This is a genomic window from Caballeronia sp. LjRoot29, from assembly GCF_964252755.1.
Lineage (GTDB): Bacteria > Pseudomonadota > Gammaproteobacteria > Burkholderiales > Burkholderiaceae > Caballeronia.
This window is the reverse complement of record NZ_CAXUPU020000006.1, coordinates 169,986-227,656: the sequence shown is the minus strand read 5'-3', so window position 1 is coordinate 227,656 and position 57,671 is coordinate 169,986. Positions and strand designations below refer to the sequence as shown.

At 60.7% G+C, this 57,671-nt stretch carries 49 protein-coding genes and 1 pseudogene (2 of these 50 cut by a window edge); 20 read left to right on the top strand and 30 right to left on the bottom strand.

From position 1 onward, the window contains the following. A protein-coding gene (locus ACSQ83_RS10200) for an ABC transporter ATP-binding protein (protein ID WP_436228031.1) crosses the window boundary here: on the bottom strand, window positions 1-191 show its start. 949 nt of this gene lie to the left of the window's left edge; only the first 191 of its 1,140 coding nucleotides appear in the window; its start codon is at window positions 189-191; the stop codon falls past the left edge of the window. Between the two features lie 202 nt (window positions 192-393). Between ACSQ83_RS10200 and ACSQ83_RS10195 the strand changes: the two genes are divergently transcribed. The 5 genes from ACSQ83_RS10195 to ACSQ83_RS10175 all read left to right on the top strand — a co-directional run bounded on the left by ACSQ83_RS10195 (window position 394) and on the right by ACSQ83_RS10175 (window position 11,341). Then, window positions 394-1,416, top strand: a complete 1,023-nt coding sequence (locus ACSQ83_RS10195) for a LacI family DNA-binding transcriptional regulator (RefSeq protein WP_436228030.1) — start codon at window positions 394-396, stop codon at window positions 1,414-1,416. A 638-nt stretch (window positions 1,417-2,054) separates the two neighbouring features. Beyond that, on the top strand, window positions 2,055-3,332 hold the full coding sequence (locus tag ACSQ83_RS10190) for an efflux RND transporter periplasmic adaptor subunit (protein WP_436228083.1): 1,278 nt from the start codon (window positions 2,055-2,057) through the stop codon (window positions 3,330-3,332). 19 nt (window positions 3,333-3,351) lie between these two features. Further along, complete coding sequence (locus ACSQ83_RS10185; RefSeq protein ID WP_414951744.1) at window positions 3,352-6,486, top strand: efflux RND transporter permease subunit; 3,135 nt, start codon at window positions 3,352-3,354, stop codon at window positions 6,484-6,486. Further along, window positions 6,483-9,830 carry an efflux RND transporter permease subunit gene (locus tag ACSQ83_RS10180; protein ID WP_414951743.1) on the top strand — a complete coding sequence of 1,116 codons (3,348 nt, stop codon included), beginning with the start codon at window positions 6,483-6,485 and terminating at the stop codon, window positions 9,828-9,830. The genes ACSQ83_RS10185 and ACSQ83_RS10180 overlap by 4 nt, the downstream gene beginning before the upstream one ends. Continuing rightward, window positions 9,827-11,341 carry an efflux transporter outer membrane subunit gene (locus ACSQ83_RS10175; RefSeq protein WP_436228029.1) on the top strand — a complete coding sequence of 505 codons (1,515 nt, stop codon included), beginning with the start codon at window positions 9,827-9,829 and terminating at the stop codon, window positions 11,339-11,341. Before ACSQ83_RS10180 ends, ACSQ83_RS10175 begins: the two co-directional genes overlap by 4 nt. 39 nt (window positions 11,342-11,380) lie before the next feature. Here the strand turns inward: ACSQ83_RS10175 and ACSQ83_RS10170 are convergent, their stop codons facing one another. From ACSQ83_RS10170 to ACSQ83_RS10160, 3 genes are all read right to left on the bottom strand, one after another. Beyond that, the gene (locus ACSQ83_RS10170; protein WP_414951741.1) at window positions 11,381-12,769 is read right to left on the bottom strand and encodes an MFS transporter; all 1,389 of its coding nucleotides are present in this window, start codon (window positions 12,767-12,769) and stop codon (window positions 11,381-11,383) included. 85 nt (window positions 12,770-12,854) lie between these two features. Beyond that, a complete protein-coding gene (locus ACSQ83_RS10165; RefSeq protein ID WP_436228028.1) occupies window positions 12,855-15,071 on the bottom strand; it encodes an acetate--CoA ligase family protein in 2,217 nt (738 codons plus the stop codon). Window positions 15,072-15,079: 8 nt separating this feature from the next. Next, window positions 15,080-16,315 (bottom strand): acyl-CoA dehydrogenase family protein, encoded by a 1,236-nt coding sequence (locus tag ACSQ83_RS10160; RefSeq protein ID WP_436228027.1) that lies wholly within the window; start codon window positions 16,313-16,315, stop codon window positions 15,080-15,082. A 140-nt stretch (window positions 16,316-16,455) separates the two neighbouring features. On the opposite strand from ACSQ83_RS10160, the gene ACSQ83_RS10155 reads away from it, so the two are divergent. Continuing rightward, the gene (locus ACSQ83_RS10155) at window positions 16,456-17,304 is read left to right on the top strand and encodes an IclR family transcriptional regulator (RefSeq protein WP_414951738.1); all 849 of its coding nucleotides are present in this window, start codon (window positions 16,456-16,458) and stop codon (window positions 17,302-17,304) included. Window positions 17,305-17,326: 22 nt separating this feature from the next. On the opposite strand, the gene ACSQ83_RS10150 is transcribed toward ACSQ83_RS10155, so the two are convergent. Further along, window positions 17,327-18,100, bottom strand: a complete 774-nt coding sequence (locus tag ACSQ83_RS10150; RefSeq protein WP_436228026.1) for an SDR family NAD(P)-dependent oxidoreductase — start codon at window positions 18,098-18,100, stop codon at window positions 17,327-17,329. Between the two features lie 171 nt (window positions 18,101-18,271). Between ACSQ83_RS10150 and gcvA the strand changes: the two genes are divergently transcribed. Then, on the top strand, window positions 18,272-19,204 hold the full coding sequence (gene gcvA, locus ACSQ83_RS10145) for a transcriptional regulator GcvA (RefSeq protein WP_436228025.1): 933 nt from the start codon (window positions 18,272-18,274) through the stop codon (window positions 19,202-19,204). A 94-nt stretch (window positions 19,205-19,298) separates the two neighbouring features. Continuing rightward, complete coding sequence (locus ACSQ83_RS10140; protein WP_436228082.1) at window positions 19,299-19,943, top strand: LysE family translocator; 645 nt, start codon at window positions 19,299-19,301, stop codon at window positions 19,941-19,943. Between the two features lie 90 nt (window positions 19,944-20,033). Here the strand turns inward: ACSQ83_RS10140 and ACSQ83_RS10135 are convergent, their stop codons facing one another. Continuing rightward, window positions 20,034-21,296 carry an MFS transporter gene (locus tag ACSQ83_RS10135; protein ID WP_436228024.1) on the bottom strand — a complete coding sequence of 421 codons (1,263 nt, stop codon included), beginning with the start codon at window positions 21,294-21,296 and terminating at the stop codon, window positions 20,034-20,036. 145 nt (window positions 21,297-21,441) lie between these two features. Between ACSQ83_RS10135 and ACSQ83_RS10130 the strand changes: the two genes are divergently transcribed. From ACSQ83_RS10130 to ACSQ83_RS10110, 5 genes are all read left to right on the top strand, one after another. Continuing rightward, window positions 21,442-22,371 (top strand): LysR family transcriptional regulator, encoded by a 930-nt coding sequence (locus ACSQ83_RS10130; RefSeq protein ID WP_436228023.1) that lies wholly within the window; start codon window positions 21,442-21,444, stop codon window positions 22,369-22,371. Continuing rightward, entirely contained in the window at window positions 22,368-23,564 is a 1,197-nt protein-coding gene (locus ACSQ83_RS10125) for a YbfB/YjiJ family MFS transporter (RefSeq protein ID WP_414951732.1), read from the top strand. The genes ACSQ83_RS10130 and ACSQ83_RS10125 overlap by 4 nt, the downstream gene beginning before the upstream one ends. Window positions 23,565-23,642: 78 nt before the next feature. Continuing rightward, the gene (locus ACSQ83_RS10120) at window positions 23,643-24,152 is read left to right on the top strand and encodes a DUF1697 domain-containing protein (protein WP_414951731.1); all 510 of its coding nucleotides are present in this window, start codon (window positions 23,643-23,645) and stop codon (window positions 24,150-24,152) included. A 45-nt stretch (window positions 24,153-24,197) separates the two neighbouring features. Further along, on the top strand, window positions 24,198-24,590 hold the full coding sequence (locus tag ACSQ83_RS10115; protein WP_436228022.1) for a polyketide cyclase: 393 nt from the start codon (window positions 24,198-24,200) through the stop codon (window positions 24,588-24,590). 142 nt (window positions 24,591-24,732) lie between these two features. Beyond that, window positions 24,733-25,236 carry a cupin domain-containing protein gene (locus tag ACSQ83_RS10110; RefSeq protein WP_414951729.1) on the top strand — a complete coding sequence of 168 codons (504 nt, stop codon included), beginning with the start codon at window positions 24,733-24,735 and terminating at the stop codon, window positions 25,234-25,236. Window positions 25,237-25,276: 40 nt separating this feature from the next. Here ACSQ83_RS10110 and ACSQ83_RS10105 read toward each other — a convergent pair whose 3' ends face one another. Then, window positions 25,277-25,897, bottom strand: coding sequence for an NADPH-dependent F420 reductase (locus tag ACSQ83_RS10105; RefSeq protein WP_436228021.1), 621 nt, complete (start codon window positions 25,895-25,897; stop codon window positions 25,277-25,279). Between the two features lie 89 nt (window positions 25,898-25,986). After that, window positions 25,987-26,736 carry an SDR family NAD(P)-dependent oxidoreductase gene (locus tag ACSQ83_RS10100; protein WP_436228020.1) on the bottom strand — a complete coding sequence of 250 codons (750 nt, stop codon included), beginning with the start codon at window positions 26,734-26,736 and terminating at the stop codon, window positions 25,987-25,989. A gap of 183 nt (window positions 26,737-26,919) precedes the next feature. Between ACSQ83_RS10100 and ACSQ83_RS10095 the strand changes: the two genes are divergently transcribed. The 3 genes from ACSQ83_RS10095 (at window position 26,920) to ACSQ83_RS10085 (ending at window position 30,096) form a co-directional block, all read left to right on the top strand. Then, the gene (locus ACSQ83_RS10095) at window positions 26,920-27,810 is read left to right on the top strand and encodes a LysR family transcriptional regulator (RefSeq protein WP_436228019.1); all 891 of its coding nucleotides are present in this window, start codon (window positions 26,920-26,922) and stop codon (window positions 27,808-27,810) included. 226 nt (window positions 27,811-28,036) lie between these two features. Further along, window positions 28,037-28,840 carry a hypothetical protein gene (locus ACSQ83_RS10090; RefSeq protein WP_436228081.1) on the top strand — a complete coding sequence of 268 codons (804 nt, stop codon included), beginning with the start codon at window positions 28,037-28,039 and terminating at the stop codon, window positions 28,838-28,840. Window positions 28,841-29,052: 212 nt separating this feature from the next. After that, on the top strand, window positions 29,053-30,096 hold the full coding sequence (locus ACSQ83_RS10085) for a rod shape-determining protein (protein ID WP_414951725.1): 1,044 nt from the start codon (window positions 29,053-29,055) through the stop codon (window positions 30,094-30,096). A gap of 1,044 nt (window positions 30,097-31,140) precedes the next feature. On the opposite strand, the gene ACSQ83_RS10080 is transcribed toward ACSQ83_RS10085, so the two are convergent. Continuing rightward, entirely contained in the window at window positions 31,141-31,542 is a 402-nt protein-coding gene (locus ACSQ83_RS10080) for a VOC family protein (protein WP_414951724.1), read from the bottom strand. Window positions 31,543-31,754: 212 nt separating this feature from the next. Beyond that, window positions 31,755-32,495 carry a TetR/AcrR family transcriptional regulator gene (locus ACSQ83_RS10075; RefSeq protein WP_436228018.1) on the bottom strand — a complete coding sequence of 247 codons (741 nt, stop codon included), beginning with the start codon at window positions 32,493-32,495 and terminating at the stop codon, window positions 31,755-31,757. Here ACSQ83_RS10075 and ACSQ83_RS10070 point away from each other — a divergent pair. After that, window positions 32,496-32,663: pseudogene (locus tag ACSQ83_RS10070) on the top strand (inorganic phosphate transporter); the annotation flags it as partial. A 33-nt stretch (window positions 32,664-32,696) separates the two neighbouring features. Here ACSQ83_RS10070 and proX (ACSQ83_RS10065) read toward each other — a convergent pair. From proX (ACSQ83_RS10065) to ACSQ83_RS10025, 9 genes are all read right to left on the bottom strand, one after another. Beyond that, window positions 32,697-33,743 (bottom strand): glycine betaine/L-proline ABC transporter substrate-binding protein ProX, encoded by a 1,047-nt coding sequence (gene proX / locus ACSQ83_RS10065; protein WP_436228017.1) that lies wholly within the window; start codon window positions 33,741-33,743, stop codon window positions 32,697-32,699. A 69-nt stretch (window positions 33,744-33,812) separates the two neighbouring features. Next, window positions 33,813-34,763 (bottom strand): ABC transporter permease, encoded by a 951-nt coding sequence (locus tag ACSQ83_RS10060; protein WP_436228016.1) that lies wholly within the window; start codon window positions 34,761-34,763, stop codon window positions 33,813-33,815. Beyond that, on the bottom strand, window positions 34,753-35,937 hold the full coding sequence (locus ACSQ83_RS10055) for a quaternary amine ABC transporter ATP-binding protein (protein WP_436228015.1): 1,185 nt from the start codon (window positions 35,935-35,937) through the stop codon (window positions 34,753-34,755). The genes ACSQ83_RS10060 and ACSQ83_RS10055 overlap by 11 nt, the downstream gene beginning before the upstream one ends. Further along, on the bottom strand, window positions 35,934-36,299 hold the full coding sequence (locus ACSQ83_RS10050) for an NIPSNAP family protein (RefSeq protein ID WP_414951719.1): 366 nt from the start codon (window positions 36,297-36,299) through the stop codon (window positions 35,934-35,936). Before ACSQ83_RS10050 ends, ACSQ83_RS10055 begins: the two co-directional genes overlap by 4 nt. Next, window positions 36,296-37,141 carry an alpha/beta fold hydrolase gene (locus ACSQ83_RS10045; RefSeq protein ID WP_436228014.1) on the bottom strand — a complete coding sequence of 282 codons (846 nt, stop codon included), beginning with the start codon at window positions 37,139-37,141 and terminating at the stop codon, window positions 36,296-36,298. Before ACSQ83_RS10045 ends, ACSQ83_RS10050 begins: the two co-directional genes overlap by 4 nt. A gap of 3 nt (window positions 37,142-37,144) precedes the next feature. Continuing rightward, a complete protein-coding gene (locus ACSQ83_RS10040; protein WP_436228013.1) occupies window positions 37,145-38,245 on the bottom strand; it encodes an LLM class flavin-dependent oxidoreductase in 1,101 nt (366 codons plus the stop codon). Between the two features lie 41 nt (window positions 38,246-38,286). Next, the gene (locus ACSQ83_RS10035) at window positions 38,287-39,798 is read right to left on the bottom strand and encodes an aldehyde dehydrogenase (RefSeq protein ID WP_436228080.1); all 1,512 of its coding nucleotides are present in this window, start codon (window positions 39,796-39,798) and stop codon (window positions 38,287-38,289) included. A 16-nt stretch (window positions 39,799-39,814) separates the two neighbouring features. Next, window positions 39,815-40,804 carry a flavin reductase gene (locus ACSQ83_RS10030; protein WP_436228012.1) on the bottom strand — a complete coding sequence of 330 codons (990 nt, stop codon included), beginning with the start codon at window positions 40,802-40,804 and terminating at the stop codon, window positions 39,815-39,817. Window positions 40,805-40,896: 92 nt separating this feature from the next. Further along, window positions 40,897-42,726: a helix-turn-helix domain-containing protein gene (locus ACSQ83_RS10025; protein WP_414951715.1), complete on the bottom strand. Its 1,830-nt coding sequence runs from the start codon at window positions 42,724-42,726 to the stop codon at window positions 40,897-40,899. 158 nt (window positions 42,727-42,884) lie between these two features. Between ACSQ83_RS10025 and ACSQ83_RS10020 the strand changes: the two genes are divergently transcribed. From ACSQ83_RS10020 to proX (ACSQ83_RS10010), 3 genes are all read left to right on the top strand, one after another. Next, window positions 42,885-43,475 (top strand): amino acid synthesis family protein, encoded by a 591-nt coding sequence (locus ACSQ83_RS10020; RefSeq protein WP_414951714.1) that lies wholly within the window; start codon window positions 42,885-42,887, stop codon window positions 43,473-43,475. Between the two features lie 442 nt (window positions 43,476-43,917). Then, window positions 43,918-44,388, top strand: a complete 471-nt coding sequence (locus ACSQ83_RS10015; protein WP_414951713.1) for an Lrp/AsnC family transcriptional regulator — start codon at window positions 43,918-43,920, stop codon at window positions 44,386-44,388. 331 nt (window positions 44,389-44,719) lie between these two features. Further along, window positions 44,720-45,748 carry a glycine betaine/L-proline ABC transporter substrate-binding protein ProX gene (gene proX / locus ACSQ83_RS10010; RefSeq protein ID WP_436228079.1) on the top strand — a complete coding sequence of 343 codons (1,029 nt, stop codon included), beginning with the start codon at window positions 44,720-44,722 and terminating at the stop codon, window positions 45,746-45,748. 75 nt (window positions 45,749-45,823) lie between these two features. Here proX (ACSQ83_RS10010) and ACSQ83_RS10005 read toward each other — a convergent pair whose 3' ends face one another. The 11 genes from ACSQ83_RS10005 to ACSQ83_RS09955 form a co-directional block, all read right to left on the bottom strand. Further along, entirely contained in the window at window positions 45,824-46,243 is a 420-nt protein-coding gene (locus tag ACSQ83_RS10005) for a helix-turn-helix domain-containing protein (protein WP_436228011.1), read from the bottom strand. Beyond that, entirely contained in the window at window positions 46,240-47,442 is a 1,203-nt protein-coding gene (locus tag ACSQ83_RS10000) for an NAD(P)/FAD-dependent oxidoreductase (protein WP_436228010.1), read from the bottom strand. Before ACSQ83_RS10000 ends, ACSQ83_RS10005 begins: the two co-directional genes overlap by 4 nt. Then, window positions 47,439-48,815, bottom strand: a complete 1,377-nt coding sequence (locus ACSQ83_RS09995; RefSeq protein WP_436228009.1) for an FAD-dependent oxidoreductase — start codon at window positions 48,813-48,815, stop codon at window positions 47,439-47,441. The genes ACSQ83_RS10000 and ACSQ83_RS09995 overlap by 4 nt, the downstream gene beginning before the upstream one ends. Next, window positions 48,800-49,114, bottom strand: a complete 315-nt coding sequence (locus tag ACSQ83_RS09990) for a (2Fe-2S)-binding protein (RefSeq protein WP_414951709.1) — start codon at window positions 49,112-49,114, stop codon at window positions 48,800-48,802. The genes ACSQ83_RS09995 and ACSQ83_RS09990 overlap by 16 nt, the downstream gene beginning before the upstream one ends. Then, a complete protein-coding gene (locus tag ACSQ83_RS09985; protein WP_436228008.1) occupies window positions 49,111-50,961 on the bottom strand; it encodes an ABC transporter ATP-binding protein in 1,851 nt (616 codons plus the stop codon). Before ACSQ83_RS09985 ends, ACSQ83_RS09990 begins: the two co-directional genes overlap by 4 nt. Continuing rightward, window positions 50,958-51,914, bottom strand: a complete 957-nt coding sequence (locus tag ACSQ83_RS09980) for an ABC transporter permease (RefSeq protein WP_414951707.1) — start codon at window positions 51,912-51,914, stop codon at window positions 50,958-50,960. The genes ACSQ83_RS09985 and ACSQ83_RS09980 overlap by 4 nt, the downstream gene beginning before the upstream one ends. Further along, entirely contained in the window at window positions 51,911-52,867 is a 957-nt protein-coding gene (locus tag ACSQ83_RS09975; protein ID WP_414951706.1) for an ABC transporter permease, read from the bottom strand. Before ACSQ83_RS09975 ends, ACSQ83_RS09980 begins: the two co-directional genes overlap by 4 nt. 93 nt (window positions 52,868-52,960) lie before the next feature. Further along, window positions 52,961-54,586, bottom strand: coding sequence for an ABC transporter substrate-binding protein (locus ACSQ83_RS09970; RefSeq protein ID WP_436228007.1), 1,626 nt, complete (start codon window positions 54,584-54,586; stop codon window positions 52,961-52,963). A gap of 72 nt (window positions 54,587-54,658) precedes the next feature. Continuing rightward, on the bottom strand, window positions 54,659-55,936 hold the full coding sequence (locus ACSQ83_RS09965; RefSeq protein ID WP_414951704.1) for an NAD(P)/FAD-dependent oxidoreductase: 1,278 nt from the start codon (window positions 55,934-55,936) through the stop codon (window positions 54,659-54,661). A gap of 8 nt (window positions 55,937-55,944) precedes the next feature. Then, window positions 55,945-56,613 carry a haloacid dehalogenase type II gene (locus ACSQ83_RS09960; RefSeq protein WP_414951703.1) on the bottom strand — a complete coding sequence of 223 codons (669 nt, stop codon included), beginning with the start codon at window positions 56,611-56,613 and terminating at the stop codon, window positions 55,945-55,947. A 231-nt stretch (window positions 56,614-56,844) separates the two neighbouring features. Then, on the bottom strand, window positions 56,845-57,671 hold the 3' portion of the coding sequence (locus ACSQ83_RS09955) for an aldehyde dehydrogenase family protein (protein ID WP_436228006.1). The gene runs 652 nt beyond the window's last position; 827 of the gene's 1,479 nt are visible here — the last part of the coding sequence; its start codon lies off the right edge, out of view; the stop codon is at window positions 56,845-56,847.

Below are 57,671 nucleotides of genomic sequence, written 5' to 3'. Positions count from 1 at the left end.
CCAATATGCAGCTCGCCATCGCTTAAGTCTTCGAGACCGGCGATCATTCTCAGCAGGGTGGACTTGCCGCACCCCGATGGCCCCAGGAACACGCAGAACTCATGCTGCGCAATCTCCAGATTCACGCGCCGGATAACCGGCGCGTGGTCACCATATGACTTCTGCACGTCCACCAAACGAATTGCCGCCATGCTGCCTCCCGGATTTAACCGCTTAAATTTTTGCGCAAAAAAAGCGGCACATCCTTGTGCTGCGTGTATTTAACCGCTTAAATTCGGGTACGATGCAACAATTCATGATGGCTGTCTCTGTTGTGTTTTCCAGAACTTATCAACGTCGCCAATCGCTTGCAACATTTGAATCACATTCCCTGAATGTGGGAAAAATAGAAAAATGGTCACTCTATCCGAAGTTGCAAAGCGCGCTCATGTCACCGCGGCGACCGTGTCCAACGTGCTGCGCAACCGCGAAAAAGTCCGCCCGGAAACGGCCGACCGCGTGTTGAAGGCCATTGCCGATCTTGGTTATCGGCCCAACCTGAATGCGCGTGCGCTGGCTGAAGGCAGATCGTCGACGCTAGCCTTGATGCTCTCCAATATCTCGAACCCGTTCTATCCCGAGTTCGTCCTGGCAGCCGAGCGCGCGGCCCGCAAGGCAGGCCATTTCCTGATGGTGTGCAATACCGACGACGACGCCGAGATTGGCCGCGCGTACCTGAATCAGATCGCGGGAACGCTGGCCGATGGCGTGCTCGTGATGAACACAGACATTGCCATTAACGACTTGTGCGCGTCGGCCATGCACAGCGCGCCAATCCTGCTGGCCATGTGGGAGCATCCCGAGACGCCGCCTGCCTTGCCCTGCATCGCGGTGGATTTCGCGCACGCGGGTGCGCTGGCCGCCGGCCATCTGCTCGAACTCGGCCATCGTGAAATTGGCCTGCTGATCGGCGATGGCTGCGGCGGTTTGCAGGATGCCCGTTTAAATGGTTTTCGCGCCGCCATGCGCGAGGCCGGGATTGAAGCCGACGCCGCTGCAGTGCTGCAGATCCGCGATTCTATCGACGCAGGGTATGCAGCCTGCATGCAGTTGATGGCGAACCGGCCGCACCTCACCGCCATTTTTGCGACCAACGATCTGTTGGCGATTGGCGCGGCGCAGGCGTTGATCACGCTTGGCCGCAAGGTGCCGGACGATGTGTCGGTGATCGGCATCACGGACATTCAGCTCGCGCACCAGGTGCATCCTGCTTTGACGACCGTCGCAATTCAGACCGCGGCCATTGCGGAGTTATCTGTCGATCGACTGATCCAGCTTATTCAAGTGCCGGACGTGCAACCGTCGATGGTTATCGCTCCGCCGCCTAAACTTGTTGTGCGTGCATCCACCGGACCGCGGCGCGCTGGACCAATCTAAAGTGCCAGCGAGCGACCTTGCAAAACCCGCACGCGACTATTTAGTTAGGATTGCAAAGGCTATTTGTAAGCTTGGTGGACACTAACGCTCCTTAGTTTCAGCCGCTAGCCATGGCGATAACTTTCTATTAGCTTTCTACAATCTAACAATAGACGTTATTGCCGAATACGATGATATGTACGGTTCTTTCGTAAGAAAGCCCACCGCTGTATTACACGACGTTACTCACGCTCCTTTCGTAATGGTTCGGAATGCTTCATCCAACACGATCGGGCAAAATTCGGCCTCTGGTTCGTTACACTGCGATACCGTCTTATCCATTCATTAAAGATTGGGTGGTCACTGTCATTGCGTCAGCCTGATGAACTTGTATTCATTCGTTCGATCACAAGGGACGCAATAGTCTCAATGCCACGTCATATCTGCTTAACGAATGAATAAGGCCTGAAGCAGCAATCACAATGCGAATTCAAAAGCATGCCTGGCTCGTCGCCCGGTCTTGCCAGGGAATTTCGCTAACGAATACAACCGGCCAAGCCGGGGATGAAAGACATGTGGCACTTGCCGGGCGGCTTCTGATTGCACCGCCCGGTTATCCAGGGCAGAGATTGTTTTCGGAGGGCGTTGGTATGAGCGGTATGAGCGACACCGGTTCCACGCAGGTAAAGCCCAAGAGGCGCTGGCGCTTCTGGCTCTTGTTGCTGGTGCTGGTGCTGATAGCAGTCGTGGTCGTGCATTTACTGCGGGCCAAGAAGCCGCAACGCGCCACTCCGCCGCAAGTGGTGACGGTTGCTACGGCGACCCTCGGTTCCATGCCCGAGATCCTGAGCGAACTGGGCACGGTGACCCCCACCGCTACCGTGACCGTGCTGCCTCAACTGAGCGGATACCTCACCGCTGTCGGTTACCGCGAAGGCCAGGATGTGCAGAAGGGCCAGTTCCTGGCCCAGATCGATCCCCGCCAGTATGAAATCGACAAGCAGCAAGCCGAGGCGACCCTCGCCAAGGACAAGGCTGCACTTGCACAAGCGCGCGCCGACCTCGTCCGCTTCACGCAGTTGAACGAGCGCAAGTCCATTGCCGAGCAGACCTTTGCCGACCAGCAATTCCTCGTGCAGCAGGACGAGGCTGCGGTGAAAGTCGACTTGGCGAACATTGCGCAGTTCGATCTCGACCTCGCTTATTGCCGCATCACAGCGCCGGTTTCCGGGCGCGTCGGCCTGCGTCTTGTTGACCCGGGCAACTACGTTACCGCTTCGTCGTCGCCGGGTATCGTGGTCATCACCACTATGAAACCCACCACCGTGCAGTTCACGGTGCCGCAAGATTCGCTCGCGAAAGTGCTGCAGCGCATGCACGGCGGCGCGAGCCTGCCGGTCACCGCCTACAGCAGCGACAACTCCAGGGAGATCGCCACCGGCACGCTCTACGCGGTCAGCAACCAGATGGCGACGAGCACGGGCACGATCACCCTTCGCGCAACGTTCCCCAACGACGACGAAGCACTGTTCCCGAGCGAGTTCGTCAACGTCAAGCTGCTCGTCGATACCTTGCAAAATGCCGTGCTGGTGCCAACGCCGGCCGTGCAAACCGGTGCACCGGGCGACTACGTCTATCTTGTGAACGCGAACAACACGGTGTCCGTGCACAAGGTCACCCTCGGTCCGAGCGACGGCAAGAACACGGTCATTACGTCCGGGCTTGCAGCGGGCAACATCGTGGTCACCGATGGCACCGACCGCCTGAGCGACGGCCTGAAGATCCAGGCCGCTGCGGCAAAACCCGCCTCTGGCGGTGCTGCCGCTGAAGCTCCGGCGTCTGGAGCGAGCGCAGCGAGCGGCGCTCAGGGTCAGCATAAGCACGCCCACGCCGGCGCCTCGGGGGCGGCCGCGGCCGCGGCCGATGCAGCCTCGTAGACGCTAAGCCCACGCGCCGATGAATATCTCCCGCCTGTTTATTCTTAGACCGGTAGCTACGCTGCTGCTGATGATCGCCCTCGTATTAGTGGGCCTCGTCGCAGTGCGCGTGCTGCCGGTTTCCTCGCTGCCTAACGTCGACTATCCGACCATCCAGGTGCAGACCTTCTATCCGGGTGCGAGCCCGGATGTGATGGCCACCACGGTGACCGCGCCGCTTGAAGTGCAACTGGGCGAGATCCCCGGCTTGCAGCAGATGACCTCGTATAGTTCGGACGGCGCGTCGGTCATCACGCTGCAGTTCGACCTGTCGCTGAACCTCGATATCGCGCAGCAGAATGTCCAGCAGGCCATCAACGCGGCCAACAGCTTCCTGCCGACCGGCCTGCCCGGACCGCCGATCTATGCGAAGGTGAATCCGGCGGACCAGCCGATCCTGACGCTGGCGGTGACCTCCAATTCCATGTCGCTTACGCAACTGGAAGACGCTGCCAACAACCGCCTTGGAACGAAGATTTCGGAAGTGTCGGGCGTGGGTGTGGTCACCGTCAGCGGCGGCAATGTACCCGCTATCCGCGTTGAAGCGGACCCGCACAAGCTGGCGGCCTATGGCCTCAATATCGACGATCTGCGAACGCTGCTCAGCTACGTCAACGTGAGCCAGCCGAAAGGCAACTTCGACGGTCCCGACCTTGATTACACGATCAACGGCAACGACCAGATCAGCGATCCGAAAGACTATCTGAGCACTGTGATCGCCTACCAGAATGGCGCGCCGGTGTTCATGCGCGACGTTGCCAACGTGACCACGGCGCCTCAGGATGTTGAACGCGGTGCCTGGTACAACGGCACGCCCGCGATCGTGCTGAACGTGCAGCGGCAACCGGGCGCAAACGTGATCGCGACCGTCAACCAGATCATGAAGCAGTTGCCGCAGCTCGAATCAACGCTGCCGGCCGGCATGAAGGTCACGGTCGTCTCGGACAGCACCGGCGTGATCCGTTCGTCGGTCTCCGACGCGGCGCTCGAACTCGGGCTGGCGATCATCCTGGTGGTCGCGGTCATCTTCGTGTTCCTGCGAAACGTGCCGGCCACGATCATCCCGAGCATCTCGGTGCCGGTGTCGCTGATCGGCACGCTCGCCGTGATGTACCAGCTGAACTACTCCATTGATAACCTCTCGCTGATGGCATTGATCATTGCCACCGGCTTCGTGGTCGACGACTCGATCGTGATGATCGAGAACATCGTGCGCTATCTGGAGGAAGGCAAGACGCCGCTGGAAGCCGCGCTCGAAGGCGCCGGGCAGATCGGCTTCACCATTCTTTCGCTGACCATCTCGCTGATTGCGGTGCTGATCCCGCTGCTCTTCATGGGCGGGGTGATCGGACGCCTTTTCAGCGAATTTGCGGTGACACTCGCGGTCACCATCGTGCTGTCCGCCGTGGTCTCGCTGACCGTGGTGCCCATGCTCTGCGCGCGCCTCTTGAAGGCTCAGGTCGACCGTCATCCAAGCCGCTTTGAGCGCATCAGCGAAGGCCTCTTCGACAAGACGCTCGCCGGCTACGAACGGGGTTTGCGCTGGGTGCTGGATCACCAGATCCTGACCCTGATGGTGGCCATCGGCACCGTGGTGCTGACCGCCCTTCTCTACATCGTGATTCCGAAGGGGCTGTTCCCAGTGCAGGACGTCGGCGTGATCGAAGGGATCAGCGTGGCTGACAATTCGGTGTCTTACAAGGCGATGGTCACGCGCCAGCGAGCGCTTGCCGATGCGATCCTGAAAGATCCAGACGTGGTCTCGCTCACCTCCTACGTGGGGATCGACGGCACCAACCCCACGCTGAACAACGGCCGCTTCCTGATCAACCTGCGCGACCACGACAAGCGTTCGGACACGGCGCAGGAAATCGCCCGGCGCCTGCAGGACGAAGTAGCGAACGTGTCTGGAATCAAGCTCTATATGCAGCCTGAGCAGGACCTGACGCTCGACACCACGGTCTCGCCGAACCAGTACAGCTTCGTGCTGCGCGGACCAAATCAGCAGGCATTCCAGAAGTACGTGCCGGAACTGATTGCACGCCTGAAAGCCATTCCGTCTCTCGCCGATGTGCAAAGCGATATGAACTCCGACGGCTTGAGCGTGAACGTCGAAGTCAACCGGCAACTGGCCGCGCGTTTCGGCATCACCCCGGCGACCGTCGACAACGCGCTCTACGACGCGCTGGGCCAGCGTATTGTCTCGACCATCTTCCAGCAGTCGGATCAGTACCGGGTGATCCTCGTCGCGAAAGCCGAGTCGCTGCCTAACGTGGAGTCGATCGGCAATATCTATTTGCCGAGCCAGACGAGCAGCACCGGCCAGGTGCCGCTCTCCGGGATCGCCAAGATCCAGATCGTCAAGTCGCCGTTGGTGATCAGCCATCTGGCGCAATTCCCGGCCGTCACCATCTCGTTCAACCTCGCGAAAGACGCGTCGTTGAGCACGGCGGTGGAGCGTATTCACGAAGCCGAGAAGGCGGTCAATCTGCCGCCATCGATCACCTCTTCGCTGCAGGGCGCGGCGCAGGCCTTCCAGGATTCGTTATCAAGCGAGGTGTACCTGCTGATCGCTGCGCTGGTGGCGGTGTATATCGTGCTGGGTGTGCTGTATGAGAGCTTCATCCATCCGGTCACGATTCTTTCCACGCTGCCATCGGCGGGGATCGGCGCGTTGCTCGCGTTGATGATTGCGGGGAGTGACCTCGATGTGATCGGCATTATCGGCATCGTGCTGCTGATCGGTATTGTGAAGAAGAACGCCATCATGATGGTGGACTTCGCGCTCGATGCCGAACGCAACCACGGCAAGGCGCCGCGCGAGGCGATCTTCGAAGCGTCGCTGCTGCGCTTCCGGCCGATCCTGATGACCACGCTCGCAGCCATGCTCGGCGCATTGCCGATGTTGCTCGGCAGCGGCACGGGATCGGAGTTGCGCCGGCCGCTTGGCCTCGCGATTATCGGCGGCCTGACCTTGAGCCAGATGCTGACGCTCTTCACCACGCCGGTCATCTACCTGTTCTTCGACAGGATGGCCGAGCGCACGCGGCGCTGGCGCAAACGCAACAAGCCGGACTCTCCTGAGGCACCTGCTGTGGAGGAGGGTACGCCGTGAACATATCGGCGTTATTCATCCGGCGCCCGGTCGCGACCACCCTCCTGGCGATCGCGATCCTGATCTCCGGGGCGCTCGCCTACTTCCAGTTGCCTGTCGCGCCGCTGCCGAACATCGCGTTCCCGGTGATCGTGGTGCAGGCCAACATGGCGGGCGCGAGCCCGAACATCATGGCGTCGACCGTGGCAGAACCGCTCGAACGGCGGCTCGGCACGATTGCCAACGTGGAAGAACTGACCTCGATCAGCTACGTCGGCTCATCGATGATCGTGGTCGAGTTCGGCTTGAACCGCGATATCAACGGCGCCGCCCGCGACGTCGAAGCGGCCATCCAGGCGGCGCGTGCTGACCTGCCGACCACGCTTCGAAGCAACCCGACTTATCGCCAGTACAACCCGGCGGATTCGCCCATCATGGTGCTCGCGCTGACCTCGGACACGCTCACCAAGGCGCAGCTCTACGACTCCGCGGATTCCGTGATCCAGCAGCAGCTCTCGCAGGTCAACGGCGTAGGCCAGATCACGCTGGGCGGCGGTGCATTGCCTTCGGTGCGCGTCGAGTTGCAGCCCGGCAAACTGAATAGCTACGGCCTCGGCCTCGAAGATGTGCGCGCGGCCATCAGCGCGGCCAACGCGAATAGCGCGAAGGGTCACCTCGACCAGGGCGACCAGCGCTACGTGGTCTTGTCGAACGACCAGATCAACAAGGCGGCGCCCTACCGTGACCTTGTAGTCGCCTATCGTGACGGCGCGCCCGTGCTGCTGCGCGATGTCGCGCAAGTCAGGGACTCCAACGAAAATATCCGCAACGCCGGGCTCTATAACGGCAAGTCGGCCGTGCTGGTAATCGTCTATCCGATGCCCGGCAGCAATATCGTCAATACGGTCAGGCAGATCAGGAACGTCCTGCCCGCCATCGAGGCGACGCTGCCAAGCAGCGTTCACGTCAGCGTTGCTGTGGACCGGTCGGAATCGGTCCGGGCGTCGGTGGGAGATACCGAGCGGACCTTGTTCATCGCGGTGCTGCTGGTGGTCGGCGTGGTGTTCATTTTTCTCCAGTCGCCGCGTGCCACGCTCGTGCCGGCGGTTGCGTTGCCGCTATCGATCGTGGGCACGTTCGGGCCGATGTACCTGCTCGGCTACAGCATCGACAATCTCTCGCTGATGGCGCTGACCATTGGCACCGGCTTCGTGGTCGACGATGCGGTCGTGGTCCTGGAAAACATCACGCGCCACCTGGAAATGGGCTTGAGTCCGAAAGAAGCTGCGCTGAAAGGCAGTGGCGAAGTGGGCTTCACGGTGATCTCGATGAGCCTCTCGCTGATCGCGGTATTCCTCCCCATTCTGCTGATGCCGGGGATCGTGGGCCTGCTGTTCCATGAGTTTGCGGTGACGCTTTCCATTGCGATCCTGATCTCGCTCGTGATCTCGCTCACGGTCACGCCGGCCATGTGCGCGTACGTGTTGAGCCACGAGCATGCCGGCCATTCGAAGGCGCGCTGGGCAACCTGGATCGAGTCGCAGTTCGATCGTTTCAAGGACGCCTACTCGCGTTCGCTCACCTCGGTGCTCGACCACTCGCTGCTGGTCATCTTGTTGCTGATCGGCTTGCTGGTAGCGAATGTATTTCTCGCCAAGCTCGTGCCGGCCACCTTCTTCCCAGAACAGGACACCGGCATCCTGATCGGGCAGATCATTGCCGACCAGAGCATCTCCTTCTCGGCGATGGAAAAGAAACTCGCCCAGTTACAGTCAATTGTGCAGAAGGATCCGGCGGTTCAATCGGTGGCGGGTTTTACCGGCGGCCGCGCGCTAAACAGCGCGAACGTGTTCATTGAACTCAAGCCGCTGGCGCAGCGCCATGTGACCGCGACCGAAGTGGTCAACCGCCTGCGGCCCAAGCTGAACGCGGTCTCCGGCGCGCGGCTTTTCGTGCAGGCGCAGCAGGATCTGCGAATTGGCGGACGGCAGTCGGCCGCGGAATACCAGTACACGCTGACAAGCGATGATTCCGCCGCGCTGTTCGAGTGGACACCCAAGCTCGTGACCGCGCTCAACAAGGATCGCAGCCAGCTGACCGACGTTAACTCGGACCTGCAGCAAAATGGTTTGCAGACCTACATCAATTTCAACCGCGCCACCGCGGCTCGCTACGGTTTCGCGCCGAACCAGATCGACAACGTGCTGTATGACGCGTTCGGCCAGCGGACTGTATCGACCATCTACAACCCGCTTAACCAGTACTTCGTCGTGATGGAAGTGGCGCCTGAGTACTGGCAATATCCGCAGACGCTCAACCAGATTTTCTTGAGCACGGCGGCGGGCAATCCTACCGGCTCGCAGCAGACGCAAATGCCGGGCGGGACGGTCACGGGCGTGACGGGTGCGAGCGCGGTCGGCGCGACATCGAGTGCGTCATCGAACACCAATTCGTTGAATTCGAACGCGCAAGCCAACGCGACCAACAACAGCATTTCCAACAGCAAGGGCGGCAGTTCGAGCGGCAGCGCGGACAGCACTTCTGCCGAGACGATGGTGCCGCTGCCGGCGCTCGCCACCTACGTCAACAACCATACGTCGACCCAGGTGAACCATCAGAGCGGGCTGGTGGCTGCGACGATCTCGTTCAACCTCCCCGCCGGCGGCTCGCTCAGCAAGGCCCAGGTGGCGCTCGAGAACGCGGAACGCGAGATCGGCATGCCGGCCAGCGTCCACGGTGCGTTCGCGGGTGCGGCGCAAGCCTACGCGCAGTCGATGGGCACCATTCCGCTGCTGATCCTCGCAGCGCTGGGTGTGGTCTACATCGTCCTGGGGGTACTCTATGAGAGCTCGATTCACCCGCTCACGATTCTCTCGACGCTGCCCTCGGCCGGTATCGGCGCGACCATTGCGTTGCTGATCTTTGGCACGCCGTTCTCGGTGATAGCGTTGATCGGCATCATCTTGCTGATTGGTATTGTGAAGAAGAACGGGATCATGATGGTGGACGTGGCGATCCAGTTGCAACGCAACGAAGGCATGCCGGCCAAGGATGCGATTCATGCCGCCGCCGTCGTGCGTCTGCGGCCGATCATGATGACCACGTTCGCCGCCGTGCTGGGCGCCGTGCCGCTCGCGATTGGTATTGGCCAGGGCGCGTCGTTGCGCCAGCCGCTGGGTATTACCGTGATGGGCGGCCTGATCCTGAGCCAGGTCTTTACGCTGTACACCACACCGGTGATCTACCTGTACCTGGACCGGTTGCGCTTCAAGCTCGTCAAGTGGTCTTCCGGATTGCCGTGGAACCGGCAAGCGGATCAAATGGGGCCACCGGAGCAATCGGGGCAAACGGATACAAAGGCATGAAGATGAAGATTTCCTCCAAACCCCTGGCCGCCGCTGCAGCCCTGCTGCTCGGCGGTTGCATGGTCGGTCCCGACTACCACCGGCCGCAGGTCAGCGTCCCTGCGACCTTCCGGGAGCTGCCCGGCTGGACCCAGGCCGCACCGAATGCTGACGGCCCCAAGGGCGCGTGGTGGACCGGCTTCAACGACCCGTTGCTGGACGAGCTTGAACCGCAGGTGGCGGTCTCAAACCAGACCGTGGCCCAGGACTATGCCAATTACCAGGAGGCGCTCGCTGAAGTAAAGGTGGCGCGTTCCGGCTTGTTTCCGGTCATCGGCGTCACAGGTTCGGGCACCCGGCAACGCAGCGCGACCGGCACGACGAGCACCAGCGCGGCCCGGAGTTTCGGCAATATACAGCCGGTGAACAACTCGGCCTCGCTTGAGGGGAATGTGAGTTGGGCACCCGACCTGTGGGGCTCGGTGCGCCGTACGATTGAACAGAATGCCGCGACCGCGCAGGCCAGCGAAGCCACGCTCGCGAATGCTACGCTCTCCGAACAGATTGCGCTCGCGACCGCCGTGATCCAGTTGCGCATAAGCGACGCCGATATCGACTTGCTGCAGCAAACGGTCAAGGCGTACCAGCACTTCCTGGGTGTGGTGTCGGACCAGGACAAGGCCGGCACCGTCGCGCCTTCGGACGTGATTACCGCGCGCACCCAGCTCGAAACCGCGCAGTCGAGCCTGATTGCGCTCGGCATCTCACGCGCCCAAAACGAGCATGCCATTGCGGTGCTGACCGGCAAGAACCCCGAGGACCTGGTCATCCCGCACAGCACTTCGATGCCCACGTTACCGGCCATTCCGGTTGGCGTTCCTTCGACCCTGCTGCAGCGCCGGCCCGATATAGCGACAGCCGAACGCCAGATGGCGTCCCAGAACGCCGCGATCGGGGTCGCGGTGGCGGCGTACTACCCGACGGTGTCGCTGTCCGCGCTGGACGGCTTCACGCAGTCACCATTGGGCGGCTTGCTGCGCGTGGCCAATTACGTGTGGTCGCTGGGCGGCAGCGCGACTGAAACGCTATTCGACGGCGGCGAGCGCAGCGGTGAAGTTGCGGCGGCCAAGGCGGCCTATCAGGCAGCGGTCGCCAATTACCGCGGTACCGTGCTGACGGCGTTTGAAGATGTGGAGAATGACTTGTCCGGCTTGCGTATCCTGGCCGAGCAGTCGGACGCGCTGGATGCGGCCGTGCGCGATGCAAACCGTGGCGCCGAGATTGCCTTCAACGAGTATCAGGCCGGCACCGTGGACTACACGACTGTGGCGACCGCTCAGGCGACCCAGTTAAATAATCAGCAAACCGCGTTGAACGTGCAGCAGACGCGGCTGCTTGATGCAGCATCATTGATCGGCGACCTCGGCGGCGGCTGGTCGGACAGCGCGCTGCACGATCCGCGGCATCCGGTGGAGGCGGCTCCGGTGGAAGCGACGAGCGCCACGAGTGCGGTGAGCTCGGTTAGTCAGTAGCGAGCGAATGGGCCTCGCCGGGCCCATTGGCGACGTTTCCTATCGATGCGTATGTCCGAGACCCGGCTGCCCCGGGGCATTGGTGGCGGTGAGCACTGTAGCGTGCTTGCTGCCTGCCGCGGGGAAGGCAATCAGCAACACCACGACTCCGGCCATCAACACGACCGCGAGCCCGATCAGCCCGAACTCCGCGCTACCCGTGTGCATCTTGGTCCAACCTACGAATGCCGGACTCACGAACCCGCCCGTGCCACCGAGACTCGTGATCATCGCAATGCCGCCAGCAGCCGATGAGCGCGGCAGGAACGTCTGCGGTATCGTCCAGAACACGACGAAGCAACCATACGATGCCGCTGCCGCAAGGGCGAGCAGGCAGACGCCGATCGTTATGTTGTGGCCGGCAGCCGGTAACAACGCAAAGGCAAGTGCCGTCACGGCCGCGCTGCCCGCCACGTGCCAGCGGCGCTCCATCATCCGGTCGGAACTCGCCCCAACAACGTAAGTCCCGATCGCGGCTGCGATGAACACCAGAGCCGACAGTAATCCCACATCCAGCACGCTGGCGACGCCCAGATCGCGAATAATGGTCGGCGCCCAGAAGCCGATTGCATTGAACGGCATCATCACGGCAAAGTAGACGAGTGCCGCGAGATAGACGCGCGGATTGGCGAGCGCGCCACGCAGGCCGTCGAGATGGCCGGATCGCTTCGACGTTTCGTCGGCGAGCAGTTCACGCGATATCAACGCCTTCTCGCGGTCGCTGAGCCAGCGCACGTCCGCCGGCGAATCGCCGAGAAAGAAGAACGCAAGGATACCGAGCGTGACGGCGGGCACGCCTTCCAGAAGGAAGAGCCACTGCCAGCCTGGCAAGCCGCCCACCCCGGCGAGCCGCGTCATGATGAGCCCCGACATCGGGCCGCCAATGATCCCCGCCACGGCAGTCGCCATCATCAGGAAGGCGATCACGCGGGCGCGCCTCGCGCCGGGAAACCAGCAGCCCAGGTAGAAGATGATCCCGGGAAAGAAGCCCGCTTCGGTGACGCCCAGCAGAAAGCGCATGGCGTAAAACTGCGTCGGTGTGCGAACGAACATCATGAGGCTTGACGCGAGTCCCCACGCAAACATGATGCGCAGGAGCGTGCGGCGCGCGCCGACGCGTTGCATCCAGAGATTGCTCGGCACCTCGAAGAGCACGTAGCCGATAAAGAAAAGGCCGGCGCCCAAGCCGTATGTAGACTCGGAAAAACCGAGGTCGTGCATGAACTGCAGCTTGGCGAAACTGATGTTCACACGGTCGACATAGCTGATCACGTAGCAGAGAAACAGCAGCGGAATCAGCCGGAAAAACACCTTGCGATAGGTGTGCTCGACTTCACCAGGTGTAATGTCGCCCGAGGTTATTGCGCCGGATTGCGGATGGCTTTGCATGAGGGTCTCGCGAAGAATGCGAACTGACTTGGGCGTCGCAGTGTGTGCGACGCCCGGTTTCAAAGCGCGGGCAAGCTCAGGGACACTATCCGTCGACCACCGCCTGGGCGCAATGCTCGCTTTCATATGCCTCGGTGCCTGCCGCCTCGCTGCCTGCCGCCTCGCGCGGCCGCTGGCAGCGCGCGAGCGCATCGCCTGCGCGCACGCCTTTGCCTGCAGGAAGAACGAACAGTGGGTTGATGTCGAACTCCTTCAGACCCGGCGCGAGGTCGAGCGCCATCGCGGACATTGCCACAATTGCGTCCGCCAGCGCATCGATATCGCCCGGCGGCTTGCCGCGCGCGCCGTTGAGTATTGCGTATGCGCGCAGTTCGCGGATCATCGCGTGCGCGTCGGTGTGCGAGACCGGCGCGAGCCGCCACGCCACGTCCTTCAGCACCTCGGCGTAGATCCCCCCGAGTCCGCACATCACGGCAGGTCCGAACGACGGATCGTTCTCGATGCCGACGATCATCTCCACTGCATCGCGGATCTCTTCCTGCACGAGTACACCCTCGATCCGCGCGCCGGGAACGTGGCGCCGTGCGTTCGCGACGATTTCATCGAAGGAGTCTACTAGCATTGCCTCGTCGCGAATGCCGACGCGCACCGCGCCCGCTTCGGTCTTGTGCGGGATGTCGGGCGACTGGACCTTCACGACCAGCGGAAAGCCGATCGACCGCGCGATCGACCGCGCTTCGTCGCGGTTGCGGGCAAGCGCGCCTTTGGGTGTATCGATGCCATAGTGCGCGAGAAGCGCTTGCGCCGCGTGCTCCGTCAGATCGCCCGGGCTCGCGGCGAGCAACGCATGTGCCGCGCTTACGTGACGATGCAACGGCGCCGGTGCGAGTCGTGCCGCCTCCCGCGCGCGGCGTGCCTGCGCATAGTTCGACAGGACCGCGAAAGCGCGCCCGCAGCGCACGGGCGTTGCATAAAGCGGCACGCCGCCCTGTTCGATCACGTCGTACGCTTCGCTCGCCATGTCGCGGCGCGCATTCCAGGCTAGCATCATTGGCTTGTCGGTCGCGCGGTAGACACGCACGATCGCCTCGGCCATCGCGAGTGCGACCTCACCGCTCGCAGCCGCCGCCATGATCGCGATCGAGTCGATGCTGGGATCGTCGGCAATGATCTGCAGGGCGTCCGCGAATATCTTCGGCTCAGCGAGGATGCCTGCGGTCAGGTCGACCGGATTGTTCAGCGATGCGAACGAAGGCACGATGGGCTCGAGCGCGGCGAGCGTCCGCGCAGACAACGGCGCAAGCGTCATGCCGCGTTCGCTGCATGCATCGGTGATCAGGATGCCGGCGCCGCCCGAGAGCGTGACAACGGCGATCCGGTTTCCGCCCGGAAGGCGTTTCGCCTCGAACGCCTTCGCGTAGTCGCCGAGATCGCCCACGTCGGTTACTTCGATCACGCCGGTCTGACGGAACGCCGTGCGATACAGCGTAGACGCGCCGCCGAGATTCGCCGTGTGCGAAGCGGCCGCCTTCGCGCCATCGGTGGTGTTGCCGACCTTCCACGCGAGGAGTGGCTTGCCGGCATCGAGCGCCCGGGTCGCGACTTCGACGAGCCGCCGCGCATCCTTCAACCCCTCGATGTACGTGGCGATTATCGACGTTTGCGTATCGTCGATACACGCATCAACGAGGTCGAGCAGGCTCACGTCGGCTTCGTTGCCGGTCGTGATGAAATGCCGCAAGCCGATGCCGAGTTCATCGGCCATGAGCAACAGCGCGCAGCCAAAGCCACCGCTCTGCGAAATCAGCGAAAGGCCGCCGGGCCGGTAATCCACGCCAAACGGCGCGCCGAAGCCTGCGTAGACGCCGGTATCCGTGCTGACGAGACCCTGGCAATTCGGTCCGATGATGCGAAGGCCAAAGGTCTTGGCAATCGCCGTGCATTCACGTTGCAGCGCGGCCCCGGCTTCGCCCGCCTCCGCGAAGCCCGAGCTATAGACGATCGCGTAACGGATGCCTTTCTCGCCGCACTGGCGCAACATGTCCGGCACGCGCCGCGCGGCGACGAGGATCAGCGCGAGATCGGGCGTCGCGGGCAGGCTTTCGATGCTCGCGTAACACGCGACCCCTGCAATTTCAGCGTATTTTGGATTCACCGGATACAGCGCGCCTTGATAGCCGTGCTGCATGAGAAAGCGCATCGGCTGGCCGCTGATCGATTTAGGATCATTCGATGCACCGATGATCGCGATCGAACGCGGACTGACCAGCCGTTCGATATCGAGCGCGCGCGGCGACTTCATGGCCGCGCTCATGCGGCACGCGCAGCGGTCGTGCCGACGCTGTCCTTCGCCTGCGCTGCTTTCGCCAGTACTTCTTTCGCCTGTGCCGCGCGCCTTAACGTAATCTTCGCTATGTTTAACTGATGGATTTGCGTGGTGCCTTCGTAGATGCGAAATGCACGGACGTCGCGATAGAACCGTTCCACTGCATTGCCCGCGAGATAGCCGCGTCCACCGAGCATCTGCACGGCGCGGTCTGCGACGCGCCCGCACATCTCGGAGGCGAACATCTTGCACATTGACGCTTCCAGCGCGACGTCCTCGCCGGCATCGCGTTTGCGCGCGGTGTCGAGAATCATCGAGCGCGCGGCGTAGATTTCCGTCTGGCATTCGGCGATCAGCGCCTGCACGAGCTGGAAGTCCGAGACTGGCTTACCGAACTGTTCGCGAGTCGAGGTATAAGCGACCGCTTCGTCGAGCATGCGGATAGCGGGACCCGTGCACAGCGCGGCCAGGTGGATGCGCTGCTTGTTCAGCACCTTCATCGTCGTGCGAAATCCCTGCCCTTCCATTCCACCAATCAGGTTCGCCGCCGGCACCCGGCATGCGTCGAAATGCACGTCGCCGACGGGAGAACCCGCCTGCCCCATCTTCTGATACGGCTCGCTCGTCGAGAGGCCGGGCGTGCCGCGCTCGACCAGGAACGCGGAGATGCCGCCCGCCCCCGGGATTGATGAATCGGTGCGGGCCATGACCGTGAAGAGGTCGGCGATGGGCGCATTCGTGATGAAACACTTGGCTCCATCGAGCACATAGTGGTCGCCATCGCGCCGAGCCGTAGTCACTAGCGCGGTCGCGTCGGACCCGGCATCCGGTTCGGTCAGCGCGAACGCCCCGGTCATCACACCCGACGCGAGGAGCGGCAGGTAACGTTGCTTCTGATCGTCGGTACCGTCTGCCACGAGTGCCTCGGAGCCGATGCCGGTGTTCGTTCCGACGCGGGCTCGAAACGCCACCGACGCTTGCGAAAGCGCGAACGCGCCGCGAACAAGTTGCTCCGTCGAAAGTCCCGCGCCGCCGAAGTCGCGCGGGATGCTCCAGCCAAAGTAGCCGAGTCCGCGCATCCGCTCGACGAGATCCGCGGGCACCTGATCCGCCTGCTCGATCTCGTCCTCGCGCGGAATTGCCTCTTCCCGCACGAAACGCGCTACGTCGGCGAGTAGTGCATCGAACTCAGCATCTAATTCAAGGTTTTGTCTGCTCATTGCTGTCTCCGTCATGTGTTCAGCTTATGACTTCACTATCGAACTTTCCGAACTAAAAGGCGCTCGGTGTTCGACTATGCTGAACAGAGTTTGGATATGCGGAACACAGGGCGCAAAATGCGTTAATTGGAGGAGACGCCATGGAACGCAATAACACGCCGGAAACGGCCGCGATCGCGAGCGATTATCTGGATTCGAAGGCGCGCTATGTTCCCGATGAATTCGACGGCGACCGGCAATTCGCCACCACGCTCGCACGTGGCCTCGACATACTGCATACCTTTACGCCGCGCGATTCGCAGCTCGGCAACGCTGAACTTGCTGCACGCACCGGCATGACCAAGGCCACGATCTCGCGGTTCACCTACACGCTGACAAGGCTCGGGTACCTGCGCGTGAACCGGATGAACAACAAGTTCCAGCTCGGGTCGGCCGTGCTGTCGCTCGGTTATCCGCTGCTCGCGAGTCTCGCCGTCCGGCAAATCGCGCGACCTTCGATGAAGGAGCTGGCGGACCACATCCGCGGCTCGGTGTCGCTTGGCATGCGCGACCGGCTGAACGTGGTGTATCTGGAAAGCAGCCGCAGCAGCACGCCGCTCGGCTTGCCGGCGGACATCGGCTTGAGCTATCCGATCGTTCGCACCGCCATGGGCCGCGCCCTTCTCGCGGCGCTGCCGGGCGAACGGCGCGAGGCGCTATTGAATGAGATCTCGGTCAAGACGCCCGACGAATGGAACACCTTCCGGGACCGCGTGCTGCAGAGCATCGACTATTTTCATGAGCGCGGCTTTTGCGTGTCGTACGGCGATCTGCGGCGTGAAGTGCACGCCGTGGCAGTGCCGATGAGGCCGGCCGCCGATGGTGAGATTCTTGTGTTCAACTGCGGCGTGCCTTCTTATCTGCTCAAGGACGGACAGTTGGAGCGGGATGTCGGACCGCGGCTGTTGTCCATGGTGCGCAGCGTCGAAGCAGCGATGGGGATTTTTTAAGGTGCCGGTGCGGCCGCTCCGTTCAGATCCGGCCCGCAGTCACGCCGCCATCGACCGGCAACACTGTGCCCGTAATCCACGAAGCCTCATTGGACGCAAGAAAGAGCATGGCCGATGCCACGTCAGCAGGCTGACCGTTTCGCCCAAGCGGATGAAACGCATTAAACGACGGCAGCGTTTCCTTCACTTCATCGTCGGTCATGAACGTGTTGTAGACCGGAGTTTCGACAACTGCCGGCGCGACCGCATTGATCCGGATATTCAACGGAGCGAGTTCGATAGCGAGATTGCGGGTCAGCGCATGCACGCCTGCGTTTGCGGCAGAGTATGCGGCTGACGGCGTAGCGCCGATCGCCTGCAGCGCCCAAAGCGAGCCCGTCTGCACGATCGCCCCGCCGCCGCGCAACTTCATTGCGCGCGCCGCGGCCTGAGCCATGAAGAACTTGCCCTTCAGGATGATGTCGACGAACTGGTCGTACTCCTTCTCATCGACTTCGAGAAACGGTTTGGGACTGAATACGCCGGCGTTATTGATCAGGATATCGACACCCCCGAACGCTCGCGTCGCCAGTTCAACCAATGCTGCGGACGTTGCCGGCAGAGCGATGTCGCCGGCGTGATAGCGCACCTTCGCGCCGCTTGGGTCGATGTCCTTCGCCGCCTGCTCAAGCTTCGACAGGTCACGCCCGCCAATGACCACCGATGCGCCCGCCGCAACAAGCTGCTTCGCCACTTCTTTGCCAATGCCGGAACCGCCGCCCGTCACGATCGCAACCTTTAAAGAAAAACTATTCATTTTCGTTACCTTCCTTCAACGTGTTTCGTTGCGCGAATCGCTCGCGCCGGATGTCTCGGACATTACTATCTGGCCGCAATTTCCTCAACGCATGGAAGCAGTGTAGAAACCCCGCGTCGCACGGACAAATCAGTTAATCTTCCCGTACGTTAAAGAAAATCTTTATATGCCATGAAATATCCGGTCCACTTGAACGCGCTTAGAGCATTCGAAGCAAGCGCACGACATCAGAGTTTCTCGGCTGCGGCAACGGAGTTGAACGTCACATCGGCCGCTGTGGGGCAACTGGTTCGCGGCCTCGAAGAGTGGCTTGGGGCGCCACTTTTTCACCGCAGCACCAGCGGTACTATCCGGCTCGCTCCGACCGAAATCGCACAACGCGCGCTACCCGATATCCGTGCCGGTTTTGACAGGCTGGCGCTCGGCCTTGAGCGCTTGCAGGAAGCGTCGGCAAACGGCGTGCTGACCGTGACGACGAGCCCGGCGTTCGCCGCGAAGTGGCTGCTTCCGCGTATCGACCGCTTCCAGCAAGCTCATCCGGAGACGGACTTGCGTCTGGACACAAGCCTCAAGTTGCTCGATTTCGCAGCTCACGGCATAGATATTGGCGTGCGATATGGCGCGGGTAAGTGGCCGGGCCTTACCGCCGAGAAGCTGTTCGACGAAGAACTCTATCCCGTTTGTTCACCCGATTTTCGACGCAAGAACGGTGGCCTTCGGAGCATGTCCGACCTCAAGGGACGCACGCTGATCCACGACCTTTCAATGGAAACCAGTGCTGGTTTTCCAACCTGGCGCACATGGCTCGAAACGGCTGGCATTAACGATGTCGCGTCGAATCGCGGACTTCGCATTAATAATTCCGCAGCCGTGGTGCAATCCGCAATCGATGGGCACGGCATTGCTCTTGGCCGGAGCGTCATGGTGCATGACGACATGGCGGCCGGGCGCCTCGTCCGGCTCTTCAGCCGCAAGGCGTGCCCATTGCAGCTCGCGTATTACGTGGTGTATCGGCCTGAGGGAGCGCACTTGCCGCGCGTGTCGGCGTTTTGTAAATGGCTGCGGGCGGAGTGCCTGACCGTGCAGCAAAACACAAAAAAATAAGCGTCATAGCGGTGCGGTCATTGATGTGAGCGTTTTGTCGATGGCATTATTCGTCTACGGCAATCCCCGTCCCAACGCTTCAGCGAGCGCACGAATGTCCTTCCACACCTGGTTTCTTTTCGCCGTAGCGTATCTGGTCACCACCATTTCCCCCGGACCCAACGTACTGCTTGTCATCCGCAATACGGTTCGATTCGGCAGCCGCGGAACGGCGGCGACCATAGCGGGGAATCTGCTGGCTCAGTTGATCGTCGTGGTGCTCGTGGCCCTGGGTGTGGGCGCAGTACTCATCGCCATGCCGCCGCTGTTCCTCGCCATGAAAGTCCTGGGAGCGGCTTATCTTATGTTCCTTGGCGTAAAGCAGTTAAGAAGCGGGAAGAAAGGCCGGAGCACCAACGCATCTGCATCAATCAACGCGCTGCCCTCACACTCTCTCGACAAGCGCAAGATTTTTAGGGAAGCGTTATTGGTTTCGGGAAGCAATCCCAAGACGTTGATCTTCCTTTCCGCGTTCATGCCTCAGTTCATCGCGCATGACCAGCCGCTGGCGGCGCAGTTCGTCGTGATGTATCTGACCGTGGCTTGCACCGTGGCACTGGTTCATACCATCTACTCGTTCGGGGTGCGCCGGATTCATGACGGGCTTGGTACTCACCGGTGGGTTGAAGCGCTCAAGCGGTGCAGCGGCCTGATCTTCTTCGGCCTCGGCATCAAGTTGTTGACGGCAAAGCAGACGTAACGAACCGGCCGTACGCGCGAAGCCGGGCATTCTCGTGCGGCATGATTTTGCCGTCGCAAGATACCCCTTTCTCCACTCGCGAAAAAAGGATCACCCCTCCGCCCGAGTTCTCGCCCATCGATTCAATCCAGCACAAACAAGCAATAACGAAGCCGTTACGAAAAACACTGCGCGCAAGCCGACATGCGCGCCGATCTGCCCACCGATCAGCGGGCCTATCACCTGCCCGCTAAACTGCGCCGATTGCAGATAGCCCAGCGTCTTACCGGAATTGTGCTCGGCGACGGCGTGGCGGATTTCCTTGGCTATCGACGGAAGCAATCCCGCGAGCGTCATGCCCATCACGCCGCGAAGAATGGCGAGTTGCCACCATTGGTGAACGAACGCTTGCGGCACCAGCACCACGCTGGTCGCGATCAGACATCCGATGATCACCTTCGAGCTGCCAATGCGATCAGCAAGCGCGCCGAAACGCGCGGCCGTCAACATGCTGCCGAACGCCGATGCCGCCATCACGATCCCGGCCATCCGCGCGACATGGTCGTCCGGCACGCCGAGTTGCCCGATATAAACGGTGATGATCGGCTCTATCGACATGTTCGCGAGCAACACCATCATGGCCGTCACCAGCAGCGCGAGGATCACCATTCGATGGATTGTGGGAGGCAATGCCGCGCCGGCGTCGGTCCGCTTTTTTACATCGGTCGCACGATCGAAATCTTCGCGCACGAACACGACGGTCAGCAGCGCAGCCACGGCGATGATCGCGCCGCCAACGAAGAAGGTACCGCGAATACCCACATAGGTCGGCAGGAATCCGCCGACCAGCGGTCCCACGAGATTGCCCGCGAGCGCACCCGTCGACAGTACGCCCAGTGCCCATCCTGCGCGCTCGCGTGGCGCCTGCGTGCCGACCATGACGATCGATGCAGAGGCATAACCGCCGATCAATCCCGCGATCAGCCGCAGCACGACCAACTCGGTCAGGTTATGCGCAAGCCCAATCAACGACATCACGATGGCCATGCCGAGCGCCGCACGGATCAGCATGGGCTTGCGGCCATAACGGTCCGCCAGGCGTCCCCAGAGTGGTGCGGTAATCGCGGTGCCGAAGAACGTCGCACCGAATGCGACCCCCGACCATTGCACGACCGCCGCAGGCGAACTCACGCCCAACTGCTGCACATACAGCGGCAGGAACGGCAGCAACATGCTGAGACTGAGCAGCGTCGTAAATGACCCGAATACACAAACAAAAAGATTGCGCCGCCAGTATGGCGCGTTGCGTTCGGCATAGCCGAGCCTCTGGACACGGCCGTCCGGCGACATAAATGAACTAGTTGCTTGATCCATGTGGGTCTCGATCGTTCTGTCAGGCGTTGAGCGATGGCCGGGCGCATTGGTGTCGATCCGGCTCCCATCGCAAAGAAGTAGACTGCTTGCATATTATCTCAATTTGGGAATATCATGTTTACATCGTTCTCTAATTGAGATTTTCATGGATCACACCAGTCTCGAGATTTTTCGCATTGTGGCCGCTGAACTCAGCGTGACCCGGGCGGCCAAGCGGCTCGGCCGCGTGCAGTCGAATGTGACCACGCGTATCCAGCAACTCGAAGAGGAACTGGGCGTGGCGCTGTTCCGTCGCGACGGCAACCGTCTTACGCTGAGCACCGAAGGCGACCGTTTTCTCGGCTACGCGAACCGCATGCTCGCGCTCGCCGATGAAGCGCGACAAGTGCTCAGTCCCCAAGCGCCCTCGGGCACGCTGAGAATTGGCAGCATGGAGAGCACGGCTGCGGCTCGTCTTCCGGGCCCGCTTGCCGCCCTTCATGTTCAATATCCCGACGTCCAGCTCAGGATCTCGACCGCGCCCTCGCGGCAATTGCTTGAACAGGTGCGCAGCGGTTTGCTCGATTGCGCGTTCGCTGCGCTCCCGCCATGCGGCGAGATGGCGACAGCATCGGATCTGGAGGCAGTTGGGCTTCACGGGGAACCCGTCTTTCGCGAAGATATCCTGCTCGTGCTGCCGCGCGGCCATGCCGCAGTCCGCAAGGGCGCGGATATCACCGTCCGTTCGCTCGCGGCTTTCGCCGATGGCTGCAGCTACCGCGTGCTTGCGGAAGAGTGGCTTGGTCAGGACAGGTCGCCGCTCGATATCCAGGAGGTTGGGTCGTACCACAGCATGCTTGCGTGCGTGGCTGCTGGCGGCTGCGTATCGCTCGTGCCGCGCAGCGTGCTCGAATTGCTGCGTGATCCGCCCGATTTTCACACCCAGGTCGTGGCGAAGGTGGATACATGGCTCGTCCATCGAAACGGATACGAGACGGCTGCTTTCAACGCGCTGCGCGAAGCGCTTACGCCATTCATGTCGAAGCTGCCGAAGCCGCCGAAACTGTCTAACGTAGCGAAGAGGAAATCATCATGAGCACGATTCGTCAGGTTTCATCGACAGCGGGCCAAGGCATGGCGGCGCTGATCGCCGCGCTCGTCATGGCCGTTGGAATGGGGTTCGGACGCTTTGCGTTCACCGGCATCTATCCGGTCATGGTCAGCGATGCCGTGCTGACCGTGCATCAAGGCACGCTTGCGGCGTCGGCGAACTATGCCGGTTACCTGGCCGGCGCCCTGCTGACCGCCGCGGTGCATCCACGCCACTCACGCAGGCTGTGCATGCTTGCGCTTGCGGGCATCGTGGTGTGTCTCGGGGTGACGGCGCTGTTGAGTGCCCCCTGGCTCATCATCGCGATGCGCGGCATCACAGGCGCCGTCAGCGCGGTCACCATGGTCGCGGCTTCGCTCTGGTTGCTGCAACACCGTGGTCATTCGAGCGGCGCGCCCATGCTGTATGCGGGTGTCGGCTTGGGCATCGTGCTGTCGTCGGAAATGCTGATCGCGGGACGTGCGTTCGACCTGCATAGCGCGGGGCTCTGGTGGGTGCTGGCGGCGGGCGCATTGATCCTTGGCGCCGTTGCACTGCCGAGTCTCGATGCGCGTCCCGTTGAAACCTCCGGCACGCGTTCAACCGTGCACGGACACGAGTCCTTCCCTGCGCTCGGTGCGGCACCGCTGATTGCGCTTTACGGATTGGCGGGCTTTGGCTACATCATCACCGCGACCTATTTGCCGTTCTTTGTCAGGAACGCAGTGGGGTCGATCGATCCCATCCAGGTCTGGGCATTGTTCGGCCTGGGCGCGGCGCCGTCGTGCTTCATCTGGCACGCACTCCATATGCGCCTTGGCACACGACGCGCCCTGTTCCTGAATCTCGCGCTGCAGGCGGTCGGCGTCATCTTGCCGGTCCTGTTGCCGAACGCGGTGGGATACCTCGGCAGCGCATTGATCGTTGGCGGCACGTTCATGGGCACCACGACGATTGCGATGCTCGCAGCGCGCCGCGTTGCACACACAATGCGAGTAAGCATTCTCGCGGTGATGACTGCGTGTTTTGGCATCGGGCAAATCGTGGGACCGCTCGTGGCCAATGCGATGTACGCACCGCACCATTCGTTCTCGGGGTCGTTGGAGACGGCGGCTGCGGCGCTGGCCGTGGCAGGTCTGTTTTGCATACGTCTGGGCAAGTCGGAACAGGGATCGGCCGCGGTACAGCATCAGCATTGATGTACTCGTCCGATATCTGGACAAATCCATTCATGGCGTTAGCCGGCTTGCAGATAAAAATGGCAATAGAATAGTCGGATGACTACTTACGCCGCTTTTCTGCGGGCCGTGAATGTTGGCGGCACCGGCACGCTTCCCATGTCCGCACTTCGCACAATGTGCGAGTCCTTGGGCTTTTCCAATGTGCGTACGTATATCGCCAGTGGCAACGTTGTGTTCGAAAGCAAGCTATCGGAGGCATCTGCGAAAGCGAAGCTGGAGCGTTGTCTTGAGACTTATGCGGGAAAGCCTGTAGGCGTTCTCGTTCGGACAGGCGCTCAGCTAGCAGCGGTTCTTGCCGACAATCCCTTTAGCTCAGCGCCACAAAACAAGACCGTCGCAATTTTTCTCGATACAGCGCCTCCCTCCGATCTACTAGACACTGTAAGCGGTCAGCAAACGGAAGAAATCGCGCTCGGCACGCGTGAGATCTACGTGCACTACAAAGACGGAATAGCCCGTTCGAAACTGAAAATCCCGGCTGCCGCAAATGGAACCGCGCGCAACATGAATACCGTGGCGAAGCTCATCGAATGGACGGCAGCCTAGGCGGTTCGTCATGGCTAATTCGCAGAGAAAACGAGGGGTGAATCAATGCTGGATGCAATGACAATAACCGTCTCCATCGATCGCGATTGGCAAGACCTGTACAACGCGATATGGCGTCCCGAAGCATTTCAAAGTTGGGCGTCGGGGCTGTCGGAGTCGACGCTCGAAGCGTGCGGCGATCACTGGAAAGCTCACGGACCGGGGGGAAGCGTGACCATCCGATTCACTGACCATAACCGGTTCGGCGTGACGGACCATCACGTTTACCTCAACGGCGGCGAGGAAGTCTACGTGCCGATGCGCGTCTTTCAAAATGGCGCCGGAGCCGAGGTGGCACTCACATTGTTTCGGCAACCAGGAATGTCGGATGAAAAATTCGAAGCCGACGCCGCTTGGGTAAGACGCGATCTGGCCGCGCTCCGTGAGCAGTTTTCTTGATGATCAATCGATGCGGTTAATGGCGGTGTCGAGATTTCATCGGCAGAACCGATGGTCTGCGCCCGCCAAACAATGCGGAGGAATTGCTGGTGGTAAGTACATAGTTTCGAACCACGACGATCACCGTTGTTATGGAGAATGCATGAGTGCAAAAGCCGATGAACTCGCCCGGAAGCTTGTACGAAATTTTGACGAAGTTGAGAAGACGGCGGAAATTCGTTTGCCTCTATACGAGACGCTCAGCGCGCGTCTTGGAACGAACACGGCGGCCAAACATCTAGGTGCATCGATCGATATTGTGGCCGCCGGAAAACGCTCGTGTCCGTATCACTTTCACCATGCGCAAGAGGAAATGTTCGTGATCCTTGAAGGAGACGGGACGCTCCGCGTGGCGGGAGAATTAATTCCGATCAAAGCCGGCGATGTCATTTTCATTCCTCCCGGCCCTGAGTATCCGCATCAGATCATCAACTCATCGGAAGCGCCGCTCAAATACCTCTCGATCAGCACACGGGACGACCCGGAAGTTGTCGAATATCCGGACTCGGGGAAGTATCAGGCGATCGTCCGTGGCAAGGAGGGAGCACCCCTCCTCGTTATTCAGCGCAAGGACAATTCGCTGGACTACTGGGATGACGAACCCTAAGCCTGCGGTGCGGCCATGAAGTCATCTTCAGGCAATGCGATCAGCCGAACTTGGCCAGGTCCTGGAAAATAAGCTGTCCCCAAGTACGGCCCCGTGCCTGGATGAGCAGGCCGCCCTCGCCTATCCTTCCCAGTTCGATCGGCGCGAAGCCGAGCTTATCGACGAGCGTCGATACCGAGGCGCTAGCCGCATCGTCATCGCTTGCGATGAACACGATCCGCCGGCCTCCTTGAGATGTTTTCGATCCTTGTGCCAGAACGCTCGCTGGCAGATGGTTGAAGGCCTTCACCAGCTTCGCGCCTGGAAACGCCTTGGCAACGGCGGCTGTCGAGGGTAAGCCGCCCAACTCCTCAGGAGGGACATCGTACGCGTTGGTTGCATCGATCACGATCTTCCCCTGCCAGCTTTCGGCTGCCCGCCCGATGTCCTGGTGCGTAGCGAAGGGAACCGCCAGGATGATCACGTCGGCTTTGATCGCGTCCTCAATCCGTTGCGGCGCAAGCGACGGGCCGATCTGCGTCGCGAGCATGTCCAGCGGTCGCCTTGCTGCGACCGCTACTTCGATTCCTTCGCGGGCAAACGCCTGGGCGATAGCCGTCCCAATCTTGCCAAGTCCGATGATTGCGTAGCTCTTTGAACGCTCGTTTGCTAGTGTGCTCATGTCTTTTTTCCTCTGCTCAATAAATATTTCGGAAATCTAATTAATTTTAAAATTTTCACCCGGATAAATAGTCGGCCCTCTTGCGTCTTTCAGACTTGCCCAACGCCACCGTCGTCCATGAGATCCGCACCCGTCATATAGGAACTTTGGTCGGACGCCAGGAAGAGCGCGGCACTGGCCATCTCCTCGGCGCGGGCGAGTCGACCGAGCGGGATCATGCTCAGGTACATCGTCACCAGCGCTTCGCGCTCTTCGGGCGTCGCGGCCTGAGAATCGAGGATCGGGGTATCGGTTACGCCGGGGCTAAGCGTATTGACGCGGATACCGCGATCCTTGAATTCAGCAGCCCAGGTCCGGGCATAGGAACGCAACGCCGCCTTGGTCGCGGCGTAGGTGGTGTGCCCTGGAATGCCCATGACGTGCATGGCCGACGAGACCAAAACAATCGACCCACCCGCTGTCATCAGCGGCAACAGCTTTTGCACAAGGAAGACGGGAGCGCGAGCGTTGAGGTTGAATGTCTTGTCGAAATGAGCGGGCGTGAGGGTATTGATCGAAGCCTGCTCCGTTAAACCCGCGTTCGACACGATGATATCGGCTACACCCTTTTCGTTCCTTACCGCTGCAGCGACGCGGTCGAGGTCTTCGAGATCCGTGACATCAGCCTGGAGTGCGGTGACATTGCGTCCGATCAGTTTGGCGGCTTCATTGAGCTGTGCTTGCCGACGGCCAAAGATAAAGACGTGAGCGCCTTCGGAGACAAACCGCTGAGCGATCGCCAGACCAATACCGGTTGTGCCGCCGCTAATAACGGCAACCTTGCCTGCGAGAGTGGGCATTGAAACCTTCCGTCTGTTCGTGAATGACAAGAACAGGATAATTGCTGCCGCCAATAATGATAATGAGCATATTTTCCATAAGATCTATTCTCCAAAAGAATGAGTCGCGTACTATCAATGCCTTCCAAGAACCACGGACGAGCCGGTTATTTCGCTAATGATTAATTCTGTGGAAGACTAAAAATGGATCGTTTTCACGAATTGAATTCTTTCATCGCCGTGGTTGAAGCAGGCGGTTTTTCCGCCGCCGCGCGCAGAACCGGCGATTCACAGTCCGCTGTCAGTAAAGCGATCGGCGCGCTGGAGAGGCGCCTTGGCGTGGTGCTGTTTAACCGGAGCACGCGCAGCGTGACCCTGACGGATCAGGGGCAGCAATACTATGATCGGACGAAACCGCTAGTCGACGAGATGAATGAAGCCGACAGCGAACTGACGAGCAGCACGCACAATGTCTCCGGTCTGATCAGGATCGCCGCATCTTCTACGTTCGGCCGGCTTCACATTCTCCCGCTCATTCCCGACTTGCTAGCGCTCAATCCCGGCCTTCAGGTGGACCTCATTCTTTCCGACTTTGTGCGGGATATGGTGGACGATCGGATTGATCTGGCAATCCGGGTGGGCCCCGTCAACGAACCTGATGCGGTTGTCAGGCGCGTGGCTAGTACCCCGCTTGTCTGCGTCGGATCACGTCGCTACTTCGAGCAACGCGGAATACCGAAGACCCCCGCCGAGCTCGTTGGTCACAACTGCCTTCTATATGGCGGTTTGATGGAGTCGGTAAACTGGCCGTTTGTAGGACCGGAAGGTCGATTCAGCGTCTCAGTTCGCGGAAATCTTTCATCCAATAGTGTGGAAACGATCCGGGCCGGTGTTCTCGCCGGTGTGGGAATCGGGCTGTTTGCCAAGGTCTCTCTTGCCGACGAACTCCAGCATCCGGACGTGATCGTAATTCTCGAAGAATTCATAACCGACGTCAGGGACATAAGCCTGATCTGGCCGAAACGCCGGTATGTACCGGCACGCGTGCGCCGTGCGACTGACTTTTTTGCCGCCGCTTTACCGCTGCGTATTTAGGCAAACAGAATCAATCGGGCCGGGAAGGATCCAAGCGAAGCGCGGAGAGGCGGGTCGATTAAACGGGTAAATGGTGACCCATAACGCGTGCTGCACCTGAGCCAGCCGTATCGAACTCAACATGATCGGAAACAGCCGGCGCATCCGTTTCATCGATCGCCAAGCAGTCCCCGGGACAAGAGATGCGCTACAACTTGGAACTATACTGAGGCACTTGGAGGCTTCAATGGCTGATCACGACCGACTACATCCACTACGTCCGTTCCTGAAGAATTGGGTTTGGGAGCATGGGCGAATTGGGACTCGCTATCTCGACTTCGTCGACGGCGAAATCAAGTTCGATGAAGGCAAGAAATCGCATTTCGCCGCCGAAAAGTATATCTATGTGCCCCTGGATAAAGACGCCAAGGACGATGGCTCCGCAGAAGGTCCCGCGATCCAGGACGCGGGCCTTGCGCGATTTTTGCGGGCAGCGCAATTAGGTACGCCGGAAGACGCCGGTTCTATCGCGGAGGTCCAGCGCGCCGTGCAGGATTGCGTGGAACTTGGCCTATTCAGCGCCTATCAACTGGAGGCTCGCGAAGCGATGGCCCGCTATGCAGAGGAGGCCATGTTCGATGACGAGATCCGCGCGGCCGTTGTTGACGACATACGGCGTACCTATACCGGCATGCGCGAACAACTGGCGCTCTACGATTTCAGTGTGCTCTACGGCTTGCCCACGCCGCTGCTAATCAACGAGACGCCCTTCATCGACTGGCGTGTTCGCGTCAATCCGGGACTTCCGTTTGTATCGCTTCCGTTGGGACCTTATTGCCTGCTGGTCGGCGCGGTATCGGGCAGGAAGAGCCGCGTTGGCCCGGTGGTCTGGAAGGCCGCCAGCGCGATGGGCCCGCTGAAGGACCACAACCGCCTGATCGCGCAGAACACGCGTCTGTGGCTGGTGGCGATTACGGATGATCAACTTGTCGCGCCACAAGCCCGCCTTGCCGCCGTCATTGGCGCCAAACAGGATGATACGAAGCCCTGACTGCTGACATCGAATCCAGCCTTGTCACGCTAATTTGCCAGAACCCGAGGACGGCCATCGCCACCTTTCCGGCCTCGCTGATAACCACGTGCCTGACGCGCTACGGCTCCGTTCCGCTGAAACTGTTACTCTTCCCCATTCTCGACCGCAGCCTGGTCGCACGTGATGGGGCCAAGTCCAAGTGCCTGGCGTCAAGCAAGACAGGATTTTGAATGTTCGGTTTTCTACGCAGTTATTTTTCCAACGATCTGGCCATTGATCTCGGCACCTCAAATACGCTGATCTACATGCGTGGCAAGGGTATTGTCCTCGACGAGCCCTCGGTCGTATCGATTCGTCAGGAAGGCGGTCCGAATGGCAAAAAAACCATTCTCGCCGTGGGCAAGGAAGCGAAGCAGATGCTTGGGAAGGTGCCGGGCAACATTGAAGCTATTCGCCCGATGAAGGACGGTGTGATCGCCGACTTCAGCATTACCGAGCAAATGATCAAGCACTTCATCCGGATGGCGCACGAAACCCGCATGTTTGCGCCATCGCCGCGGATTGTTGTATGCGTGCCGTGCGGATCAACTCAGGTCGAACGACGCGCGATCAAGGAAGCCGCGCATAGCGCCGGCGCGTCGCAGGTGTACCTGATCGAAGAACCCATGGCGGCCGCAACCGGTGCCGGCCTGCCCGTGTCCGAGGCGACCGGATCGATGGTCGTCGATATCGGTGGCGGCACCACGGAAGTTGGCGTCATTTCACTTGGCGGCATTGTGTACAAGGGGTCGGTGCGTGTTGGCGGGGATAAATTCGACGACGCTATCGTCAACTATATTCGACGCAACTACGGCATGCTGATTGGTGAGCAGACAGCTGAAGCCATCAAGAAGGAGATCGGCTCCGCGTTCCCGGGCTCGGAGGTCAGGGAAATGGACGTGCGGGGCCGCAACATGTCCGAAGGTATTCCGCGTAGCTTCACGGTCTCGAGCAATGAGATCCTTGAAGCCCTCTCCGATCCGTTGAACCAGATCATTTCAGCGGTGAAAATCGCGCTTGAAAACACGCCACCTGAACTTGGCGCCGATATCGCCGAACGCGGCATCATGCTCGCGGGCGGCGGTGCGCTGTTGCGAGATCTTGACCGTCTGCTTGCAGAGGAGACTGGCCTGCCGGTGCTCGTCGCTGAGGAGCCGCTGACGTGTGTCGTGCGCGGTTCTGGCATGGCGCTTGAGCGTATGGACAAATTTGGTAGTGTCTTTTCCTACGATTGAAAATTGGTTTTCGTTCGCACTTGGTCGGGGGTTGGGCGGTTTGGTTTGCGGGGGGCAGGGGTGGTATTGGGGTGCCAAGTTCCAAGGTTAGCGGCCTGGTTCAATGCCGAGTTGCACGGGTTCTGCGTTAGCGGCCTGGTTCAATGCCGAGTTGCACGGGTTCTGCGTTAGCGGCCTGGTTCATTGCCGGGTTGCTGCTTTCCAGGTCTTCGCGAGTTATACGTTGGTTGTTTTCTTTATCACTATTAGCCACTGCGCGTGGCGGCGCGTCATTTCTTTGTCCAAAGCGACAAAGAAACGAAGCAAAGAAAACGCTTTCACCGCTCTACCCTAAGTGTCCACAGCGTGCAGTTCCATTTCATGGGTGCCCCAAAAGAACGGTGCTCGCAAGAGCCACGGATGTGTGAAACCCTCTTTCTCCGAACACGGATACCCCACGCTTCGCCACCAGTGTTTGAACCTGCCCAAGGTACACCCCGCGCTATCCGCGGAAAACCACCCACCGAATTTGTACGCATACCGAACCACTTTGCAACCCGTCAATAAATGAGGGAGCAGATTGGGTGAGGCCTAACCCCGAAAATCGCGGCGCAACCTGAGCAGCTGACCCGCGAAGAACTATAGCGGAAGATACGTGTGAGGCCGTGCGGGTCCGTGGGGCACTGGTGCTTGCCCGAGAGCGTACGGGGCGAAGCGTTTTAATGTCGGGATTCGCGAGAAGGAGGGTTTCAAACATCCTAAGCTCTTGCGAGCACCGTGCTTTTGGGGCACCCATGAATGAAAACTGCACGCTGTGGACACTTAGGGTAGTGCGGTGAAAGCGTTTTCTTTGCTTCGTTTCTTTGTCGCTTTGGACAAAGAAATGACGCGCCGCCACGCGCAGTGGCTAACAGTGATAAAGAAATCAGCTAACACTAAACGCGCGAAGACCTGAAAAGCAGCAACCCGGCAATCAACCCGACCGCTAACGCCAGAACCTAGCAACCCGGCATTGACCCCGACCACACCCGCCCCCAAACCCGGCCACGATGCCATCCGCAAAATCTAGAACAACTTCTGCCACTGATCCTGCTTGTGCATATCCGCGCGCGTATTAATCTCGATCAGAATGCCCCCCGGCGAACGGCAAAAGAACCGCGAACCACGCGAGTTGTTAAAGACCTCCGTTTCCATGCGAACGCCGTCCTCCAGAAATTCCTCATACAGGGTATGCACGTCATCCAGGCTGTCGACTTCCAAGCCGAAGTGGAAGTTCTTGGGCCAAACCGGCACCTCTTCCGCCACATGGTCCAACACAATGTCAAAGCCATTACGTTTGAGCAGGCAACTCTCTCCCGCGGCAACGATCTCGCAACCGAGATACTTCTCAAAAAATGCAGCCGTCTCGGCTACGTTGGTCGTGGGAAAGCTCAGGTGGTTCAGCTTTGCTTCTTTATGAAGATTCATGATCGGTCTCGCAGAAAAGTTGATATGTACCGCAGAGCGATTGCCTACCGACCAGCCCTAAGTGCTTGAGCTGATCGTGTGTTGCTCCACGGGGCCCATTTTGCGAGTAATTGCTCTATTTTTAAACTCGCATTGACCAACTAGCCTGCATCAGAGGATATAGCAACACTGGCGTGGGTTTCACGCGTCGGCCACCACACGGATACGAATAATTACTCGCTTTTCGGAGTCACCTTTTTCCGGGTTCGTGGCAACTTTTCAGGCTGACGATCCACGATCCCCAAATACCCGAATATGGCACGGCCGACGCGACTTTCCAGACCTCTTCGATCCGTTTCGCCACGCTCTCCCGCTGCATCCACGATGGCGCGAATCACAGCGACAAGGTCGTCGATCGTAATCTCCATCTCCGTCTGCGGTGGAATATCTTCATGCACGAGAATTTGCCGGATCACTTCACGAAAAGCGGACTTCGATGCCGCCAACTCATTGGCAATGACGGAGCGGTTTTCCTCGAAGTCGAGCGCGCGTGCAAGCGCTGGACGACGCAGTTGCTGACGAACGCAAACTGTAATCAGATGCCTCAATGCCTTCTGACCTGTCGGCTCGTTCAATGCGCCCTCAGCCTCCGCAAAGAACACGGCCCCTTCCCGCTCGCTAAGGGCAACAATGAGCGCGTCCTTGTTCGGAAAGTATTGATACAGGGAACCGACACCAACCCCCGCGCGCTGCGCGACCAGATTGGTATTCATCCCTTCCATCCCCTTCGTTTCAAGCACGCGGGCCGCTGCCTCCAGAATCGCAGCAACGGTTTGTTCAGCACGCGATTGCTGCGGAATCTTTCGGGGCTTTAATGATTGACGCCGGGGTTTCGTCACGATGCAACCTGATAAAAAGCGAGTTTTAACTCGGATTCTACAGCCTGACGCACGAGCCTTTTTAATCTGCAGCAAATTGCAGCGATCGTCTGGTACCTCGCAACGTAGTACCTCGGACTGCCATCCTCCAGCTCACATACGCTGATTGGTTCGATCATCGGCGTCGGCCCGATGAATCAATTGATGCGTGGTCCCTCCGGTACCAGCGGCGTCCATTGCGTTGGCCGCAGCGCTCTATTGGCTATTTCGGGTAGTTGCTTGAGCACAACTGCCACGCTATCGCGCCTTGCTTGCCCCTGCAACCCACTGGTCGAATTGCGGCTTGTTGCTCGCAAGCCAGTCATCGGCAAGCTTCGTGATCTGCATCGTCGACCCGCCATTTTTGCTGATTGCGTACTCCCACTGCGACCATGTCGCGACCGGGATCTTGATCTGTTCGATTAGCGTCCGGATCGCAGGATTGGCAGCGATGAACGTCTTGTTCGCCACGGTATCGAAGTTCCATGACGACATCGCCATCCGGCACGGATCGGCGCCGCCGGCACAGCCCTCTACGCCTTTGATAAGCGCAGAACCCTTGTTGGGTACGTTAGGCGGCAAGGCATCGGCGGGCGTAGGCACCCACACCACATCCTTTCCCGGAACCAGCGCGTTGGTTGCCCACGACGGACTCCAGGCGTAGAAAAATGCGGGCTTGCCGGCCTTCACGCGCGTCACTGCATCGACCATCAATGCCTCGTATTTTCCCCGCACCGCGTGGACATTTTGCTTGAGGCCGAATTTATCCAGTTGATAATCCACCACGTCTCCGCAGCTCCATCCGGGGTCGCAGCTAATCAGTTCCGCCTTGCCGTCGCTGCCGAAGAGCCCAGCAATCTTGGGGTCCTTCAATTGCTCCAGACTGGTGATGTTGTGTGCAAGCGCCGTCTTCCTGTCGATCACATAGCCATTGATGCCGCCACCGACGATCATGCCGTTGTCGACCACTTCCGCCTGTTTTTCAACGGCGCGAAAGCCCGGCTCGCGCTGGGGAAAATTCACATCGGTCGCGATGTCCGCGTCGCCCTGCGCCGCCGCCTGGAAGAAGAGCGTGGTGTTCATCGTGCTTAACTTCACGTCGTAGCCGAGCGCCTTCATCGCTTTCATCACGATCTGTGCCGCGACGTAGTTCCCACCAAGGCTGTCACCCTGCGCGTAGCGAACCGTCTTGCCGTCGCCGGGTAAGGCCAGCGCAGCTGGCGTGGCAGCACCCACGCTCGCCGACGTCAGGCCGACCACTGCGACGGCAGCGAGTGTGCTTACAGCCCGGACAAATGCTCTCATCAATGCTCCTCTTTCGTGATCGTTTGATCGTCTGGCTTTTAAACCAGACGCGCTTTGAGTACGCTATTTTTACAGCGCCTTTTCAGCATCGTGGGCCGTGTCTGGCGGCGTGCCCCTGGGAACCCGTCCACCGCGAATAAATCTCGCCAGCACCGGCAGAAGCGCGCTCTTGGTGCCGCCCTTCGACTGAGCCAGCTTCTGCGTGATGCGATCGAGCATCATCGCGAGCAGCACGATGGCAATACCGCCAATAGCCGCCTGACCGACATCGAGACGACCCAGACCTTGCAGCACGACCAGCCCCAACCCTTCCGCGCCGATCATCGCGATCACAACCGACATCACCATGGCGGTGAGCACGGTCTGGTTAAGGCCGCCGAGGATAGTCGGGATAGCTAACGGCAACTGGACCTCCCAGAGAAGCTGGCGTTTATCCGCGCCAAAAGCCAGACCCGCCTCCACGATCTCATGATCGACCATGCGAATCCCGAGATGGGTGAAGCGGATCAGCGGCGGCATGGCCGTGATGACGACTGCGACCTCACCCGGCACCGTACCCACGCCAAAGAGCATCACGACGGGCACGAGATACACAAATGTCGGCGTGGTCTGCATGATGTCCAGCACCGGACGCACGATTCGCCAGACCCGGTCGCTGCGTGCACACCAGATGCCGATCGGAATGCCGATGACCGCGCAAAACACAATGGCGGTCGCGATCAACGAGAGCGTTGTGATGGCTTGATCCCAGACACCAAGCATCGCGATAACGATCAGTCCCACCAGGGTAAACGCAGCAACTCCAAGGCTCGCCAATCGCCATGCGAGCAGGAACATCAACAACAACATGAACGGGAACGGGATCGCGTGAAGCGCGCTGTCGTTGAAGTTCAACAGCCGCTCAACGGGCCATTTGATAAGCAGGAAGAACGGCCGCAAGTTGAGCGCGATCCATTGCACTCCGTGCTGGATCCAGTCGCCAACCGGCAGGCCTGCGAGGTCATCGGCTTTAATTAACATGGCGTGCTCCTGCGGCGCCCGGAGCGCCAATGCCGGCCAATATTTGCCCGGCTTCCAGGCGGCCTATCAGCCGGCCGGTGTCGTCTATGACGCCGATTGCGCCGCCGTTGCGATAACTGCCGGCGACATCGACGAGCTTGGTGTCGGCGGGCACGCACGTAAAGCGGCTGTCCGGCCGGGGCATCGCGCCGCCGCGCGCCAGTTCTATCTCGGACGCCGTCACGGTGCCGAGGATGCGTTCATCGGCGTCGAGCATGAAGCCCGGTCCCGGTTCGCCGGATGGGTCGCCCAGAACGATTCCGTTAGGACCACGCAGGATGGTCACGAGCGATGTCATGACCGAGCCGGCATCGAAGAGTCTGCCGCGATCGACTTCACGGGTGAACGCAGCCACGTATTCGCTGCCGGGTTCAAGCACGATGGACTGCGGCGTGCCTTCACGCACCAGCTTTCCCTCCGACATGATGGCGATGCGCGAGCCGAGCTTCAGCGCCTCCTGGAAGTCGTGCGTGATGAACAGGATGGTCTTGCTCAACGTACGTTGCAGGCGCAGCAACTCGTCCTGCATCTCGGTGCGGATCAGCGGGTCCAGCGCGCTGAACGCTTCGTCCATGATGAGGATATCGGCGTCGGTGGCGAGCGCTCTCGCCAAGCCCACGCGTTGACGCATGCCGCCGCTTAGTTCATGCGGCATGTGATAAGCCCATCGCGCAAGACCGACCACGCTCAACACCTCTTCCGCGCGCTTGCGCCGCTGCGGAGCCGACATGCCCCGTAGCTTCAATCCAAACTCGACGTTCTCAATCACACGCCGGTTAGGCAGCAACGCGAAATGCTGGAAGACCATGGAGATGCGATTGCGCCGCACGTCGCGCAAGCCGGCTTCATCGAGCGTGCAGATGTCCTCATCGTCCAGCAGGATCTTTCCTGCGCTCGGTTCGTTAAGACGATTGATACAGCGTGCAAGCGTAGACTTGCCCGAGCCCGACAATCCCATGATCATGTACATGGCACCTGAGGGCACGCTTAAGGAAACGTCGTCGAGTCCTACTACCTGGCCGAGCGTCTCCTGCACTTCCGACTTGTTTTTCCCGGCGTTCAACATGGCCAGGGCGCGCTCAGGCTTGTCCGTGAACACCTTGTACAAATGCTCGATCTTCAAGCGCTCGGTCATAGCCTCTTCTCCTCATGAGAGCCAGCGGATTGCGAAAATTGGGAAAGATGCTGCAACGGTGAAAAGTCCGTCGGCACGAGAATCCTGTTTTCCGCCTGCTCGATGTTCTCTGACAGCTTGGGCAGGAAAGCCTGCCATCTTGAATCATTCGCCAGTTGCTGACGGCGGCGCGCCCGGTCCTGAAGGTCTGCGTAAGCCCACCAGTGCGTCACCTGGCTCAAGGGGCCTATATCAGACGTGAAGTAGCCCACGAGCCCGCCAAGGATCGGTTGCTGGATCGCCAGCCCCTCTTCCCGCACAAGTTGAAGATAACGGCTCATGCAGCCGTTCCTGATTCGATAGATCCGTTCTTCGACAATCATGAGCGCAACTCCTTATCTTCACCCGCCAGAAAGCGGCGCATCAGCGCGGCGACAAGATCCGGCGCCTCGATCAGGATCGAATGCCGTAATCCCGGCAGGATCTCGAGTTGCGAACCGGGAATGCGCTCGTGCATGAAATGCGCCATGCGCGGGTTGGAGCCTTGGTCCTCTTCTCCGGTCGCGATCAGGGTCGGCACCCCGATCTGATCGATAAGACCGCCAAAGTCCGTTTGCGCCAACACGCGATAAGCGGCCGCGTAGCAATCGGGATCATTCTCGGCGTTACGCTGGCGCATGCGCGCGACCAGCTCGGGATGACGCTGCTGAAACCCCTCGGTAAGCCACCGCGACACTGACGCATCGTAGTGCGAGCCCCGGTCGCCGGATTGCAGCGCAGCAAGCCGCGCTGCCACCCGTTCACGCTCTTCGGGCGTGCGCCCGGCCACAGTAGCCAGCAACACGAGTTTCCTCAGGCGCGCCGCATGCGTGAGCGCCAGCCGCTGCGCGATCAGGCCACCGAGCGAGAAGCCGGCGAGGTCGAATTTTTCGAAGCCCACATGGTCGGCAAGTGCCAACACGTCGCCCACGAAATCATCGATTTCATAACGGCCCTTGATCAGCGATGAGCGCCCATGACCACGCAGATCCAGCGTCAGGATACTGAAGGTATCGCTCAATTTTGCTGCGACGCCTTCCCAGGCATCAAGACTCGACCCCACGCCGTGGATGCAGACCAGCGGGCGCGAGCCTTCACCCTGGAGCCGATAATTCAGCACCACGCCACGGCCGGTGAATGTCTGATCGGCAGCAGTTTGCGCTGTTGAAGTCCTGGCGGCGTCCATGGGTCAGTACCCCGCAGCCGCGACGCTCGGCTCGCCCTGTGGATCCTGTTTTCGTCCGGCATCGCGCGCGGCAAAATTCGGCATCACTTCATCGATGAAGAGACGCAACGTCTTGACCTGCAGCTCGAACGGCAGGTTGAACGAGAGGCCCAGGCAATATTGATCGACGCCCTGGTCTTCGTAAATCTGCAGCTTCCGGATCACCTCGTCGGGCGTGCCGAACATCAGGTTATCGCGAATGTTCGCGGGGTCGTAGTTGGCACGATTCGCCACCGTCTCGTACGGCACAGGCTCAGGAAAACCATCCTTGACGGTGCCAATGTTCTGCATCAGGTTTTCGAAGGTGCGGCCGTAATCCACGCTGTGACGCACGGCGGTTTGCCAGTCATCGGGGTGATCGTATACGCAGGTCCGCCGCTGCATCATGAAGCGCGGGCGCGCACGCTCGGGATGGTCGGCCACGGCCTTGCGGAACTTCTCGCCCAGCACCGCGACTTCAGCCGGCGGCGCGGACAGCGGCGTAGACAAGATGTTCGCACCAATGCCAACCGCCCAGTCGAAACTGCCGGGGTCGCGTGTGGCCACCCAAATGGGCGGATGAGGTTGCTGCAATGGCTTGGGTACGGACGTCGCCAGCGGAAACTTCCAGTAATGTCCGTCATGAGCGTAATCGCCTGCCCAGAGCTTCTGCACGGCCGGCACGAGTTCCTTCATATACCCTACGCCCTCCTGCTGAGGAATGCCGCCGGCCATGCGATCGAACTCGTACTGATACGCACCGCGCGCAATCCCGAATTCGAGGCGTCCACCCGTCAGGTGATCGCACATGGCGGCTTCGCCAGCGAGCCGGATTGGTGACCAGTACGGCGCGACCAGCGTCGCTGTCCCAAGCCTGACGCGCTGCGTGTGCTGCGACAACCAAGTCAGGATAGCGAACGGATTAGGCGAGACGGTGCATTCGATCGTGTGATGCTCGGCGGTCCAGAGCGTTTCGAAGCCGCCTTCGTCGGCCATGCGCGCCAGCGCCAGCATATTGGACATGGCCGTCGACATTGAATCCTTCGGCGAGAAACGCTCCATGCTGATTGAGATGGCAAATTTCATAATGAGTCTCTTGATTTGGATTTTTTGGCAACGCGCATGGCTCAGCGCAAACGAATGACGAACGGGTCTTGCATGGCGCCCGAGTAGTCGATCACGACGTTCTTCAAACGCGAGAACTCGCGCATCACTTCAAAGCCGCCGCGACGCCCGTAACCGCTTCGCTTGGTGCCTCCGTTCGCCGACATATAAGCCGCCGAACGATAGGTGTTCACCCAGACCGTGCCCGCCTCGATGTCGCGTGCAAAGCGCAGTGCGCGGTCAATGTTCTGGGTCCAGATGCCCGCGGCCAAGCCGTATTCGGTATCGTTGGCGAGCGCGATGAGCTCCTCTTCCGTGTTGAACGGAACCACGCCCACGACCGGTCCAAAAATCTCCTCCTGCATGAAGCGCATCTCGTTGCGGGCCTGCGTCATCACGGTCGGCTGGAAGTACCAGCCACGCGATAACGCCGAGTCTTTGGGTTGTCCTCCGCCGATCGCGATCTTCGCGCCCTCGCTCACGCCGGACGCGACGTAACCCACTACTTTGTCGAGCTGACTGGCAAGAGCGAGCGGTCCGATATCCGTGTCGTCGGCCATCGGATGTCCGACCTTGACGCGACGCGTGCGCTCGACCAGCGCCTCGACGAAACGCTCATACACCGGTGCCTCGACGAAGCAGCGCGAACCCGCCACACAGGTCTGCCCGGCTGCCGCAAAGATGCCCGATACAACGCCGTTCACCGCCCTATCCACGTCGACATCGGAGAACACGACATGTGGCGACTTGCCGCCCAGTTCCATCTGGCAGGGAACGAGATTTTCCGCCGCGTTGCCCGCAATCTTGCGACCGGTCACCGTGCTGCCAGTGAACACAAATTTAGCGATGCCGGGATGGCGCGTGAGTGCGTCGCCGGTCGTCGCGCCGTCACCCGTGACGACGTTGAATACACCCGGCGGAAAGCCCGCTTCGATAGCCAGTTCAGCAAGCGCGAGCGTTGAAGCCGTCGCGTGTTCCGACGGTTTGACAACGATCGTATTGCCTATCGCGAGACACGGCGCGAGCGTGCCCGTGAGCATCATCAGCGGCGAATTCCACGGGATGATCATGCCGACCACGCCTATGGGCTCACGCAAATTGAAGTTCAGCGTGTCGAGTTTGTTGACGGGGATCGTATCGCCCTGAAGCTTGTCGGCCATCCCGGCAAAGTAGAGATACGAGTCAGGGATAGCCCGCATCTGCGCGCGCATTTCCTTGATGAGCTTGCCGTTGTCGCGGCATTCGATCAACGCCAGTTCGTCCGCGTTGGCGAGCACGAGATCGGCAAGACGGCGCACCAGTTTGCCGCGATCGGTTTGCGTGATCCGGCGCCACGCAGGGTTCTTCAATGCAGCTTGCGCCGAGCGCACAGCGGCATCCACGTCGTCGGCATTGGCTTGCGCAAACTCATACCAGGGAGTAGCCGTGGTGGGGTCATAACTCGACACATATTGCCCACTGCGTGGAGTCGTGAACTCTCCATGAATGAATAGATTCTGTCTCGACCCTTGCAAACTTTCGACTGTCGTTTTCATCATGTCCTTTCCAGATTCAAGGTTGCGAATGCTGCAAATGCTTCATATGAGGCTGCGCTGCACTGACCATCGCGACGCGGCCGCCATCGTGTGAATCCATGTAGATGCCGAACCGCCCGCCAGCGCTTTCGTTCACATAACGCCGCAGCATTCCCCGTATTTCCGTCGTCGGGATGTCGTCGTAGGGAAGCTGGTCGAGCGGGAAGAAGCGGAAGTTCTCGGGGATCTCGCAAGCCGCACGCGGAAGCGCCAGGCGGGCGCGGTAGATCAGGTAACCGGAGTCGCTGCCGGCTGCATCGAAGACGGAATAGAGGAACGTATCGTCGGGCAGCAACTCCAGGTCGTCTCCGCCTGCAATCGGAAGCCGGCCATTGACGAGCCGGTGCGGTGCACTGGGCAACGTCCAGCCATTCTTGCCATCGCTTGCCAGCAGCAATGATCCTTCGGCCTCGATGAGATAACCGACGATCATGTTGTGCGATGAGAGCCAGCCCGGCGGCAACGGATCCTTGACTTGCGCATAGCGGCCGCGGCAAAAGCCGAGCGGCGCTGAAGGACTGGTTCCAAAGGCCTGGACGCGGCCGATGAGAATCGTGTGGTCACCTGCATCAACGCGGTCATGGACCGTGCAGTCGAACCACGTCAGGCATTCGGTCAGCACGGGCGCGCCAGTGTGGACGCCGTCATGACTGACGGCAGCGAATTTATCGGCGGATTTGGAGGCGAACAGATTGGAGACGTCGGTCTGCGCTTCGTGCAGCAGATTGACGGCGAAGTGACCGGTATCCTGGAAGACGGGATAACTCGACGCACCCTTTCCTACGCATACGAGGAGCAACGGCGGATCAAGCGACACCGACGTGAACGAGTTCGCCGTCATGCCACGCGGACGGCCTTCGGCGTCGCGGGTGGTGATGATCGTCACCCCTGTCACGAAGGTGCCGAACGCTCGGCGCAAGGCGACCGGATCCACGGCGACGGGTTTATCTGAAACTTCGGCTTGCATGTACTTCACCTCGAACGTCGTTACGTTGAGGTCTAAGTTAAGCCATGCAAAATCCGATATCTTCCGCTGGATCGAAGGACATCCGAGCCTGATTACCCTCTCATTCGAGGTACTGACTTAGCGCGCTTCGCTGACGGTATGCTGTTCTCAACCAGGCTATGCAGCTGCAACGCAAGCTCGATCGCGAAACGCTGCTCAGGCGTTTCGACCTGGATGCCAAACAGGTCCGAGATCCGCGACAGGCGATACCGCAGGGTGGTCACGTGAAGGTCCATCGCATCGGCGCAATGCTGGCTGCGGCAGCCTGAGCGGACATAGGCAGCGAGCGTTTCAAGGTAAGCGGACTTGTGCTTCTTGTCGTGCTCCACTACCCGGCCTATGGCGCCGTCAATGAAGCTGCGCACATCGGCGGAATCAGCGGCGCCGATCAGCATGGGCAACGGTCCGAAGTCAGGGACGGTCATCGCACCGCGTCTGCCGAATGTGCGGGCCACCCGGATCATGCGCCAGCAGCGCTCCCATTCGTTCGCAATCGATTCGAGCCCTTCGCATGTGTCGCCAACGACCACGATGGGTTCACTGCCAAACGAACGGAACAAGGTCTCGGAGACGCGCTGCGCCAGTCGCGCAACCCGGTCCAGTTCTACACCCTCCTCATGCGGCACGAGGCACACCAGCGCGCCGCCAACCGTCACGATGTGCACCGCAACATGCAGTTGCGCGGCAAGCAGCGCGACCGCGCGATGCGCATCGACAGAGAGATCCGCGGACGCATCCGTGCGATCCGGAAAATCGGTCACGAGCATGCGCATGGGCGCCGCGAGTGACAGCCCGAGGCGACGGGCGCGGCGCAGCATGTCCTGCTCGTCGCGCCAGCGCCGCTCGACGATTTCGAAGAACAATTCAGTGAGCGTTCGCGTCTCGAAGCGAAAGCGTATGACGCTACGCATCAATTGAACGCTTAGCGCAAACTTTGCACTTTCGATGAGGAGTTTCTGTAGATCATTCGCGTCGGCCTTGTCGAAGGTCAGCAAAGCGCCGACCGCTTCATCGTCGACCATGAGCGACTCTATGCGGGCATCGAGCGAGAGCTTGTCGCCAAGGTGCAGCGTGATGGTCTCGGCGTGCCGGGTGGTGACAGCGTCGCGGACCTCGGCAAGAATCTGACGGCCCGTTGCCCCTTCCAGCATGAGACGCCACGCGTCGTTGTCGTGAGCGTCAGGCACGGGCGACGCGGACGCAAGCAAGCTGCTTGCGAAGAAATCCAGTACGAGTACGGGCGCATTGAGAAGATCGCCGAGCATGGCGGTGAGGGTTTCTATGGAGCCGCCGGCGAGCACTTCCTGCAGCAGCGAACCCTGCGCGCCGAGCACGCGGCGCAATTGTTCGGCCGCAGCAATCTGCGCTTGATGGCGATGCGCACGTTCAATCGCTATTGCCCCAAGATGCACGATGATCCCCATGAACGCGAGATCATCGGCGGACACGTCCACCACTTTGCGCGACGAAACGGCCATGACCATGGGCCGCCCTTCACCGTCGACGCTCGCCATCGGATAGATCAGCACGGTGCAATAACCGCGCTCATGCGCTTCAAGCCGATACCCGGGGAATTCAACGGACTCGCGCGCATCGCGGATATATACGGGCTCGAAACGCTGCAGCGCAACCAGCGCAGGACTGGTCGCCAGTTCCCATCGATCTCCTAGTGGGCGGCGCAGCATGGCATTGGTTTCATAACGCGCCGTGACCAGCGCGAAACCATGCGCGAGGTCCACGGTCATGATCGATCCCAGGTCCCACGAGCCGTGCCGGCATGCCGCCTGGATGAGGTCCCGCAGCAGCGTATCGAGGTCGCCATCTGAGTTGATTTGGCTCGCGACATCACGAAGCGACATGATCCGCGACAGTTGATCTGGCATATCAGAGCATCCAAAAGTCTTATTTCAATATACGACATAACGTAGCAAAAAATAAAAGATTCATCCCTCGAAGGCGCGGAGGACGCACCCTGTTTGCGTCGTTAGCATTCGTATTGGACAAGTCAGTATCCCCACCCGCCAACCAATGGAGTGCGCACATGGAAACTGGGATTCGCAAGATCGCGACGTTTATTGAAGAGACCGTCATCGAGGGAGGAAGGAAGGCTGAGCGGCCGATTACAACGGTGGTCGTTGCAGCAATCGTTCGCAATCCGTGGGCAGGAAAAGGCTTCGTGGAAGACCTCCGGCCGGAGATCCTGCGGCTTGCTCCGGTGCTGGGCGCCGAGATGACACGGCGGCTTGTGGCCATCATGCCGGCCGATCGCGTGGAGGCTTATGGGAAGGCAGCGACCGTGGGTGTCAACGGTGAGATCGAGCACGGTTCGGCGCTGATCCACACGCTTCGCTTTGGCAACATGTTTCGTGAGGCAGTCAACGGCACTGCATTTCTCAGCTTCACGAACACGCGTTCAGCCCCCGGCGCGCTCCTGTCTGTTCCCATGATCCATAAGTCGGAAACGGGCAAGCGGTCGCACTTCATCACGGCAACGTTCCAGGTAGCGGATGCTCCCGGCCCCGACGAAATCGTGATCGCGATAGGCGCAGCGGACGGCGGCCGCGCTCATCCGCGCATTGCTGATCGCTTTCAGGACATGGCGGAGATGGAGGCCGAAAAGGCGAACGCTTGATCAGCGAAAAGGCTGCGGCGCTGGCTTGCGGTTGATAAAGACGCCGGCGTTGCCGCGATATCAGAGAAGCCGGCGTCAAAGTCGCTGGATAGAGCCGATCGGTAAGACGGCTCTTCGGCGTGGGGATGTTTTCAAACGATGACAGACTTGTAGCGCTTATCCGGCCGAGCATCTGTCATATGCGATTTTCAACGTCTTCAATGAAGAAGCGTTAGCTCCTGTTTCGTGCCTGTGGCAACATCCGCAAATGAGCGCGCTTACCAAGCAAGCGTAAAGCTCACGTTCGTTGTCTTGACACGACTACTAAGGTTGTTTGTAAAGGAGCAGTAATGCGTGCATCACCCATTGCGTCGACCGTGCCAACTAGCGGCCACTATTACGACAAAAAACGCTACCAAGCGCACGATCCAAGCGATCACGTTATCGCGGTGGCCGTCTGACGGTGATCAAGCTCGACCGCTACGACATCGCCATCCTGCGCGTTCTTGCCCGCGATGGCCGCATCACGAAATCAAAACTCGCCGAAGAAGTGAACCTGTCGATTTCGCCCACTTGGGAACGCGTGCGCAAGCTTGAGGAGAGCGGCGTTATCAAGGGGTATCGTGCGGAACTCGACTGGGTCGGAACCCTTAACGCGAGCCGGATCGTGGTGGAAGTCACGCTCGCACGACATACAGAGCGGGACATGCGGCGCTTCGAGGAGGCCATGCAGGCCGCGCCGGAAGTCGTGCAGTGCTATGCGACAGGCGGCGGCGTGGACTATGTATTGCACGTGGTCTCGCGCGATATTTACCACTACCAGCGCTTCATTGACTCACTGCTGATAGGGGAAATCGGAATAGAACGCTACTTCACTTATATCGTTACGAAGGTCGTGAAGAGCATGCCTGACAGGGTGCCCGACTGGGAGTGAAAAACGCTTCACGGCAATGTACGACTCTGATGGTTTCCCCTACCCTCGCTGGCAAATCACCGAATGCGCACCATGGATAAGCCAAGGTGCGCACGTCACATCACGCTCCCAACTGTCCGCGACCAAGCCGTCGAACTAACACCCTACGTTGAACGGTAGGCCATCTTGCCGCCGCCGTCCTTCCTTTCGATGGAAGACGCATTTTTTAGTGTCACGTAACTTATATCCATCCGTGCGACGGCAAAAACCGATCCCTCACTTCGATAAGTCGCCGCAGCGGAAGTAGACCAAACCTTAATATTCAAACAGGGAGATGACCTTCATGAAAGCAATGATGCGAGCGGCAACGGTCGCGGCGTGCGTAGCAAGCGTGGCATTTGCAACGCCCGCAGTAGCCGCATCCCCGCAGGCTCAGCCCGGTGCGGGCAAGACAATTCACTACGCGCAGACCGACAGCCTGGGCGCGAATTACGTCGCGGTACAGATCGTGAAGAAGGCGCTGACGTCGCTCGGCTACGAGGTGAATCTGAGCACCATGGGGACGGTACTGTTCTTTCAAGCGGTCGCGCAAGGCGACGTCGACATGGAGACCGACGTCAATTTTCCGCAGAGCGAACCTGATTTCCGCGTGGTCCAGGCTCAGGCTGAAATGATCGGCGGGGGCGAAATTATTGGCGGTGGAATCAATGGTTACCTGATCGATAAAAAGACCGCGTTAGCGCACAACATCACCAGTCTCGAACAGATGAAGGACCCGAAGATTGCCGCACTGTTTGGGGACAACGACAAGGCGCAACTGATCAGTTGTGATCCGGGCTGGAGTTGCGGCGATGTCGTCAACTATCAGCTGGACAAGTTCGGACTCCGTCAGACCGTGCATCCGGTAAGTGGTAAATACGAGGCGCTGATGGCGGACGTCGTGACGCGCGTCAAGGCAGGCAAGCCGGCGTTCTTCTACGCGTGGAGCCCGTCGTGGACGGTCAATGTGCTGGTGCCGGGTAAAGACGTCGTATGGTTGCCGACGCCCACCGACGCGTTGCCGCCGAACGTGCCGAACCACGGCTCGGCGCTCGTGAATGGCGTTGAAGGATGTGCGGGCGGCGCGAATCCGTGCCGTATGGCGATGGCATCGTGGAACTACGGTGCGGTCGCGAACAAGCAATTCATCGCGGCCAATCCGGTCGTGAAGAAGCTCGTCGAGCAGATCCGTTTCCCATCGGCGACATGGTCGGCCTGGGAACTTGCGATCAGCAAGGGCAACGGTGCAACAGCGGTCGTCTCGACACTCGCGGACCAGTGGCTGGCCGCGAACAAAACGCAGTTCGACGGCTGGGTTGATACGGCTCGTAGCGCACACTAAATGAGTGGCGGCGAAGGCGCGCAACGGTGACCGCGCTGTTGCGCATCTTCGCCGTTATTCAATTGAGCTCTACTCTCACGCTGCTTGCTCGCAGAGCATGTGCTCGTCCGCCGGCTCAACTCCATTACCAGCGCCGCGCAACAAGCCGCTGCCTCCCTGTACTGAACATCTCGCGCGCGATCGCTTTAGATACATGCTCGGTGTCATGCCGCAGAAACGTTTGAAATGCCGTGCGAAATGACTCTGGTCGAAGAACCCGACTTCAGCCGCGACCACCGATCCCGGCATGCCCGCCAGCAACAATGCTTGCGCGCGTTCAATCCGTAGCCCGCATAAATACCGGTATGGTGAAGAGCCAAACTGCTGGCGAAACGCGGTCGCGAATCGCGAGACGCTAAGCGCCGAGAGCTCGGCAAGTTGTGCAAGCGTGACAGGTTCATCGAAATGCGCTTCGATAAACGCCCGTGCTTCGGTCAGCGGCATGGCTTGTTTCATGAAGCCGCCGCCACAGGTTGAGCCTGCGATGAAGTTGCAAAGGCCGCGAACCGGCTGATCGAAAATAGATCGAGTGGAATCGGTGTGCTACCGGTATCGATCAGCTCGGCCAGCGTCTCACCTACGCCCGGGCCAATCTGGAACCCCGAGCCGCTGAAGCCGAACGCATAGAACAGTCCGTCAGTAGTCGAGCTGCGGCCTATCACCGGCTCGCCGTCGGGCAGGTAACCCTCCACACCGCTCCAGACGCGGATCACGTGCAGCGGAGCCATCGCGGGAACCAGGCGGCGCAGCTGCGCAATCTGGCGCACTGTGTTGATCGGCAGCACGGATGCACGTCTCGTTAGCGCATCGGCGGGACCGGGTGGGCCGCCTCCTATGATGATGTTGCCGCGCGGAATCTGGCGGAAGTAGATGCCCTCCTGCTTGATCGATGTGAACACGCCCATCGACGACTTGAAAACATAAGGCACAGGTTCAGTGACCGACATTTGCGGTCCGCTTGCGCGCAGCGGCACCGGCTCGCCGAACTGCTCAGTGAGTCTGCTCGCCCACGCGCCCGCGCAAATCACGAGCTGCGCTGCGCGATACACCACGCCTGCCGCAGTCTCCACGCGAAAGCCGCCGCCGTCCTTCTCCACCTGCACGATCTCCGTGTTCTCCACCACCTGCGCGCCCATGCGCGCCGCCGCCCGGCCGAAGGCCGGCGCGGCGAGGCGGGGGTTTGCATGACCGTCGAGCGGCGAGATGGAAGCGGCCAGCACCTCGCGGCCGAGAAAAGGGAAACGCTCGAACATCGCCTTGCCGTGCAGCACTTCGAGATTGAGGCCGTACGCCCGGGCATCGGCGGCATAGCGGTCGAAGGTATCCGCATCGTGCGCGTGATAACAGACCCGTGTGTGCCCGGACGGCAGGAATTCGACGTCCTCGCCCAGCAGCTCTTTCGAACGCTGCCACGTGTTGAGCGAGCGATTCGCCATTGCGAGTTGCGGCAGCGCACGGCCTTGCCTGCGGACACCGCCAAAATTGACGCCGCTCGCTTGCTGGCCCGTCAAGCCGCGCTCGAGCAGGATCACGGAGCAAGCGGGGTTGCGGCGTCGAAGGAAGAACGCAGTGGTCGTGCCCATGATGCCGCCGCCGATCACGATCACATCGGCTTGATGAGGGGCACCGGAAGCTGCTCGTTGTGTCGCGGTCATTCAGTTGCCCCCTCTTCCTCGACCAGCGCCACCGGCAGCGGTTTAACCGGCGCTTGCCCACGCAGCCGCCCAACGGAAGCCAGCGGCACGGACGCCGCCGCTGCGATCACTTCCGCACTCGCGTGAGCACAAAACCGGCCTTGGCAGCGGCCCATGCCCACACGCGAAAATGCCTTCGCGCGATTCGCTTCCTGCGCGCCGGTTTCGCGGACGACGCGACGTAATTCGCCGGCAGTGATGGCTTCGCAACGGCACACGATAGTCTCGTCCGGCAGCATGCTCGCAAACCGCGCCGGCCACGGAAAGGCCGCGCGCAAGCCGGCCGCGAAGCGGCTGAAGACCTGCAATTGTTCACGCAAGGCAGCCAGGCCTTCGACCTTCAAACCACTGTCCTGCATCGCAGCGAGGGCGGCGAGACGGCCTGATCGTTCAGCGGCATCCGCGCCGCGGATACGCGCACCGTCGCCTGCCAGATAGACGCCCTTCACGCTGCTGCGGCCGTCTTCATCGGTAGCGGGCAGCCATTGCCGGGTGGCGTCATCGAAGGAAAATTCGCAGCCGGCCAAGTCGGCGAGCTGCGTTTCAGGGCGCAAGTGGTACCCCATCGCGACTGCATCGCAGGCCACCTTCAAAGGCATGCCGCTTTGCAGCGCGACCTCTACGTGGCTCACGCCATGCTCCGATGAGCCGCTTATTTCCAATGGCCGCACGCCGCGATATACACGCACCCGCGCTTTCCTCAGCACGCCCATCAGAGCGATGCCTTTTTTCAGCGCGGCGGGAATGGCGAGCAGCTTCGGCAACGCGCTGAGCCGATGTAAAAGCGTGGAGGTATCGAAGACGGCGGACACCGCTGCGCCCGCTTTCACATACTGCGCAGCGACAAGGTACAGCAGCGGCCCGGTGCCCATCAGCACGACTCGGGAACCGATCGAGCACCCCTGCGACTTCAGCGCGACTTGGGCACCTCCCAGGCTATATGTGCCGGCGTAATGCCAGCCCTTGACCGGCATCAACCGGTCCGTTGCGCCACTGCAAATGATCAGCGCATCGAAATCAAGCGTGCGGTACGACGTCCCACTCACTAGATGCACGGCGTTCGCCCCGATGTTCCAGACGAGCGTCTCAGGCAAGTAGTCGATACGGCTCTTGAGCGCGTCGAAGGTCGAATGCAGCGCGGCAGCGCGTGCACTTTCGGTGCCATAGAGCGTCTCGTACGACCGCGTAAAACCGTCCGGCTGCCGTCGATAAATCTGGCCGCCGTCTCGCCGCCCTTCATCGATGACGGTTGGCCGCAGACCCGCTTCGACCAGTGCTTCGGCTGCCCGCACGCCCGCTGGTCCCGCGCCAATCACGACTACCCGCGCGGCCATACGCCCTCCCCGTCTGCAGCCAATTGCGTGACGATCGACATGCCCGCTTCCGCCGGCGTTGTACACGCACGCAAGCGCTCGCCGTCAGCGGTCCAGACCCAGCAATCCTGGCATGCGCCCATCAGGCAGAATCCCGCGCGCCTGCCGTCGCCGAATTCGGAGTCGCGCAAGGTCCGCATGCCGGTCAGCAACGCGACCATCAGCGTGTCGCCATCGGCTGCCTGGCGCGCGACGCCATCGACGGTTATCACAAACGTCTTACGCTCCGTTTCCGCCAGCCGCACGAATCGTCCGCTCATGCTTCAACCACCTCGACAGTCTGCAGCCGGCTCAACTCGTCCGTTGAATGGTGGCAAAGAATTTCGGCGCCCGAAGCCAGCTTCTTCATGGAGGGCGGCGTGGCATTGCATTTACCGTCGATACGAACCGGACAGCGCGCCCTGAAGCTGCACAGCTCGGCGATGTCCGCGCTTTCGCCCATCTGCGGCAACGCGGCGCTGCCCACCAAACGGCGCGCGTCGAGCCAACCGGGTTTCAGCGCCGGCACGGAGTCGACCAGCAAGCCGGTATACGGGTGATACGGCGGCGCCACGAGCACGTCGCGCTCGCCCGCTTCCACACGATGCCCCGCGTACAGCACGATCACTTCATCGCAGATCGAACGCACCGTTGAAATATCGTGGCTGATGAACATGTACGACACACCCAGCTCACGGCGCAGTTCTGCAAGCAGGTCGAGAATGGCCGCGCCGACGACGGTGTCGAGCGCGGACGTCACTTCGTCGCAGAGGATCAGCGCGGGGTCGGCCGCGAGCGCGCGCGCCAGGTTGACACGCTGCTTCTGGCCGCCTGACAAACCACCCGGCGCGCGCTCTGCAATCGATGCGGGCAGCTTGACGAGATCGAGCAGTTCGAGCATTCGCTTGCGCGCCGCCGACCCGCGCAGATGATGATAAAAAGCGAGCGGCCGGCTGAGGATATCGGCGATTGTATGGCTCGGGTTCAACGCGGTATCGGCGTTCTGGAACACGATCTGGATCTGCCGATATTGATCAGGAGTCCGTTTCGAGAGTTGCGCCGGGAGCGGGTTGCCATCGAAGAAAACTTCACCGCGCGCCCGGTCGACCAGACCCGCCACCACGCGCGCGAGCGTCGTCTTGCCCGATCCTGATTCGCCGATCACGCCCAGCGTGCTGCCGCGCGCGATGGACAGACTCACGTCGTCGAGCACGCGCACGGCCGGCGCGCCGTATCGGTCGATACGGCCATAACCCGCCGCTAACCCGCGAATTTCGAGCAAGGGTGCGGCGAGTTTCTGCGCCGCCGTCTGCACCGATAACACCGGCTCGGGCCGCCGCGTGGCAGCCAGTAGCTGCTGCGTGTAAACATCGACGGGCGCGTCGAGCACTTGCGCCACCAGACCATCTTCTTTTATCCGGCCGCCGTTCAGCACGACAATCCGGTCTGCCATTTGCGCGACGACCGCAAGATCATGCGACACGTAGATCGCCGTAGTACCCAACTCGCGGATCACCTTCTTGAACGCGGCAAGCACTTCGATTTGCGTGGTTACATCGAGTGCGGTCGTCGGTTCGTCGAACACCACTACCGCTGGATCCGTGATCAACGCCATGGCCGCCATCAGACGCTGCAACTGGCCACCGGATACCTGATGCGGATAACGCTCGCCGATCGTGTCCGCCTCCGGCAACGCAAGCGCACGGAACAATTCGACCGCCTTGCGACGCGCCGCGTCTTTCGTCATCAGCCGATGCAGCAACGCAGGTTCGGTTACCTGATCAATAATCGTGCGCGCCGGATTGAACCCCGAGGACGCACTTTGCGCCACATACGCCACGGTCCGGGCACGCAGTGCCCGGCGGCCTCGCTGGTCGAGTTCAAACACTTCCGTCTCGCCGATCCGCACCGACCCGCCGCTAATAGAACATCCTTGCCGCGCATATCCCAGGAGCGCCAGCGCGATGGTCGTCTTGCCCGATCCCGACTCGCCGATCAACGCGAGCACTTCGCCTTTCTTCACCGAGAAGTTGACGCCCTTGACAATCTCCGTCACCGGATCGGGGGCCGCGCCTGCCACCACGCGCAAGCCCTTCACTTGAATCATGTCGATCGCGTCGGTGTTCATTGCGCAGCTCCTTGCCCGCGGCCGCCACGGCGGCGCAGGTTATCGATCAGCAGATTCACGCCGATAGTCAGCGTCGCAATCGCGATAGCCGGCATCAAGACGGCGGGCGCGCCTTCAGCCAGCCCGCCAATGTTCTCGCGCACAAGCGAGCCCCAGTCGGCATTGGGCGGCTGCACGCCGAGGCCCAGGAAGCTGAGGCCGCTAAGCAGCAACACGATGAACACAAAGCGCAGGCCGAAGTCGGCGAGCATCGGATGGATCATGTTCGGCAGCACTTCCACGCGCGCGATGTAGAACAGTTTTTCGCCGCGAGCCCGCGCGACCTGTACATATTCGAGCGTCATCAAGTTGACCGCGAGCGAGCGCGAGATGCGGAACGCGCCGGGAATGTAGGCGAGCGCGGCGACACCCATCAACATCGGGATGGAGGAACCAAACGCGGCGATCACGACGAGCGCGAGCACCTTGCTTGGAATGGAGATCAACGCGTCGAACAAGCGGCTCAGGATTTCATCCACCCAACGTCCCGACACCGCAGCGATCAAGCCGAAGAACGTGCCGATCAGGCTCGCCATCAACGCCGCGCCCAGCGCCAGCCCGACCGTGTATCGCGTGCCGTAGAGAATCCGGCTGAGCATGTCGCGGCCAAGATAGTCGGTGCCCAGCGCGAACGCACGGCTCGACCCGGCGAATATATCCACCGACGACAGCGCACCGCTTTTATAAGGTGCAATCCACGGACCGATGACCGCAATGGTCATCCAGAATACGACCAGCACGAAGCCGATCAAACCCAGCACGGAGAAGCGTCGGTGCAGCCGTTTCAGCACGCCCGCTTTTGGCCCGGCAACTTCAGGCTCGGGGATGGCCGGGTCATTGACGATTTCATCGAGGCCCATGTCGTAGAGCTCATTGCCGGGATGGTGAATGGAAGAATTGGCAGGTCGGTTCATCGTTGACGCAGCCTCGGGTTGGATACGATTTGAGCCAGGTCGGCAATCAGCACGAGCAGCAGGTAAGCCGCGCAGAACACCATGACGCAACCCTGCACGAGCGGCATGTCGCGGTTCGTGACGGCATCGACCATGAGGCTCGCCAGGCCCGGATAATTGAAGATCGATTCCACGATCACCACGCCGCCGAACAGGTACGACAGGCTCAGCGCCACCGCATTCGCGATCGGGCCAATGGTGTTGGGCAACACATGGCGCAGGACCACGCGCATGGGCGACGCGCCCTTAAGGATCGCCATCTCGACGTACGATGCGTTGAGCTGGTCGAGCACGGCGGCGCGGGTCATGCGCGCCATCTGTGCGACGAGCACGCAGCACAGCGTCATGACGGGCATGGCGTAGATCCGCAGCAGGCCGCCGAACGACGACACCTCGGACAAATACGACAACGCGGGCAGCCAGCGCAGTTTCACGGCGAAGACCAGTACGGCGATGGTCGCAATGAGGAACTCCGGCACTGCAACGGTGGATAACGTCAGCACGTTGAGCACGCGATCGAGCAGCGAGCCGCGGAACATGGCTGACGAGATGCCGATGAAGAGCGCGACCGGAACGGACACCAGGGCGGTCAATCCGGCCAGCACGAGTGAGTTCGGCAAGCGCGTGGCGATCAGTTGACTCACGGGCAAGCTATTCGATAACGACATGCCGAAGTTGCCGGTGACAATCAGATAGAGCCACTCGAAGTAGCGCTGCAAGGCCGGCTGGTCGAGCCCGAACTGATGCCGTAGCGCAGTGACTGCTTCGGGGGTAGCCGCTTGCCCGAGTGCCTGCTGCGCGGCGTCGCCGGGAAGCAGCCCCGTAATGCCGAACACCACTGCCGACACAATCAGCAGCGTGAGCAATGCGAGGCCCAGGCGAGCAGCGATAAGTCGTGACGCGTGTGCTTTCATGATCCGCCTCCGGGGTTGAAACGGCACGCCCCGCGCGGGCGGCGTGCTTTGCTGCTGCTTTACATGACCACTAGGTGACCACTGGGTCCCGCTTCAGCTTTCCAGCCAGACATGCTCCGCGAACATGAAGCCCATCAGGCCGGCCAGCGGAATCGATCCGAGGCCTTTGAGCTTGGTCGTGAAACCGTCGAGCGAACTCTGGAACATCGGAATGCCGACACCGCCGCTCTCGTGCACCAATACCTGCATGTCGCCGTAGATCTGCTTGCGCTTGGCGTCGTCCGGATCGCCGCGCGCCGCGAGCAACATCTGATCGAACTTCGGACTCTTCCAGTTCGCTTCGTTCCATGGCGCGTCCGACTTGAAGAACTGCGTGAACAGCACGTCGGCGCTTGGGCGCGCATTGATATTGCCGAAACCCAGCGGATGTTTCATCCAGTGGTTCGACCAGTAGCCGTCGGCGGGCACACGCGTGACCTGCAGGTTCAAGCCCGCTGCGGGCGCAGCCTGTTGCAACAGCACGGCCATTTCGACCGAACCGTCGGCCGCCGGCGAGGCATAAATCTGCACGGGTGCGTTACCCACTTTTGCCTTCTGGAAGTAGAACTTGGCTTTCTCCGGATCGTAGGGACGCTGGGGAATACCCGGCATGAAGTACTTATTGGTCGGATCGATCGGCTGGTCATTGGCGATCGTGCCGAAACCCTGGAACACGGCGCGGCGAATCTGCTCGCGGTCCATGAGATAGAACATACCTCGACGAAAATCGGCGTTGCCGCCAATCCCGCCGTCGTCGCGAACAATCAGGTCCGTGTACTGGCCCGTCTTCGTCTCCAGCACGGTGAAACCCGGCGTGCCCTTGATGCGGCCTGTCGAGCGCGGGCTGATCGCGTTGATCAGCTGCACGTCGCCGGAAAGCAACGCATTCACGCGCGCGGATTCGTCGCCAATACCTATCAGCTCGACTTCGTCCAGATGCGGCAAGCCCGGCTTCCAGTACTTCTCGTTCTTCACGCCAACCGTACGCACGCCCGGCGAGAAGTCCTTGATCTTGAAGGGACCAGTGCCAATGGCCGTCTTGAAGTCGGTCGTGCCGTCCTTGATGATGAGAAAGTGCGAGGTCGCCAGGATCACCGGCAGGTCGGCATTCGCGCCTTCCAGCGTGATGGTGACTTCATTCGGGCCCGTGGCTTTCGCGTCCTTGATCTGGTCGGCGAGCGTCTTGGCCTTCGATGCCGTGGCCGGGTCCTTATGGCGCATCAGCGAATAGATCACGTCGGCGGGCGCCAGTGCTTTGCCGTCGTGGAATTGAACGCCGCTGCGCAACTTCACGATCCACACGGTCGCGTCCTTTGTTTCCAGCGATTCCGCGAGCGCCATCTTCGCGCCCAGATGCGAATCCAGTTCGGTCAGCCCGCTGTAGACCATGAATGCACGAACATAGTCCGTGCCGAGCGCGCCCTTTGCCGGATCAAGCGTATCCGCGGCGGATGCCGACTGTGTGGCCACGCGAATCTTGCCGCCCTGCTTTGGCTTCGCCTGCGCGAACGCAGCGCCGCTCGCGGTGAGCAACCCTGCCCCGGTGACCGAAGCCATGCCGGCTGCAGCCAGCGCACGCAGCACCTCGCGCCGTGACGCACCCCGGCGCGTCAGGCGCTCGAGTTCGGTCACTTCGGTCCCGGCTGGGGCATCGGCGTGTTGCAGATCTTGTTTGTTCATCGAGACTTCTCCGCGAGGGTGGCTGGGGTTGATTTTTGGTTTTTTCGGCTTGATTACATGAAAGGCTACGAATCAATAAAACACATCCTTGATGCGGTAATACGTGCCCACCAGCGGCAGGAACCACGGTTTGCCCGTGTGGCCGGGAATCGCCGGCCACTCGAATTCACGCCACGGATTGGCGCTCTCGCGGCCGTCCATGACATCGGCCATGACCTGCCCCATGTGCGTGGACATCTGCGTGCCGTGGCCGCTATAACCCATCGAAAAATAGATGCCGTCATGCTGGCCCGCACGCGGCAGCCGGTCGGCGGTGATATCGACGAGACCACCCCAGCAATAGTCGATGCGTGCCTGCGCCAAGGCCGGGAACATGGTCGCAAGACCGTCCTGCAGGATGCGACCGCTCTTCGCGTCAGAAGGCTGCTCGGACGCCGTGAAGCGTGCGCGGCCGCCGTACAGCAAACGCGAATCGGGCGTGATGCGGAAGTAGTTATGCATCAGGCGCGACGTCGTGTACGCACGGCGATTCGGAAAGACCTGGTGCACCAGCTCCGGAGGCAAGCGCTCCGTCACCACGATGAAAGAACCCACCGGTGCAAGACGCCGCCGGTACCAGCCAAACGGTCCTTGCCGCGACGGTCCGGTCGCGACCAGCACCTGGTTTGCACGAACTTCGCCACGCGCCGACACGATCCGGTACCCACCGTCAGCGGCTTTTTCTATCGATGTCACGGGCGCGTTCTCGTAGAGCTTCGCACCATGACGCGCGGCGGCGTCCGCCAGACCGACCGTGAACTTGCCCATGTGCATCTGGCCGCCATGCCGCTGCAGCAAGCCGCCGAAAAAACTGTCCGACTGAATCTCGGTCGAGATCCGGTCGCGGCCGATGATCTCGATATCGGCATCGACTTCACGCCGGATCACTTCCGCCGTCTTCTCCAGATGCGCGAGATGATGCGGTTTCGACGCCAGCTTCAACTTGCCCGATGCAAGGTAATCGCAATCGATCTGCTCTTCGCGGATCAGGCGTTCGACGGTATCGACGGCGGCTGCGTAGGCCCGATAACAACCGCGCGCCTTCTCCAGTCCAAGCTGCTGGACCAGCGCGGCGAAATCCTGGGCGACGCCGGTATTGACCTGGCCGCCGTTGCGACCCGACGCACCGCCGCCGATCCGCCCCGCGTCCAGCACCGCCACCGACGCGCCGCGCCGGCCCAACGCCAGCGCCGCCGACAAACCCGTGAAGCCGGCCCCGACCACCGCCACGTCAACGCGGCCATCGACCGGGCCATCGGTGGTTGAGCGCAGTGGCGGCGCGGTGTCGAGCCAGTAGGAGTCGAGCTTCATCCGGCGGCTTACAGTCCAAGCAGCGTGGCGAGATGCGGGATATCGTCGACTTCGGTGTACTCGTAGTACGGCGTCGACGGTTCATGGCCACGGTTGACGAAAGCCTTGTGCTTGATGCCCATGTCGTGCGCGGTCATCAGGTCATAGCGCAGGCTCGACGACACGTGCAGCACGTCTTCAGGGTTGCAGTTCAGCTTGTCGAACATGTACTCGAAGCCTTGCATGCGCGGCTTGTAAGACTGAGCCTGCTCAGCCGTGAACACGGCATGGAACGGCGCGCCGAGTTTGTCGACGTTGCTCTGGATCTGGTTGTTCGACGCGTTCGACAGGATCACGAGCTTGTACTTCTTCGCCAGCCGCGAGAGGCCTTCCGGCACGTCCGGATGCGGACCCCAGGTCGGCACGGCGGTGTAGAACTTTTCTGCCTTGGCTTCATCGAAATCGATGTTCATGCGTTGGCAAGCGCGTTTGAACGCATTCACGATCACGTCGCGATACGGCTTCCATGCACCGAGCACTTCATCGCGCCGATAACCCGAGAAGAACGCGATCAGCTTGTCCATGTCCGGACCGCTCAGCACGTCACCGTACATTTCGCGCGTCGTGTCGGCGAGGCGAAATCTGGTCAGCGTGCCGTAGCAGTCGAAGGTGATGTACTTCGGTTCGAATTCGATCATGGTGATAGTCCTATCGTTGATATGAACCCGCGCGGGGTTCAGTGGCGAAAACAGGAAAGCGCATTCCTGTTAGAGATTTAATCAGCGCAAAAACAAAGATGTCCCTGATTCGCGCAATCCAAAAACATAAAACAAGCGTTTTGCAGGGTGTCGGCAGCAGAGTCTGCGGTTCGGGTTGCTGCTGTCTTTTGGCCCCTTTCGGGGCTTAGGGTTTGCCCTTCTTTTTTGGATCTACTCGCGCAGATCGATCAGCACGCTCTTGAAGCGAAGGTTCGCTTCGTACGCCTGCCGGCCCAGGTCCTTACCGATGCCCGAGCGTTTGTAGCCGCCGGTCGGGATCATGAAGTCGGACGTCCTGCCGTAGCGGTTGACCCACACCGTGCCGGCTTCCAGACCCCGGACCAGCCGCAGCGCGCGTCCCAGGTCTCCTGTATGAACGCCCGCTGCCAGACCGTAATCGGGGTGCTGGGCGAGCGCGAGCGCTTCCTCTTCCGTATCGAAGGTCTGCAGGGTCAGCACCGGCCCGAAGACTTCCTCTTGAACCGCTTCTGAGTGCTGCGTCACGCCGCTCAGCAGCGTAGGTGCATAGAACGCGCCCGCACCGCAGCCGTCGGATCGCAGGCCGCCGCACCGCAACGTCGCGCCACCGGCAAGCGTGCGCCCGACGATCGCTTCGATACGCGCCGCCTGCGGTTCCGAGATGATCGGCGAGAGGGTTGTCCCGGATGTCCAGGTCGCGCCCGCTTTCAGTTCGCTGAAAACAGCTGCGATGCGTTCGGCCAGTTGCTCCGCGAGCGAACGCTCGACGAGCAGCCGCGAGCCTGCGACGCATACTTGCCCCGCGTTACCCGAAATAGCCCCGGCGATACGGCGCGCGACGGCGTCCAGGCGCGGGGCATCGGCGAAGACGATTTGCGGGCTTTTACCGCCCAGTTCCAGCGTCACCGGCTTCGTGCCCGTCTCGGCGCACGCAGCCATGATGGCGGCGCCTGTGCGTGTGGAACCGGTGAACGTAACCTTGGAGATTTTTGGATGGCGCACGAGCGCGTCGCCGGTCG

Excerpts from the sequence above, each read along its gene's own strand:
- ACSQ83_RS10195 (WP_436228030.1), top strand. The coding sequence starts at position 394 with ATGGTCACTCTATCCGAAGTTGCAAAGCGCGCTCATGTCACCGCGGCG.
- ACSQ83_RS10190 (WP_436228083.1), top strand. The coding sequence starts at position 2,055 with ATGAGCGACACCGGTTCCACGCAGGTAAAGCCCAAGAGGCGCTGGCGC.
- ACSQ83_RS10185 (WP_414951744.1), top strand. The coding sequence starts at position 3,352 with ATGAATATCTCCCGCCTGTTTATTCTTAGACCGGTAGCTACGCTGCTG.
- ACSQ83_RS10175 (WP_436228029.1), top strand. The coding sequence starts at position 9,827 with ATGAAGATGAAGATTTCCTCCAAACCCCTGGCCGCCGCTGCAGCCCTG.
- ACSQ83_RS10170 (WP_414951741.1), bottom strand. The coding sequence starts at position 12,769 with ATGCAAAGCCATCCGCAATCCGGCGCAATAACCTCGGGCGACATTACA.
- ACSQ83_RS10165 (WP_436228028.1), bottom strand. The coding sequence starts at position 15,071 with ATGAAGTCGCCGCGCGCGCTCGATATCGAACGGCTGGTCAGTCCGCGT.
- ACSQ83_RS10160 (WP_436228027.1), bottom strand. The coding sequence starts at position 16,315 with ATGAGCAGACAAAACCTTGAATTAGATGCTGAGTTCGATGCACTACTC.
- ACSQ83_RS10155 (WP_414951738.1), top strand. The coding sequence starts at position 16,456 with ATGGAACGCAATAACACGCCGGAAACGGCCGCGATCGCGAGCGATTAT.
- ACSQ83_RS10150 (WP_436228026.1), bottom strand. The coding sequence starts at position 18,100 with ATGAATAGTTTTTCTTTAAAGGTTGCGATCGTGACGGGCGGCGGTTCC.
- gcvA (WP_436228025.1), top strand. The coding sequence starts at position 18,272 with ATGAAATATCCGGTCCACTTGAACGCGCTTAGAGCATTCGAAGCAAGC.
- ACSQ83_RS10140 (WP_436228082.1), top strand. The coding sequence starts at position 19,299 with ATGTCCTTCCACACCTGGTTTCTTTTCGCCGTAGCGTATCTGGTCACC.
- ACSQ83_RS10135 (WP_436228024.1), bottom strand. The coding sequence starts at position 21,296 with ATGGATCAAGCAACTAGTTCATTTATGTCGCCGGACGGCCGTGTCCAG.
- ACSQ83_RS10130 (WP_436228023.1), top strand. The coding sequence starts at position 21,442 with ATGGATCACACCAGTCTCGAGATTTTTCGCATTGTGGCCGCTGAACTC.
- ACSQ83_RS10125 (WP_414951732.1), top strand. The coding sequence starts at position 22,368 with ATGAGCACGATTCGTCAGGTTTCATCGACAGCGGGCCAAGGCATGGCG.
- ACSQ83_RS10120 (WP_414951731.1), top strand. The coding sequence starts at position 23,643 with ATGACTACTTACGCCGCTTTTCTGCGGGCCGTGAATGTTGGCGGCACC.
- ACSQ83_RS10115 (WP_436228022.1), top strand. The coding sequence starts at position 24,198 with ATGCTGGATGCAATGACAATAACCGTCTCCATCGATCGCGATTGGCAA.
- ACSQ83_RS10110 (WP_414951729.1), top strand. The coding sequence starts at position 24,733 with ATGAGTGCAAAAGCCGATGAACTCGCCCGGAAGCTTGTACGAAATTTT.
- ACSQ83_RS10105 (WP_436228021.1), bottom strand. The coding sequence starts at position 25,897 with ATGAGCACACTAGCAAACGAGCGTTCAAAGAGCTACGCAATCATCGGA.
- ACSQ83_RS10100 (WP_436228020.1), bottom strand. The coding sequence starts at position 26,736 with ATGCCCACTCTCGCAGGCAAGGTTGCCGTTATTAGCGGCGGCACAACC.
- ACSQ83_RS10095 (WP_436228019.1), top strand. The coding sequence starts at position 26,920 with ATGGATCGTTTTCACGAATTGAATTCTTTCATCGCCGTGGTTGAAGCA.
- ACSQ83_RS10090 (WP_436228081.1), top strand. The coding sequence starts at position 28,037 with ATGGCTGATCACGACCGACTACATCCACTACGTCCGTTCCTGAAGAAT.
- ACSQ83_RS10085 (WP_414951725.1), top strand. The coding sequence starts at position 29,053 with ATGTTCGGTTTTCTACGCAGTTATTTTTCCAACGATCTGGCCATTGAT.
- ACSQ83_RS10080 (WP_414951724.1), bottom strand. The coding sequence starts at position 31,542 with ATGAATCTTCATAAAGAAGCAAAGCTGAACCACCTGAGCTTTCCCACG.
- proX (WP_436228017.1), bottom strand. The coding sequence starts at position 33,743 with ATGAGAGCATTTGTCCGGGCTGTAAGCACACTCGCTGCCGTCGCAGTG.
- ACSQ83_RS10060 (WP_436228016.1), bottom strand. The coding sequence starts at position 34,763 with ATGTTAATTAAAGCCGATGACCTCGCAGGCCTGCCGGTTGGCGACTGG.
- ACSQ83_RS10055 (WP_436228015.1), bottom strand. The coding sequence starts at position 35,937 with ATGACCGAGCGCTTGAAGATCGAGCATTTGTACAAGGTGTTCACGGAC.
- ACSQ83_RS10050 (WP_414951719.1), bottom strand. The coding sequence starts at position 36,299 with ATGATTGTCGAAGAACGGATCTATCGAATCAGGAACGGCTGCATGAGC.
- ACSQ83_RS10045 (WP_436228014.1), bottom strand. The coding sequence starts at position 37,141 with ATGGACGCCGCCAGGACTTCAACAGCGCAAACTGCTGCCGATCAGACA.
- ACSQ83_RS10040 (WP_436228013.1), bottom strand. The coding sequence starts at position 38,245 with ATGAAATTTGCCATCTCAATCAGCATGGAGCGTTTCTCGCCGAAGGAT.
- ACSQ83_RS10035 (WP_436228080.1), bottom strand. The coding sequence starts at position 39,798 with ATGAAAACGACAGTCGAAAGTTTGCAAGGGTCGAGACAGAATCTATTC.
- ACSQ83_RS10030 (WP_436228012.1), bottom strand. The coding sequence starts at position 40,804 with ATGCAAGCCGAAGTTTCAGATAAACCCGTCGCCGTGGATCCGGTCGCC.
- ACSQ83_RS10025 (WP_414951715.1), bottom strand. The coding sequence starts at position 42,726 with ATGCCAGATCAACTGTCGCGGATCATGTCGCTTCGTGATGTCGCGAGC.
- ACSQ83_RS10020 (WP_414951714.1), top strand. The coding sequence starts at position 42,885 with ATGGAAACTGGGATTCGCAAGATCGCGACGTTTATTGAAGAGACCGTC.
- proX (WP_436228079.1), top strand. The coding sequence starts at position 44,720 with ATGATGCGAGCGGCAACGGTCGCGGCGTGCGTAGCAAGCGTGGCATTT.
- ACSQ83_RS10005 (WP_436228011.1), bottom strand. The coding sequence starts at position 46,243 with ATGAAACAAGCCATGCCGCTGACCGAAGCACGGGCGTTTATCGAAGCG.
- ACSQ83_RS10000 (WP_436228010.1), bottom strand. The coding sequence starts at position 47,442 with ATGACCGCGACACAACGAGCAGCTTCCGGTGCCCCTCATCAAGCCGAT.
- ACSQ83_RS09995 (WP_436228009.1), bottom strand. The coding sequence starts at position 48,815 with ATGGCCGCGCGGGTAGTCGTGATTGGCGCGGGACCAGCGGGCGTGCGG.
- ACSQ83_RS09990 (WP_414951709.1), bottom strand. The coding sequence starts at position 49,114 with ATGAGCGGACGATTCGTGCGGCTGGCGGAAACGGAGCGTAAGACGTTT.
- ACSQ83_RS09985 (WP_436228008.1), bottom strand. The coding sequence starts at position 50,961 with ATGAACACCGACGCGATCGACATGATTCAAGTGAAGGGCTTGCGCGTG.
- ACSQ83_RS09980 (WP_414951707.1), bottom strand. The coding sequence starts at position 51,914 with ATGAACCGACCTGCCAATTCTTCCATTCACCATCCCGGCAATGAGCTC.
- ACSQ83_RS09975 (WP_414951706.1), bottom strand. The coding sequence starts at position 52,867 with ATGAAAGCACACGCGTCACGACTTATCGCTGCTCGCCTGGGCCTCGCA.
- ACSQ83_RS09970 (WP_436228007.1), bottom strand. The coding sequence starts at position 54,586 with ATGAACAAACAAGATCTGCAACACGCCGATGCCCCAGCCGGGACCGAA.
- ACSQ83_RS09965 (WP_414951704.1), bottom strand. The coding sequence starts at position 55,936 with ATGAAGCTCGACTCCTACTGGCTCGACACCGCGCCGCCACTGCGCTCA.
- ACSQ83_RS09960 (WP_414951703.1), bottom strand. The coding sequence starts at position 56,613 with ATGATCGAATTCGAACCGAAGTACATCACCTTCGACTGCTACGGCACG.